The organism is Streptomyces sp. NBC_00250, assembly GCF_036192275.1.
Taxonomy (GTDB): domain Bacteria; phylum Actinomycetota; class Actinomycetes; order Streptomycetales; family Streptomycetaceae; genus Streptomyces.
The window spans coordinates 9093145-9150815 of record NZ_CP108088.1 but is presented as its reverse complement, the minus strand read 5'-3'; the positions used below and the strand labels follow the sequence as shown (position 1 = coordinate 9150815).

The 57671-nt window shown below is 67.4% G+C and carries 39 protein-coding genes and 4 pseudogenes (1 of these 43 running past the window's edge); 16 read left to right on the top strand and 27 right to left on the bottom strand.

The genetic code is table 11. The features are described 5' to 3' along the window. Window positions 1-2867 precede the first annotated feature (2867 nt). Together OG259_RS41205 and OG259_RS41200 are read left to right on the top strand one after the other, a co-directional pair. Window positions 2868-5018, top strand: a complete 2151-nt coding sequence (locus OG259_RS41205) for a WD40 repeat domain-containing serine/threonine protein kinase (RefSeq protein ID WP_328946946.1) — start codon at window positions 2868-2870, stop codon at window positions 5016-5018. A gap of 135 nt (window positions 5019-5153) precedes the next feature. Then, the gene (locus OG259_RS41200; protein WP_328946945.1) at window positions 5154-5900 is read left to right on the top strand and encodes a hypothetical protein; all 747 of its coding nucleotides are present in this window, start codon (window positions 5154-5156) and stop codon (window positions 5898-5900) included. Window positions 5901-5976: 76 nt separating this feature from the next. On the opposite strand, the pseudogene OG259_RS41940 reads toward OG259_RS41200, so the two are convergent. The 4 genes and pseudogenes from OG259_RS41940 to OG259_RS41180 form a co-directional block, all read right to left on the bottom strand. Continuing rightward, window positions 5977-6157, bottom strand: a pseudogene (locus OG259_RS41940) (IS5/IS1182 family transposase); the annotation flags it as partial. Between the two features lie 195 nt (window positions 6158-6352). Further along, a complete protein-coding gene (locus tag OG259_RS41190) occupies window positions 6353-7228 on the bottom strand; it encodes an FG-GAP repeat domain-containing protein (RefSeq protein WP_328946944.1) in 876 nt (291 codons plus the stop codon). A 99-nt stretch (window positions 7229-7327) separates the two neighbouring features. Further along, on the bottom strand, window positions 7328-7474 hold the full coding sequence (locus tag OG259_RS41185) for a hypothetical protein (protein WP_443052104.1): 147 nt from the start codon (window positions 7472-7474) through the stop codon (window positions 7328-7330). Between the two features lie 182 nt (window positions 7475-7656). Further along, the gene (locus OG259_RS41180; protein WP_328947328.1) at window positions 7657-8097 is read right to left on the bottom strand and encodes an NUDIX hydrolase; all 441 of its coding nucleotides are present in this window, start codon (window positions 8095-8097) and stop codon (window positions 7657-7659) included. Between the two features lie 53 nt (window positions 8098-8150). On the opposite strand from OG259_RS41180, the gene OG259_RS41175 reads away from it, so the two are divergent. Then, window positions 8151-8396, top strand: a complete 246-nt coding sequence (locus tag OG259_RS41175) for a hypothetical protein (protein WP_328946943.1) — start codon at window positions 8151-8153, stop codon at window positions 8394-8396. A gap of 103 nt (window positions 8397-8499) precedes the next feature. After that, entirely contained in the window at window positions 8500-8823 is a 324-nt protein-coding gene (locus OG259_RS41170) for a hypothetical protein (RefSeq protein WP_328946942.1), read from the top strand. Between the two features lie 21 nt (window positions 8824-8844). Here OG259_RS41170 and OG259_RS41935 read toward each other — a convergent pair. Both OG259_RS41935 and OG259_RS41155 read right to left on the bottom strand, forming a co-directional pair. Beyond that, a pseudogene (locus tag OG259_RS41935) lies at window positions 8845-10364 on the bottom strand (ISL3 family transposase); the annotation flags it as partial. Window positions 10365-10578: 214 nt separating this feature from the next. Next, window positions 10579-11361, bottom strand: coding sequence for a hypothetical protein (locus tag OG259_RS41155; RefSeq protein WP_328946941.1), 783 nt, complete (start codon window positions 11359-11361; stop codon window positions 10579-10581). 865 nt (window positions 11362-12226) lie between these two features. Between OG259_RS41155 and OG259_RS41150 the strand changes: the two genes are divergently transcribed. Next, entirely contained in the window at window positions 12227-12625 is a 399-nt protein-coding gene (locus OG259_RS41150; RefSeq protein WP_328946940.1) for a hypothetical protein, read from the top strand. Between the two features lie 79 nt (window positions 12626-12704). Here OG259_RS41150 and OG259_RS41145 read toward each other — a convergent pair whose 3' ends face one another. After that, the gene (locus tag OG259_RS41145) at window positions 12705-12929 is read right to left on the bottom strand and encodes a hypothetical protein (protein WP_328946939.1); all 225 of its coding nucleotides are present in this window, start codon (window positions 12927-12929) and stop codon (window positions 12705-12707) included. 293 nt (window positions 12930-13222) lie between these two features. Between OG259_RS41145 and OG259_RS41140 the strand changes: the two genes are divergently transcribed. Next, window positions 13223-13723, top strand: coding sequence for an SMI1/KNR4 family protein (locus tag OG259_RS41140; RefSeq protein WP_328946938.1), 501 nt, complete (start codon window positions 13223-13225; stop codon window positions 13721-13723). Window positions 13724-13770: 47 nt separating this feature from the next. Next, window positions 13771-14343 carry a CGNR zinc finger domain-containing protein gene (locus OG259_RS41135; RefSeq protein WP_328946937.1) on the top strand — a complete coding sequence of 191 codons (573 nt, stop codon included), beginning with the start codon at window positions 13771-13773 and terminating at the stop codon, window positions 14341-14343. Here the strand turns inward: OG259_RS41135 and OG259_RS41130 are convergent. From OG259_RS41130 to OG259_RS41100, 7 genes are all read right to left on the bottom strand, one after another. Next, the gene (locus OG259_RS41130; protein ID WP_328946936.1) at window positions 14314-14823 is read right to left on the bottom strand and encodes an FG-GAP repeat domain-containing protein; all 510 of its coding nucleotides are present in this window, start codon (window positions 14821-14823) and stop codon (window positions 14314-14316) included. The two genes, OG259_RS41135 and OG259_RS41130, sit on opposite strands and share 30 nt — an antisense overlap. Before the next feature lie 833 nt (window positions 14824-15656). Beyond that, complete coding sequence (locus OG259_RS41125) at window positions 15657-17939, bottom strand: VCBS repeat-containing protein (protein ID WP_328946935.1); 2283 nt, start codon at window positions 17937-17939, stop codon at window positions 15657-15659. A 52-nt stretch (window positions 17940-17991) separates the two neighbouring features. Further along, complete coding sequence (locus OG259_RS41120) at window positions 17992-20253, bottom strand: VCBS repeat-containing protein (RefSeq protein WP_328946934.1); 2262 nt, start codon at window positions 20251-20253, stop codon at window positions 17992-17994. A 334-nt stretch (window positions 20254-20587) separates the two neighbouring features. Next, window positions 20588-22846, bottom strand: coding sequence for an FG-GAP repeat domain-containing protein (locus OG259_RS41115; protein WP_328946933.1), 2259 nt, complete (start codon window positions 22844-22846; stop codon window positions 20588-20590). 353 nt (window positions 22847-23199) lie between these two features. After that, the gene (locus tag OG259_RS41110; RefSeq protein WP_328946932.1) at window positions 23200-23454 is read right to left on the bottom strand and encodes a winged helix-turn-helix domain-containing protein; all 255 of its coding nucleotides are present in this window, start codon (window positions 23452-23454) and stop codon (window positions 23200-23202) included. A gap of 74 nt (window positions 23455-23528) precedes the next feature. Then, entirely contained in the window at window positions 23529-23945 is a 417-nt protein-coding gene (locus OG259_RS41105) for a hypothetical protein (protein ID WP_328946931.1), read from the bottom strand. A gap of 824 nt (window positions 23946-24769) precedes the next feature. Next, a complete protein-coding gene (locus OG259_RS41100; protein ID WP_328946930.1) occupies window positions 24770-25186 on the bottom strand; it encodes a hypothetical protein in 417 nt (138 codons plus the stop codon). A gap of 627 nt (window positions 25187-25813) precedes the next feature. On the opposite strand from OG259_RS41100, the gene OG259_RS41095 reads away from it, so the two are divergent. Beyond that, a complete protein-coding gene (locus OG259_RS41095) occupies window positions 25814-26395 on the top strand; it encodes a hypothetical protein (RefSeq protein WP_328946929.1) in 582 nt (193 codons plus the stop codon). A 1662-nt stretch (window positions 26396-28057) separates the two neighbouring features. Beyond that, the gene (locus tag OG259_RS41090; RefSeq protein WP_328946928.1) at window positions 28058-28345 is read left to right on the top strand and encodes a hypothetical protein; all 288 of its coding nucleotides are present in this window, start codon (window positions 28058-28060) and stop codon (window positions 28343-28345) included. Here OG259_RS41090 and OG259_RS41085 read toward each other — a convergent pair. Then, window positions 28342-28800 carry a hypothetical protein gene (locus tag OG259_RS41085; protein ID WP_328946927.1) on the bottom strand — a complete coding sequence of 153 codons (459 nt, stop codon included), beginning with the start codon at window positions 28798-28800 and terminating at the stop codon, window positions 28342-28344. The genes OG259_RS41090 and OG259_RS41085 overlap by 4 nt on opposite strands. A gap of 653 nt (window positions 28801-29453) precedes the next feature. After that, window positions 29454-30239 carry a hypothetical protein gene (locus OG259_RS41080; protein ID WP_328946926.1) on the bottom strand — a complete coding sequence of 262 codons (786 nt, stop codon included), beginning with the start codon at window positions 30237-30239 and terminating at the stop codon, window positions 29454-29456. Window positions 30240-30502: 263 nt separating this feature from the next. Between OG259_RS41080 and OG259_RS41075 the strand changes: the two genes are divergently transcribed. Further along, window positions 30503-30889, top strand: coding sequence for a hypothetical protein (locus OG259_RS41075; RefSeq protein ID WP_328946925.1), 387 nt, complete (start codon window positions 30503-30505; stop codon window positions 30887-30889). A gap of 233 nt (window positions 30890-31122) precedes the next feature. Here the strand turns inward: OG259_RS41075 and OG259_RS41070 are convergent, their stop codons facing one another. Further along, window positions 31123-31269, bottom strand: coding sequence for a hypothetical protein (locus OG259_RS41070; RefSeq protein WP_328946924.1), 147 nt, complete (start codon window positions 31267-31269; stop codon window positions 31123-31125). Window positions 31270-31310: 41 nt separating this feature from the next. Between OG259_RS41070 and fxsT the strand changes: the two genes are divergently transcribed. After that, window positions 31311-35036 carry an FxSxx-COOH system tetratricopeptide repeat protein gene (fxsT, locus tag OG259_RS41065; RefSeq protein ID WP_328946923.1) on the top strand — a complete coding sequence of 1242 codons (3726 nt, stop codon included), beginning with the start codon at window positions 31311-31313 and terminating at the stop codon, window positions 35034-35036. A 164-nt stretch (window positions 35037-35200) separates the two neighbouring features. Here the strand turns inward: fxsT and OG259_RS41060 are convergent, their stop codons facing one another. Genes OG259_RS41060 through OG259_RS41925 form a run of 3 tightly spaced genes read right to left on the bottom strand, consistent with a single transcriptional unit; the run spans window position 35201 to window position 36746 of the window. Then, window positions 35201-35452 carry a hypothetical protein gene (locus OG259_RS41060; RefSeq protein ID WP_328946922.1) on the bottom strand — a complete coding sequence of 84 codons (252 nt, stop codon included), beginning with the start codon at window positions 35450-35452 and terminating at the stop codon, window positions 35201-35203. After that, complete coding sequence (locus OG259_RS41930) at window positions 35449-36090, bottom strand: hypothetical protein (RefSeq protein ID WP_443052103.1); 642 nt, start codon at window positions 36088-36090, stop codon at window positions 35449-35451. Before OG259_RS41930 ends, OG259_RS41060 begins: the two co-directional genes overlap by 4 nt. Beyond that, window positions 36078-36746, bottom strand: a complete 669-nt coding sequence (locus OG259_RS41925) for a relaxase domain-containing protein (protein WP_443052102.1) — start codon at window positions 36744-36746, stop codon at window positions 36078-36080. Before OG259_RS41925 ends, OG259_RS41930 begins: the two co-directional genes overlap by 13 nt. A gap of 195 nt (window positions 36747-36941) precedes the next feature. On the opposite strand from OG259_RS41925, the gene OG259_RS41050 reads away from it, so the two are divergent. Next, the gene (locus tag OG259_RS41050) at window positions 36942-37136 is read left to right on the top strand and encodes a hypothetical protein (protein ID WP_328946921.1); all 195 of its coding nucleotides are present in this window, start codon (window positions 36942-36944) and stop codon (window positions 37134-37136) included. Between the two features lie 622 nt (window positions 37137-37758). Here the strand turns inward: OG259_RS41050 and OG259_RS41045 are convergent. From OG259_RS41045 to OG259_RS41025, 5 genes and pseudogenes are all read right to left on the bottom strand, one after another. Next, window positions 37759-39645 (bottom strand): serine/threonine protein kinase, encoded by a 1887-nt coding sequence (locus tag OG259_RS41045; RefSeq protein WP_328946920.1) that lies wholly within the window; start codon window positions 39643-39645, stop codon window positions 37759-37761. Window positions 39646-39676: 31 nt separating this feature from the next. Next, on the bottom strand, window positions 39677-40102 hold the full coding sequence (locus OG259_RS41040; protein WP_328946919.1) for an SDR family NAD(P)-dependent oxidoreductase: 426 nt from the start codon (window positions 40100-40102) through the stop codon (window positions 39677-39679). Window positions 40103-40258: 156 nt separating this feature from the next. Continuing rightward, window positions 40259-40924 carry a hypothetical protein gene (locus OG259_RS41035; protein ID WP_328946918.1) on the bottom strand — a complete coding sequence of 222 codons (666 nt, stop codon included), beginning with the start codon at window positions 40922-40924 and terminating at the stop codon, window positions 40259-40261. 411 nt (window positions 40925-41335) lie between these two features. Continuing rightward, window positions 41336-41983, bottom strand: coding sequence for a hypothetical protein (locus tag OG259_RS41030; RefSeq protein ID WP_328946917.1), 648 nt, complete (start codon window positions 41981-41983; stop codon window positions 41336-41338). 67 nt (window positions 41984-42050) lie between these two features. Further along, window positions 42051-42312 (bottom strand): annotated as a pseudogene (locus tag OG259_RS41025) (Tn3 family transposase); the annotation flags it as partial. A gap of 167 nt (window positions 42313-42479) precedes the next feature. On the opposite strand from OG259_RS41025, the gene OG259_RS41020 reads away from it, so the two are divergent. Further along, the gene (locus OG259_RS41020; protein ID WP_328946916.1) at window positions 42480-43166 is read left to right on the top strand and encodes a hypothetical protein; all 687 of its coding nucleotides are present in this window, start codon (window positions 42480-42482) and stop codon (window positions 43164-43166) included. A 484-nt stretch (window positions 43167-43650) separates the two neighbouring features. Then, entirely contained in the window at window positions 43651-44376 is a 726-nt protein-coding gene (locus tag OG259_RS41015) for an HNH endonuclease (RefSeq protein ID WP_328946915.1), read from the top strand. A 726-nt stretch (window positions 44377-45102) separates the two neighbouring features. On the opposite strand, the gene OG259_RS41010 is transcribed toward OG259_RS41015, so the two are convergent. Then, window positions 45103-52002, bottom strand: a complete 6900-nt coding sequence (locus OG259_RS41010) for a polymorphic toxin-type HINT domain-containing protein (protein ID WP_328946914.1) — start codon at window positions 52000-52002, stop codon at window positions 45103-45105. Window positions 52003-52297: 295 nt separating this feature from the next. Then, the gene (locus OG259_RS41005) at window positions 52298-56023 is read right to left on the bottom strand and encodes a LamG domain-containing protein (protein WP_328946913.1); all 3726 of its coding nucleotides are present in this window, start codon (window positions 56021-56023) and stop codon (window positions 52298-52300) included. Between the two features lie 746 nt (window positions 56024-56769). On the opposite strand from OG259_RS41005, the gene OG259_RS40995 reads away from it, so the two are divergent. Beyond that, window positions 56770-57189, top strand: a complete 420-nt coding sequence (locus OG259_RS40995) for a hypothetical protein (protein WP_328946912.1) — start codon at window positions 56770-56772, stop codon at window positions 57187-57189. A gap of 42 nt (window positions 57190-57231) precedes the next feature. Then, window positions 57232-57671 (top strand): annotated as a pseudogene (locus tag OG259_RS40990) (transposase family protein); it runs 279 nt beyond the window's last position.

The window sequence follows — 57671 nt, the reverse complement described above, 5'->3', positions numbered from 1 at the left end:
AATGGTGGCTCCTGTAATCCTATTCAGGCAACGACGTTGCAAGCCGGTCACCCGGTCGGGAACCGCGGTGGAGCCGCGCCTGAATGCGAGTACTGACCCGGAATTGCTAATACTATCCGTACCACGGTGGTAGACAGCGCTTCACTTCCATTTGCCGAGTTTCCACGACCACCTACATGAAACTCCAACCATCCCACGTTTCAGAAGCTGGAGCGGCCCTTCGAAGAAAACTAGCCCCCCGTTTTGTCGTCAGACGTTGCTTGTCTCCTCATCACTGTAGGATCGCATCAGCTTCAATTCGGTGTCGAAACCCCGGAGGTCCCGGCAAAATCTGATTCCAGCAAAGCGGTGTTGCCGAAGGGTCGCGGTGGTGATGTGTTGAGGTCGGGGTTGCCCGGTGTTTGTGCCGGAATGGGGGCGGCGGTGTCGTTTTCGTCGGTGAATAGCGAGGTTTTTAAACGTGGTGCGCAGGGTGGTTATAAAACAATCGGTCGTTGGTTGGGGTTGGCAATGTTTGAGTTGCAGCCGTGTCGTTCGGTGATTCGGTTGGTCGATCTGGCGATCGAGGCGGGTCGCCGTTGCCACCGGCGGCTCGGCCTGCGGGGAGATGTAGTTGGGCGTCACCCGCAAGCGGCCAGAGGGCGATAAGGTTTGATCCCCGGGGTCGGCGATGGTACATGCATTGCCGAGTGTTGTTGGTGACCCCGCCGTCCGGCCATGCCGTCGGCGGAGTGGCTTCAGAGGCCCACAGCGCGAGGCGCCTGCTCCGCTTCCGATGGGGGTGGAGACGGGCGGATCGCTCCCAGCAAGAGTACAGATAGTGAGTGATGGCGCCGGGCGCCACTGCGCATTTCAGCTGCAGCAGGCCTAGCGTCGCGCTTGTGGTGCCCGGGGTACCCGGGAGCTGGAGTGCGGCGCGATCTCGGCTCACTGCAGGCTCCGCCTCCTGGTCAAGCGGGTGATCCTGCCTCAGACTCCCTAGGCTCCCGGCCACCCGGCGCTCGTGGGCCGGTTTGAGGCGGTGGAGACAGGGCGCGACCGGGGCTGGGGACGAAACGGCCTCAGCCTCCGCGAGCTGCTGGGAGCTGGCGTGAGCCGGGCCGAGCGCGAGGTGCGCCCGGCCACACACGTGCTAACAAACACACCCCTCTGCGCGCCCGCGCAGAAGCCATGCAACCCCGGACGCGGCGGTCCGGGTTGCGGGTGGGGAGGGCTCGCTGCGCGAGCCTCAAAGAGGGGGCGTGTTTAGGGCGGGACCACATTGCTGCGCAATGTGCCAGCGAACCGCCTCGCTGCGCTCGGCGGGGCTCGGCTTCGCCGAGCCAGGGCCGGCCCTTCGGGCCGGGGTCCTTCGCTTCGCTCCGGACGGGTTCGGGTTTCGCTTCGCTCCACCCGAACGGCTCGCTTCGCGAGCCTGGGTGACCCCGTTTCACGGGGTCCGGGCCTTTGGCCCGTTGGGCGGGTCCGCTTCGCTCCCCCGCCCTGCTCCTTCCGGCTTCGCCTCCAGGACCAGCCCGCTGGCGCGGGTAGCCGGCTACGGGGAGGGTGCCTAGGGTGGTCGGCTGTGTGCGGATCGTCGTTCCGGCCGGTATGAGAAGGCGGAGCCTGCGCGGGGGTACAGGACCCGCCTTCTCCGGGATCAGCTCTCGCCGCGCATCAGCTCCACGATCACTGACCACAAAGCGCGAGCGCTCAGTGCCACAGCAAGTCGCTTCGCCATCTCCGCAGCCAGTCGACTCCGGCGAGATGACTTCCGGTCATCACTCATGTCTGTCCTCCTTTGTTCGAGGGGCGGCCCGTCCCTTTCGGGGCGGGACGTCCCTCCCCCCGTCGGAGAAAGCAGACAACTACCAGCGTAGACCGGGGTGTTGGTCCTGTGGAAGCCCGCAGTCACAGGAGAGGGCAGCCACTGCGGAACCCGCGCTCCGCCACCGGCCCTGAGCGCGGCTTACAGCAGGGGTGGAAGTGAGGGAGCTGCGAGAAACCCAGGCTGCTTCAAAAGGGTAGCCGGATAGAGACTGGCGAGGGTCCCTATGCCTGCTACTCGGCGCGAGGTTCACTTGTGCTTCGGCGCCAACCTCCAGCTCAGGATCGTCACCAAGGCTTCAGTCACCCGGCCCTCTCGCCAACAAAGCTGCAGGTCACAGGGGTCGACGCCCAACTGCAGCCAATACACCAAACCACTGAAGAAGAGCCACCGAGTAGCAGTACCCAGCAACCCGCCGCCTCGACCAGCTCAGGCCGTCCGACCCGTTCCGCGCCTACCGAATCGACCAGCGGATCGCCACCCTGAAAGCCATCGCCGACCGGAACGAAACACAACAACGGCAACGAGCAGCATGGCGGACTCTCAAAGCCGAGATCGCGTCCTTCCCTGAACTCCCGCCGCAGTAGCAACCCCAACCAACCGCAACCGGTCGCCTGAACACCAGGCCACCTACCCCCTCACACGCCTACACACACGACAACAAAACCTCACTGGCAAACGACAACAACCTTCACCAGCAAAACGACACCCCACGCCCCCGACCACGCCCCCCGACCAGCACAAACACCTCTCACACCCGGTGCAGACAGCTGACGCACTCCACTGCAACCCACACGTCACCCATCAACTTGCGGTGTACTCAACCAACCTGCGCAGGCACGCCCGCAACCAGAAACCCACAGGTCAGACCCCTGCTACACGCACGGACCGCCCCGGAGACGAACACCAGGTGTGAAGAGACACGGCCTACAGACCTGGTTCACAACCGGTGTGGTTGTACGGATGATCCGTTCCACAGGGTGGTGGTGGGGAAGGATGTAAGCAGCGATCTACGCGGCACGGACGTCGCGTGGAAGCGTTTTCTGACCGGGGAGGGCCAGTGAAGCCGCTGGAGGCGTCGGATGGACCGGAGGTCGGTCCGTACCGGGTGGTGGCCGAGCTCGGCCGGGGCGGGATGGGGCGGGTGTTGCTGGGCGGCACCCGCGATGGGCAGGTCGTCGCGGTCAAGGTGGTGCGCGCGCAGTTGGTGGAGGACGAGGGCTTCCGGGCGCGGTTCCGCCGCGAGGTCGAGGCTTCCCGACGGGTGTCCGGCTTACACACCGCGGCGGTGATCGATGCCGATGCGGATGCGGAACTCCCCTGGCTGGCGTCCGTGTTCGTGCCGGGGCCGTCGCTGAGCGAGGTCCTGGATGCCTCGGGAGCGCTGCCTCTTCAGGCGGTGCTGCAGTTGGCCGCGGGGCTTCTGGCAGCCCTGGTCGACGTCCATGGTGCGCGGTTGATCCACCGCGACCTGAAGCCGTCCAATGTCCTGCTGACCGCGGACGGGTGCCGGGTCATCGACTTCGGCATCGCGCGGGCCACCGACAGTGACGGCGGCAGCGAGATCACGCACACTGGCTGGTTGGTCGGCTCGCCGGGGTTCATGTCGCCCGAGCAGGCGGAGGGCAGGCGGATCACGCCGGCCAGCGACATGTTCTCGTTCGGCACGATGCTGTTGCTGGCCTACACCGGTACGAGCCCGTTCGCAGGTAACTCCACGCCGCAGACGCTGTACAACGTCGTGCACAAGGAGCCCGACCTCGGTGCTCTCCCGAGCAGGCTGCGGGACATCATCGCTCCGTGCCTCGCCAAGCACCCGGATGCGCGTCCCGCGGCGGCGGAAGTTCTGGCGTCCATCAGGAGCGGCGAAGTCGGTTCCGGGTGCCCCTGGCCGCCCGCGGTGCACGCGCTGATCGACGCTCAGCAAGCTGAGGTGGCGCGGTATCTGGGCATGTCGGCCGGGGATACGCTGGTCGCCGCAGCCGACGCGACGACCATCGTCCGTACTTCCGTGGGGCCGTCCCTCCCGCCGGCAGAACCGCGGTCTCCGGCCGATGGCCCCGACCAGCCGCCGCCCGCCGGCGCATCGAGCTCCCGCCCGAGTCGCCGAACACTGCTGATCGGCGCGGGGATCGCGGCTGCCGCCGCCGTACCTGTCGGGTGGAAGCTGTTCGACGGCCGAGGCGCCACGGAGGACAAGGGCAGCTCCGCGACGCCGGGTACGAAACCGGCCGGGAGCAAGAGTCGCCCGTCCCCCACACGACGCCCAGGCACCCTCTATGGTCCCCGGGTCTCGCTCAAGCATGCCGGCGCCGTGCAGTGCCTGGTGTTCGCCCCGGACAATTCGGTCATCGCCGTCGGTGCGGGCGACGGTGCCGTCACGCTGTGGGACAGCATCGGCCTGAAGCGGACCGCGACCTTCAACGATCGCAGGAAGGTGACGTATGAGGGGATCCAGGATGTGGCGTTCAGCGCGGACGGCACCGTGCTCGCCGCGGCCGAGGACAGAGCCACCACCCTGTGGGACGTCGCCTCGGGCAAGCCGATCGCCCGTCTGACGGACACCGCGTACGACCCGCTCACCGTGCAGCGCCTGGCGTTCGCCCCCGACGGCTCAATCCTTGCCTGCGCCAACGCCAAGGGCACCATCACCCTGTGGGACGCCGCCGACCACACCCGGATCACCACCCTCATCGACCCCGTCGCCCGCACGAACAACCAAGGCAAGGCGCACACCGGCCTGGTGTTCACCGCGGACGGCGGAACGCTGGCGGCCTGCAACGAGGCTGGGATCATCCGCTTCTGGGATGTCTCCAACCGCAAGATCACGAACTCCATCACCACGGACGACAAATTCGAGGGCCTCGCCTACAGCCCGGACGGCACGATGCTGGCGAGCGCCACCGCCGATGAGAGGGTGCTGCTGTGGAACACGGACTTCCGGTCCAGGATCGGCGCCCTCTCCTTCAACGGCGGGAGCAGCAACTTCGACTGGTTCATCTCTCAGGTCGCGTTCAGCCGCGACGGCAAGACCCTCGCCGGTGCCACCGGAAAGGGGTTGAAAATCTGGGACGTCGCCACGCGGGAACTCCACGAGGTGCCTCCCCCCGTAGCCGAGAGGAACATGGCGTCCAGCGTGGCGTACAGCCCGGACGGCACGATGCTGGCAGCATCCTTCCTCGACCGACTGAGCGTCTGGAACGTCGCATGAATCACGGACGTCGGCTTACGAGCTGGGGCGTGATAGCGGTGGAGACGTGTTTGCCTGATCGAGGTCGTGGCAAGGCGGTGGTGTTGCGGTCGGAGACGAGGCCGGCGATGGCCCGGTCATACTTCCCGAGTGGAGATGCAAGCCGAGGAGGCAGCGCGGCGTTGGCTGGCTGATCAGGGCGTCAGCCAGGTGCGCGACGGGTGGGTGAGCGACGAGAAGCCGGACGCGTTGCTCACCGCCAACCAGGTGGCGCACTCCTGGGCCGGTGATGTGTTCGCCGAAGACCTGGATGCAGCCGACCAGGTGCGGTTGGCGTTCGGGCTGCTGGACCTCCTCGACGAGTACTGGGTCACGTGCGAGATCCGGTTCGCGAATGCGAGTGCGGAGGGTCCCCTGCCGGCCGAAGTGCTGTGGGACGGCTACCGTCAGCGGCTGGAGGCGGACCTGGACGCCGAGGCCGTCACCTACTCGCTGTGGGTGGACTGGTTTGAGGACCACGCCACGTACGCGACGGCCTTCGCCGAGGTTCTCGGTAACGACATCGACCGGGTGGTGGCCGAGCGATCGGAGGCCCTGCTCCGCCGAGCCCGTCGGGTTCTGGAGTGTTCGGGACCGGTGAGCTGGACGGTGAAGGAGCTGACGTACCGCACCGCCATGCGGCTTCCTGCCCTGCACCCGGCCGTCTTCCGCGGCCTGCTGGCGAGCTTCCACGACGTCTACGGCGACCTGGAGCCGGCTGCCGCACTGACCTTCCTCAGCCGGCTGGATCTCCCCACGAGCACCCAGCACCTTGCCGAACTGCGCCACGTACTTGCCGCAGGGCACAAGAACAACTACCGCAGCCCTGGTGCCTGGGACGATGCGGTTCGCTCCTGCTCCTGAGTCGATGGCCTGGCAGACCAAAGAAAGATGCTGGCGACGTAGAGTCCGGCCAGGTAGATGGCTGCGGTCTGCTTGTAGCGGGTGGCGATGCCCCGCCACTGTTTCAAGCGGTTGATACAGCGTTCGACGGTGTTGCACTGCTTGTATGCCTCACGGTCGAAGGCGGATGGTCTGCCGCCTCGGCTGCCGCGCCGCAGCCGGTGGCCGCGTTGATCGGCCGGAACGGGGATGACCGCCCGGAGTCCGCGCTTGCGCAGGCGATGGGGAAGTAGATCAGCGGACCACTGGCCTCGCCGATCAGCGGGCCGGTCGACCAAGGAGAGGTGTCCTCCTCGTCCTCGGTGAGGTCACACCAGAGACCAGGACTTGTGACAGACGGCGGGCCCCGACAGGGGGCGACCCCGGACCCGAAATGCCGGGAACGGGGCCGCCTGGGACGAAGTGCCTTACGTCTAGAGGAGGTTGTACTCCTTCATGTGGCTATCCTTGATCTGCACCGGCGCCGTGAACGGCCGCGCCGCGTTACCCGTGCCCGAGTACCGGAGCAGCTCGCCCGTCGTCTTCCGGGCCAGCAGGTCCACCTTGCCGTCGGCGTCGCTGTCGCCGAGGGACAGCAGCCGGTCGTAGACGTTCCACCCGCCGCCGATCCTCGTACGGCCCGCGAACGGCGCCTTGTAGTCGCCCGTGCCCTTGTAGAGCCAGAGGACGCCGGCCTTGTCGCGGGCGGTGATGTCGGCCCTGCCGTCACCGGTCAGATCGCCCTGGCCGGCCAGCTCGGTGTACTGGCCCCAGCCGCCGCCGACCCGCATGCGGGTGGTGAGGCGGCCGTCCGGGTAGCCCAGGTAGCTCCGCAGCACGCCGGCTCTGTCGAGGCCGATCAGGTCGGCCTCCTTGGCTCCGCCGAGGGTGCCGGGCGAGAGGACCGTGCGGTAGATGTCCCAGCCCCGGCCGACGTTCTTCGGCCCATGCCACTGGTCGTCGACATAGCCGGTGAAGTCCAGCCGGCCGTTCTTGTAGAGGGTCCACCAGCCGTCGCCCATCCTGCCGTGGTTGGCGTTGTCGACGGTGATGAGGTCGGCGAGGTCCGATTGATCGCCCGACTCGGGCCCGGAGATGTCGGGCCCATCGGTGAAGAGGAGCGGTCCTCGGGGGTACCACTCCCACAGCTCGTGGGTCTGCTTGTGGACGCCGTACAGGTGGAAGGCGGGCGCCACCACCGGGTCGGCGGCCTGCGCGGCGACGGCGGAGCCCGCCCCGGTGGCCGTCGCCGCCGCGACGGCGGTGGCGACGAGCGCCGCCTTCAGCCCGGGCCTGCGTCGTTCGAACATGATCGGGTTCCCCCCTGCGTCTGTTTCGTTCTCACCCTTCCTACCTGCGAAAGCCCCCCAGGGTTGTCCGAAACCGCGCACCTTTTCTCGTCCCGACCGTCAGATCATCAGCACGATCCGGCCGGGCCGGTCACCCGCCCGACGCCGGCCACCACCCTGCGGACGTACCACCACCGTCGGCGGCACCACCCGCCGGAACAACACCCACAACCCGTCCGGCACCAGCCGCTCGATGAGATCCGTCATGCACGGCTCAACGAATGATCACGCCATAAGAAGCGAAGGCTGCAGAGGCGTCGATCCTGGAGCCCGGCCCGCCCCGATCCGGGTCTCCGCCGCGCCCGATGCATCCGTCGGCCGATACCGCGCGCCCTGGCCGTCGCTGCGCCCTGTCGTACACGTGCCACGTCGCTGCGCCCCGGTCCGGATCAGATCCAGTGGTAGTTGGAGTCGTTGAGCCCGGGCAGGAGAGCGGCGCCAGCGTCGAGGCCGGCTGCTGGAGTGGTGAGGTCCGCGACGGGCACGGGCGGGAAGAGGGCCTTGTCCTTGGCCTCCTGCCAGCGGATCCAGACCAGTTCACCGGCGCCGGCGGTGTCGTCGTGTTCTGTCGGGCTCAAGGCCTGGCGGACGTGGTCGCTGATGCTCAGGCGGAAGACCAGGTGGAGTTTGCGGGGCGGTGTGCTTCCGGGGCGGCTGACCATGGCGTCGAGCAGCCATGTGAAGCGGGGGGGGGCGGCGTCGGCCTGGTCGACGTCGAGGTTGAGCTCTTCCCTCAGCTCGCGGGCGAGGGCGGTCGGAATGGGTTCGCCTGGATCGACGTTGCCGCCGGGCACGGTGTACTGCTCGGTGCCGCTCTTGACCCGTTTGATGAGGGCGATCTCGTCGCCGTTGAAGATGAGCGCGCCCGTCCCTGACTCGTGCCTTGGCCGAGGCTTTGGTCGATGTCCTGTGGTTCATCGACGGCAGCGAAGACGAGCAGATGGATCAGGACGACGCGGTCAAGGTGATGGAGGGCGTCGCGCACGTGGTCAGCATGCTGTCGAGTGATCAGCAGCAGGAGCTGATCGCCCTGCTCGGGGAGATGGCAGCTGCCGAGACCAACCCCGCTCGCCGTAAGTTCCTGGAGGAGTTCCCGGAGGGCTTCGGGCTCATCGACGATCTGTCCTGAAGGATTTCAGCTTGCCGTGCAAGGCAGGCACCAAACCGTGCCGCGGCGGTTGATCCTCCACCCAGACTCATCACCATGAACTCGACGATGTTGGATAGGCGGCATGGTGAGACGCAGCAAGGAGAAGAAGAAGCGGCCCGCCTGGGGCGTTCCGAAGGGGATCTTCCTGTTTGCGACGCTGGAGGGGTGGCGCACCAGCGTCCTCACCGAAAGCGGAAATCTCTGCGGGCGGCTGGACGTGCCGATCAACACCGACCCGCAAGACGCGCGGGCCGCTGCGGCGGTGATGGTGACGGAACTTGCGCGCGACTTCCACGACACCGACGTCGAGGTGAGCTGGGATCCGCCCCAGGAGCCTTGGTCATGGACCGCCCAAGTCACCCTCGCCGCCGAGAACGAACCACCTTCGCCGGACGCCGAAGGCTGAACGGCAAGCGCAGGAGTAGAGCAGGACCCGCTTGCGGAGGAGTTCGAAGCCGGCGCGGCCGAACATCTGGCGCTTCAGCATCTTGATCCGGTTGACATGGCCTTCGACGACCCCGGAATTCCACGGCTGCGAGAGTCTGGCAGTGACGGCGTCGAGGTCGCGCTCCAGATGCCGGGCGAATCGCTGGAGGCCGGGCAGGTCGGCGGCGGCTGCCGCTTCGACAGTTGGTGGCCTTGCAGCTGGGTGAGCATGTGCGCGAAGGAGCGCACATGCTCGGCGAGTGCGTCCAGTTCGGGGCAGTTGGCCAGCACGGCCTTGAGCTGGAGCCGGTCGCTCTCGACCAGGGCGTCGGGGTGGGTGAGAATCCAGCGGGTGACGGTGCGGGCGGTTGGCGGCCGGGGGCCGACCGGCTGGGGCTTGGCGCGTAGGTTCCGGCTGACGTAGGCGCGGACGTTGCCGTAGCCGTCCGGGGAGCCCTGTGCCTTGATCTCCTCCCACAGTTTCCAGGCGTTGGTGCAGCCTTCCTGCCATCGCTGGTCGACGTAGGGCTTGTAGGCGTCGAGCTTGGTGGGGCGGCTTTGCCACTTTCCGGTGAACAGTTGCTCCGGCTCGGTGGCGCGGGAGAAGCGGAGGACGGTGTTGAGGCCCATGCCGAGCTGCCGGGCGATGGACCGCTTGCTATGGCCGGCGGTCAGCTGGGCGTGGACGGTGGCGTGCTTGGCGCGGGTGCGTTCGGCGAACCGGTGGCCCGTTGGCCACGGCGAGGCCGCGGGCGACTCCAGCGCCTGGGTTGGCTCCTCCGGTGACTCAGGTGCAGGCCGGAGGCAGGCGCGGTGCCGGTAGACGCACTTCTCGGCGGCTTCGCCGAGGTTGTGCCAGAGGTGCCATCGGTCGGCGACCCGGAGGGCTTGAGGGGCGCCGCGGGTGGCGCCCTCGGCGTAGAAGAGGGCCCGGTCCCGGCAGATGATCTCGATCCCGGGCCATTCGGACAGCCAGGCCGCGAGGGTGCCCGCCTCCCGGTCCGGCAGGAGGTCCACCGGCCGGCGTGTCTCGACGTCGACGAGTACGGTTCCGTAGATCCGGCCCTTGCGCTGAGCGTATTCGTCGACGCCGAGCACGCGGGGAGCGGCGGTGGGCGGATCGGGCAGCGAGGCGATCAACCTCAGCAGGGTGTTTCGGCTGACTCGGACTCCGAAGGCGTCCGACATCCGGGCGCCGGCCCGTCCCGCGAGCGCGAGACCGACCGAGACGAGCGTCGATCGCAGCCGTGCCGTCCGGCGAGCGGATCGACGGGTGAGGCCGGGCACCTGCTCGGCAAACGTCTTGCGCGGGCAGGAGCCCTCCGCGCAGACGAACCGGTGCACCCGCAACGACATGACGACGAGCTTGCCCGACGTGGGTAGATCGCGGGGAAACCGCAGGTAAGAGCCGTGTATTCGACTCGACCAGCACCCGCAGTCCGGACAGGCCGACCGCCTGGCCGTGGACCGGGCCTCCACTCTGACGACAGCGTCAGTCACGTGGACCGACTCCACCGACATGTTCTCCACCGACCCGAACAGCAGCTCTTCCAGCTGCGGCCGCACGTTGCCCCGATATCGAGAACGCTTGTCAGCGACTTCCGAGAACGCTCGGTGATCAATTCGGTATGCCATGTTGGTGAAAACCAGTAGCGCCTGTCGAGGCGAGGGGTCGCTTCGGCCGGGCACCTCGGAACTGGCCTGTCCAGCTACCGCGATGGGGGAAGGTCTCGTGTCACAGGCTTTGGGCCAGGGTGGCGCGGCGATCCCGTAAGGCTGCGCAGATCCGGTCGCCGACCAGGTGCATGAAGGCAAACTGGAGCATCAGGACCCAGATGAAGACGCTGATGGCCCCGATCATGACGCCGAGGAGCAAGGTGACGGCCGTTGCTCCTTCGTCGCCTCTGGTCCCGTTCACCATCGAAGCGACAGGCAGGTAGCCCACTGCCAGGTCCATGCCGAATGTGACCAGTGCCGCGAGCGCCATCGTTGAAATCACAGGCCGCCACGCCCCTTTGACCAGGTCCTTTGCGCGGCTCAGGGCCTGAAACATGCCGACTCGGTCGTGGGCCATGATCGACGGGGCGAGCGAGTACAGCACCCACGGCCAGACCAGCAGCGGCGCGAAAGGACTGACCAGCACGGGGCACAGAAGGCAGGTCAGCGCATAGCAGCCCACCGTGCCCGGTACCCGGGGCGCGCTTGCCCTCAGGAGCCCCCACACGGTGACCCGCCTTCCCCTCGCGTCCAAGTGGGCCAAAGTGGCCGCCAGCGAGCCCACCGTGCCCTGGACCAGCCAGATCCCCAGGGCGCAGGGAAGCAAGAAGATCAGGAGCTGGTCTGTCAAACGGACCGGACCAGAGGCGGGTGCAAACAGGTCGGGAGCGCCCAGGAAGCCCCAGATGCTGAGAGCGGTGGCAATGACTGCCGCGAAAACCGCCAACTCGCACAGCAACAGGGCCACCAGCAGGGGGAACCAAGCTCTGCCCAGGACCCGGAAGGCATCAAGCAGGATCACACCCGGAGCCGGGAACGGCAGCGGTGCCGGCCGCCAGCCGACATGCGGAGGTGGCGGGACTGCCTCGGAGTGGCGCCATGGCCCCGACCCTGACATCGCGTCTCCCTCCCCCAGGACCGCTCTGCGTCGTCGATCGTAGGCACTGGTCGGCACGGAAGACAGCAGTCCGGGCCCTTGTGGTGTGTGTCGCGGAGTCCCGGAGCCGGCGGTGCGGAACCCGCTCGCCGTGTCAGCCCGAGACCGAATACCAACCGGCCCAGACGCCTGACCGCCTTGTCATGCCCGGAAGGACCCTCATGCACAGGTGATGGCCGGACGCAAGCACCAACGCGCTTTCAGAACTCGGCAACACGCCTACTCCCGACGAAGGGCCGTTCTCGGTGCTGACCAACAAACGCTTCTGGCTCTCGACAACAAAGTCAGAAGGGCTTGTCGCAGCGGAAGCAGGTGCCTTCCGCGCTGGTCTGGTCGAGGCGGGTAACTCGGGTGTCTGCGCCGCCGCATCGCACGCAGAACGCTTCTTGGGCCTTCATGGTTCTGGTGTACCTCAGGTTCCGCCATCGTTCCCCTTGCTCCGCGGGAGTGACCCACGCGCTGCCCCAAATACTGCCCCGTAGGTCAGAGCAGTGCGGGGCAGTCCTTGGTAAGGCCCAGTGGTGAGCGTGGCGGTAAGCGGGCGAGGCTGTGGTGGTGCCGCTGACGCTACTCACCACAGGCTCAGGGAGCGACGTTCCGGCGAGCTTCTCTGCAGTCAACGCCGCCGGCTCGTGTATGTCGTGAGACCTGCTCGAACTCCCAGACCGGCAGAGCTCCTTGGTCGTACGGTCATTTCACAGCCTCATGCCAATCGAGCTCGGGAGATCGGATGCTTGAAGACCGCGACCCAGTAGTGGACCACTTGAACGGAGAACGCTACGGCGGAAAGGTCCTTTCCCTCATTCCCGCGCCTGAGGGATGGTTCGTTGGCACCCAGGTATCGCAGCTCAAGGGCGGGACGGAGACGTACGAAGAACCTAAGGTCTATCCGCTGCTCGCCTGGGTCCTCGTCGACGCGATGTTCCGTGAGGGCGACCGAAAGACCCAAGTAGAGCCACTGTTCCTGACCGAAGTCGAGATCGTGCACGCGACGGAGTTCCGCTGGCAACAAGGAGCAGGCGACGTGGACGAGGACGGCCAGCGCACTCTAGTGGCTGTCGACGTCATCCCGGCGCCCGAGGCCGTCGCGGACGTCCCCTCCTACGGCAAGGGCAACCTCAAAGGGTGATCGACGGCAAGCGCGCTCGAGGGCCCTGCCCGCCCGGCCAGGCCCCTCGGCCCTCTCCGCGGCTCTGCGGGGCTTTCGCTCACTCGGCGCTCCACTGATGGGGCCGGCCCCCGCGCCACTCCACCCAGCGCGGATCGTCCAGCACCCTGTCCGGGTCGGTCACTCCACCTGCTTCCAGGAAGACGACCAGGTCGTGGTCGGAGTGCGCCAGGCCCAGGATCTCGTCCTGGTCGTGCCGGTGCAGGGTGACCCGGCGGCCGCCGGACTGCGACGGCCGGTGCACGGCGACCGGCGCACTGCCCACCCCTGGCGGCCCGGCCAGCCAGCCCGTGGCCTCTTCCCTCGGCGATCGCGTGGGAAAGACACCCTCATGCAGTTAAGCCGTCAAGCCGAGGGTGGCGACCGCGCCAGTGCAGTGCTCGGAATCGGGGCCGGATCGGAGCACACGTAAGCTCTCGATCACGGCGAGGGTGGGGGTGCCAGATGTGGTGGAAGCGACGCCGAGACGAGAACCCAGCGGTTCCATTGTCGACAGAGCAGTGGCCAGCGTCATCAAATGAGCCTGGCCTGCTGACGCCGAAGCAGCGGGTCCGGGCTGTGGTCGACGCGATCACCGACGGCACCACAGCCCGGTCCGAGCAGCTTCAGGGCCTGCCTGCCGAGGTCGTCCTGGCTGTCGAGTGTGATCAACAGGCTCCGATGGCAGATGCCTACCGAGAGTTCCTTTCCCTGATCGGCGGTGGCGCCGGGCGTTTCATGCAGGGGGAGGACGTCTACCACCCCCGCGTCCTGGGCCTGGGGACGGCTGCCCGCGAGCTCCTCGAAGAGAACGAATCGCCCTTGCTCTTCGAGCCCACCGACCGCGTCTTCTTCATGCACCAGGGCTATCAGTTCGAGTTCATGCGAGGCACCGGACCTGATCCCGAGGTCTGGTCATACTCCGAAGGCGAGCACGCAGACGTTCCCGTCCGCAGTTACGCGTCCTTCACCGACTGGCTCCGTACGACTGCCGAAGCAGAGATACCTGCGTGGAAGCATTACGTCGAGACGGTGCGCGAGGAGATCAACGCCGACGGCAGTGTCACGTTGCACTGGTAGGCAGTCCCAGGGTCAGCTGCTTGTCACTTCGGGTGACGGGAAAGGCGATGGATTCGTCGAAGGAGACCCTCAACCATTACGGCGGGGAAGCCGCCCGGCTGGCCGCGGACCTGGTCAACCTGACCGCGCCACCACCCCCCGAGTACTTGGAACCACTACTCGCCACGCACGGCGTGGTGCACCGCACGCTCACCGCCGCGCAGGCCGAGACGATCTGGACATGGAGCCGGCGCCTGGCTTGCTGTTTCGGGCGACAGGACCTCGCAGAGCGGTGCCAGGCAGTCAACACACTTCTCGCCGAAGCCTCCAGCAGTCCCCGCATCTCCCTGCACGACGGCCGACCCCACCTGCACTACAGCGCCACTGGCGCTGACGCAGCCGCGCATATCCGAGCCGTCACAGCAGCCGGACTCGCCTACGTCGTGTGCTCCGCCAGCGCCGAACGGCTGGGGCGCTGCACGCGCCACGACTGTGGGCTGGCATTCGTCGACACCTCCCGCAACGGCCGACGCGCCTACTGCTCCGTGCGCTGCGCCAACAACGACGCCGTAGCGCGTCACCGCGAGCGGCGCCAGGGTGACATCCGGCCGTCAACTGCACGGAAGACAGGGCGAACGTGACTGTCCGTGGCGCAGCCATTCACTGCCCATGAAAAAGTGGAAGGGGGCTTTCCAGTCGCCAGTGCCCTTGTAGACGCTGAGGCGGACGTATCCATCGGCGGGGCCGTACTCTGCGAGAAGGTCGGCGCGGCCGTCCCGGTCGATGTCGCCGATGTTGACGATTTGCTGGTAGGTCCATCCGCCGCCGACCCGCGTGCGGGGTGCGAAGGTGCCGTTGCCTTTGCCGAAGTAGAGCCACAGGACGCCAGCCTTGTCGAGGGCCAGGAGGTCGCCAGCTGTCGCGCCGCCCAGGTTTCCGGGCGCGATGAGGTGAGTGGTGCAGGTGTTCCACCCGCCCCCGATCCGGACGCGTGGGGCGAACGGCTTGGTCCCGTCGCCGGTGCTCTTGCAGAGCCACAACACGCCGGAGCGGTCACGGGCGAGGAGGTCGGGGCGCCCTTCATTGGTCAGGTCGGATCCCGCCGCCAGCTTGTCGTACACACCCCAGCCGCCGACCCGGGCTCGGGTCGTCGACCGTGCTCCGGTACTGCACGGCGAGGGCGCCGGCCGTGGAGTACTCAATCTTCGCTATGGCCGCGTCGGCGGGAAGTCCTGACACCTGGCGGTGGACGGCCATGCCTGCGGGCTTGGAGACGAGGTGCAGGCTTTCGTGCCGTGACCCGTCGTACCGCACCATCACGAGCGTGCCCCCCCCCCCCCCCCCCCCCCCCCCCCCCCCCCCGCGAGCTTCCAGCGGCGCGCGCTTGGGCCGACGGAGCTGGTGTCGATGTCGACGGGCGCGCCGCCCGCCATGTCCAGGATCCGGTAAACAGTGCTGTCCGTCCACACCGCCACGCGGTCGCTGGCGGCGTCAGCCAGGGGGCCGCCGCTCTCGTCAGGCAGCCAGGACAGAGGTGTCACGGCCCCGTCCGCAGAACGGCGCCACTGGAACCTCATATCGCCTTCGGGGGTCATAGCGGCCGTCACGAATCCGTTCGCTCCCGAGCTGGGCAGCGTCTCGTCCACGCTGAGGGCGAAGGGTCCCGCCCCCTGCTCGGATGCGGCGGGGGTCACCGTCCGTAGCGCGGCGAGCGCAGGCTCGCGGTGGTCACGGCCGTGCCGGCCGGCACCGCAAGAACGACCGTGACAGCAACAGCGAGGCACCGGCCGTCAGGCCTGAGGTGCTTCAAGGGGATTCCTCCCGAAACTATGGTTGAGGCGTCCGCGCGCCCCGACCACAGGACTTCCGAAGGCCGTTCATGGTTGTACAGTCTCTCCCCGACCGGAACTTAGTCCGTCCGCGGCCAGGTCTCAGGGCTCACAAGGAGGCAGGGTCAGTAGACGTCGGAGGGACGGGCGTATGGCAGAGGGACGAGCGCCCCGGCGTCCTGCGGGTAGGTGAAGGGGGCGCGCCAGTCCCCCGTGCCGCCGTACAAACGCCAGACCGATCCCGAGTACATGCCGGCCAGGTCTGCGATGCCGTCGCGCGGGAACTCGTCGCCGATGCCGATCAGAGCCGAGAACCCGTTCCAGCCGGGACCGACCCGAGTGCGGGGTGCGAAGGTGCCGTTGCCCTTGCCGAGGTACTGCCAGAGGACGCCGCTCCTGTCGCGGGCGAGGAGGTCGCCGTGGGCGGCGCCGCCGAGGTTCCCGGGGACGATGAGCTTGTTGTAGACGCCCCAGCCCGTGCCGATCTTCTTGCGGGTGGCGAATGGCTTGGTGGCGCTGCCGGTGCCGGGGTAGAGCCACAGGACGCCGGTCTTGTCGGTGGCGAGGAGGTCGTTCCGCCCGTCGCCGGTCAGGTCGGGGCCGGCCGCCAGCTGGTCGTAGACCTGCCAGCCGCCGCCGATCCGGACGCGGGGTGCGAGGCCCTTGCCATTGCCCTGGTGGAGCCAGAGGACGCCGGTCGTGTCGCGGGCCAAGAGGTCGCCGTGGCGGGCGCCGCCGAGGTCGCCGGTGGCGGTGATGCGGTCGTACGCGTTCCACCCGGTGCCGAGCAGTGTCGGCGGCAGGGACGGCGGGTCGCTCTCCCGGTAGGGCTGCGAGAGGTACTGGCGGCCCTCGTACAGTGCCAGGCGGCCCTGTGCGTCACGGACGAGCACGTCGGGGCTGCCGTTGTCGTCGAAGTCGTGCGGCCGGGCCGCCCGGGTGAGGGTGAAGGAGCCGGTGCGGACGAGAGTGGGTCCGATGCCGTTGGCGGGCTTCGCCGTCAGTGTCCAGGTGTAGGCGCCGTTGAACGCTGGGTACTTGCCGTCGAAGGAGCCGTTCCAGGTAAAGGTGAACGGCTGAGCGGGCGTCCGGGGAGCCAGGGCCGGGGAGGTCCACACGCGGCCCGAAGCGGTGTGTCTGATGACCAGGCGGGCCTCGGCGTTGTGCCGGTTCAGCGTCCATGAGGGCTTCAGCGTGCCGCCCGCGCGGTCCAGGTCCACCGTTCCGGCCGGGGCGTCCTCGGTGGTGACGGCGAGGGCGGTCGGGGCGCCGGCCGTGGCCAGGAGCGAGACGGTGGGCGGGGTTTCGTCGTTCGTGCCAGGCGAGATCCGGTACACGCCCTCGCCCCGGTCGAGTGTGCCGCCGGAGGCGAGGAGCGAGCCGTCCGGGGCGGCGACCAGGGCCGAGGCGTGCGCGAGAAGCGGGATCGTCTCACCGGAGGTCAGCGAGCGGGCCGTCACCTGGTGCAGGGTCTCGGTGCGCGGAGCGGTTCCTCCGCCGAGCGCGGCGTACACGGCCCAGTCGCCGACGATGCGCACGGTCATGGTGCTGTTCGTCTCCGGGGCAGCCGGGGCCGGCAGGTCGGTGCGGGCCATGCCGGAATGGCCCCGCCGCGCCGTACCCAGGACCGTGGGGTAAGGGTGGTTCTCCGGTTCCAACCACGCCACGTGGGTCGCCGACACGGCGGCGGGCAGCGGCGTAACCCTGCCGTAGATGTGGTCGTATGTCTCCCCCACCGACGCCGAGGCCACGTCGACGACGGCGAGCCTCTGGCTCCATACCCCGCCCACGGTGGAGTAGGAGCGGACGAGGAAGGTGTCGGGCCCAGCGTTCTCGATCCCGACGATCTCGTCTGCGGGCACCCCGGGCACGGGCACGTCCGTGGTGCGGCCTTCGGCGTCCTTGCCGATGATGTGCAGCTCGGCACCGGTGGTCGAGGTCGGAAACGTACGGACGACGAGCCTGGTGCCCTGGTGGAGCACGGGCACGGGGGTACCAGCGAGTTCCGCAGTGCTGTAGGAGAGGACCTCTCGGGCCGCGCCGGACGCCAGGTCGAGGTAGGTATGCCGCGGCCCGTCGATCCGGACGACGAGGTCCGTGCCCTGGTTCCCTTCATACCGCCCCGCGGGCAGCGGGATCGGGGTGCCGTCGTGCCGTACCCAGGTATGGGTGATGGCCGTGCCCTGCGGGTGGGAGGTGAGGAATCCGCTCGGGCCGCTGGAGAGGACGGTGGTGCCGGCCGGGACGGAGAAGGCCGTCGTGGGATCGGGGGCCGGCGCGGCCGGCGCTGTCCGCACGGCCGGGGCGGCTGCGACCGCCGGGGCGACAAGACTGCCGGCGGTGACGCTGAGGACGACGGCGGCGACCATGGCGAGCCGGCGTGAGTGGGCGGGTCCCTGACGGTTCACAGGGGGGACTCCTTCTGAAGTGCGTGCGGGAGCAGGGGTACGGGACGGGCTGTCAGAAGACGTCGCCGTCCCAGTTCTCGTACCGGGGAACGGAGGTCTCCCGCGATCCGAGTGGTGCCTTCCACTGACCCGTGCCCGGGTAGATGTGGAACAGCGGGTACTGGCCGACGACGTCCTCGTGCGCAAGTAGGTCGTTGCGGCCGTCGCCGTCCGCGTCGCCGACGCCGACGACGCTCTTGAACGCCCCCCAGCCGCCGCCGATCCGCGTGCGGGGCGCGAAGGTGCCGTCGCCCTTGCCGAGGTAGAGCCAGAGCACTCCGGCCCTGTCGCGGGCGACGAGATCTCCGACCGGGCCGCCGGCCAGGTTCCCGGTGGCGGTGAGCTGGTTGTAGGCGCCCCAGCCGCTGCCGATCTTCTTGCGCGTGGCGAAGGGCTTGGTGGTGCTGCCGGTGCCGGGGTAGAGCCACAGGACGCCGGTCTTGTCGGTGGCGAGGAGGTCGTTCCGCCCGTCGCCGGTGAGATCGGAGCCGCCGGCAAGCTTGTCGTACGCCTGCCATCCACCGCCGATCCGGACGCGGGTGCCGAACGGAGCCCTGGCGTCGGCCCGGCCTGCGTAAGACCAGAGGACACCGGCGCCGTCGCGGGCGACGAGGTCGCCGTGACGGGTGCCGCCGAGGTCGCCGGTGGGGGTGATCCGGTCGTACGCGTTCCAGCCGCGACCGATCCGCGTCTCGTCCGCGTCCTCCCAGCTTCCCAGGCCGAGGATCTGCCGGGCGTCGTACGAGGAGAGGAAACCGAACTCTCGGATCAGAACGTCCGGGGCGGCGTTGCCGTCGAAATCGCGCGGCCGGGGGGAACGGGTGAGCGTGAAGGTTCCCTTACGTTCGATCGCCGGACCGATGCCGTTGGAGGGTGTGGCCGTCAGCGTCCAGGTGTAGGCGCCGTCGTAGGCCGGGTACCCGTCGCCGAAACGCCCGTTCCAGGTGGCGGTGGGCCGGCTCAGGTCTCCGCCCGGCCAGTACGTGTATGGTTCGGCGGTCCGGCCCGAGGCGGTGTGCGTCAGCTTCAGGGTCATGTCCGCGTTGGGGCGGCTGAGCGTCATGCCGGCCGTCAGCTGCCCGCCCGCGCGGTCGAAGTCGACGGTGCCGGTCGGCGGCAGGGTCTCCGCCTCCACGACCAGGGCGGTCGGCCGGCCGGAGCCGCGTACGAGGGTGGCGGCGGGCTTGCCGGTGGCCGCATCGGGGGCGATCCGGTACAGGCCCTCGCCCTGTGTGAGGATGCCTCCGAGGACGAGCAGGTTCCCCTCCTGGTCGTAGGCGGTCGACGACACGTGGTCCAGGACCTTGAACGTCTCACCGGTCGTCAGGGAGCTGGCGGTGAGCGCGTGGAGGGGGTCGGCGCCCGTGTAGGCCGTGCCCCCGCCGGGCCGGGCGTACAGCGCCCAGTCGCCGAGCAGGCGGACCTCGACACCGCTCGCCTCGCCCGTGGTCGTCAGCGGTATCCGCTCGACGTCCTGCGTGCCCCGGAGCATGTACCTCAGCATCGGAGTCTCGCCCCACGCGATCCACGCAAGGTGGTTCGCGGTTCGCGCGACCGAACCGACACCCTCCGAGCCAGAGCTCGCCTCGTAGTTCTCGGTCACCTCGCCGGTCGTCGCGTCCACCACGCAGAACCGCCGCGTGGACGAGCCCGTCCCGGACACCACGTAGCTGAGGACGATGCGCCCTGGCCCGGCATCGTGCAGGCCGTAGTCGAACCGGCCGATCGGCTCCGCGACCGGGCGGTCGACGGTCCGGCCGTCCACCACGGACACCAGGTGATGCGTCCACCGGGCGTTCGTGTAGTCGCTCATCAGCAACGTCGTGCCGATGACCCGTCGCAGGTGGTAGGGCTCGCCGGGAGTGCCGAGCCCCGATACGTCGATGACGACCGGATCCGACTCCCCACTCATGTCAGTGAGCGTGTACACGTCCCCGCTCTTGGATGCGACGAGGTCCGTGCCCGTGCTACCCCACTTGGGCCCGGCGGGGAGCGTGACGGTGGCGCCACCCCTGTGAGGCGTCCAGCGGTACACGGCTGTGTCCGCCTGCCAACCCGTGCTGGTCAGCATTCCGGTCGGACCCGCGCTGAGCAGTTTCGAGTCGGCCGGGATGTCGAGCGGTGCCTGCTCGTCCGCCGATTCCTGGGCGGTGGCGGGCGGCGCCGGCTGCCCGGCGGCGACCGCCGGAGCCGTCAGTGCCCCGGTCGTCACCGCGAGGGCGATGGCGACGGAGGTGCTGAGGTAACGCCGGGTGATGCGTCTGTGGTGCTTCACGGGGGTGGTTCTCTCCAAGTTCTGAGGAGGGTGAGGTCATCGGCAAGCCCGCGGAACCGGCGAACGGATGCAGATCAGTGGATGTCGTGCGGACAAGCCGTGCAGTCCGCGGACGCGTACTCGACTGGGCCGAGGAGGGTCTGCCACCGGCCCGGCCCGCGGTGGACGAGCGGGCCCGGATCGGGGCTGCAGTGTCGGCCGGCCCGCCCTCTCCGTCTCCATCGTTCTCACGGCGGCGACCGTCGGGGGATGGGTACGGGAAGACTGCTTCGGCCACCGCCTGGAGCAGCACCTCGGAATCGGCGTCGGGAAGGATGCCGGAGGTGACTGCGGATCAGGAGAGAAGGTCGAAGCCGTAGAGCAGCGGGTCCACGGGCGTCGTCACGGCCTTCTCGAAAGGTGCGCGCCAGTTGCCGGTGCCCTTGTAGCGGAGGAATACGGTACGGCCGTCGCGGTCGATTTGGGAGGTCAGGAGGTCGGGGCGCCCGTCGCGGCCGAAGTCACCGATGGGGACGAGGTGTTCCATGCGGCCCCAGCCCGCACCGATCTTTGTGCGCGGCGCGAAGGTGCCGTCGCCCTTGCCGAGGTACAGCCAGAGGACGCCGTCCTTGTCGCGGGCGAGGAGGTCGCCGGTCGTCCCGCCGCCGAGGTTGCCGGGGGCGGTGACGTTGTTGTAGGCGTCCCAGCCGCCGCCGATCCGCTTGCGCGCTGTGAACGGCTTGTTTGCCGAGCCGGTGGCCTTGTAGAGCCATAGGACACCGGAGCGGTCGGTGGCGACGAGATCGGGCCGGCCGTCGCCGGTCAGGTCGGAACCGGCCGCAAGTTCGTCGTAGGCGTTCCAGCCACCACCGATCGAGGTCCGTTTGGCCAGCGTGCCGCCCTCGTTCGAGTAGAACCAGAGGACGCCCGTCCGGTCACGGGCGACGAGGTCGGAGTGCGGGGTGGAGTCCAGGTTGCCGGTGGCGAGGATCCGGTCGTAGGCGTTCCAGCCGCGGCCCCGATAGGTCCCGTCCCATTGGTACCCGTAGCCGGGGTCGAAGAGGACTTGGCGGGTGTCGTACGAGTGCAGATCGCCGTTCGCGTTCCGGACGAGCAAGTCGGGGAAGGCGCTGCCCGAGTAGTCGTGCTGGACGGCCTTGTTCGTGACCTTGAGGGTGCCGGTCCGCTGCAGCACCGGGCCGATGCCGTTGAACGGCGATGCTGTCAGCCTCCAGATGTAGGAGCCGCTGGGGGCGGAGAGCTGGCTGTTGGAGAGGCCGTTCCAGTCGAGGGTGACGCGGCCGAACCGGTCGGAAGAAAGTCGGTCCTCCACGTGGACGCGCTGCGACCAGGTGTGGTTGGTCGCGTATTCGATGATCACGAGCTCGGCCACGGCCCTGCCCCGCCCGAGGTACCAGTCGAAGCGAACGGTGGATCCGGGCGCGCTGAAGTCGGCGACGGCCGGGACGGACTCCTCCACCACTCCGAGCGTGGTCCGCAGACCAGTGGTCGCGAGCCGGGTGGCAAGGGGCTTGCCGTCCGAGCCGAGGACGATCCGGTACACGCCCTCGCCCTGGGCGTCCGTCCCGCCCTGGACGAGCAGGGTGTCTGGTGTTCCGTAACCGGTCACCAGGCTGTCGAGCAGGACGAAGGGTCTCGTGCCGCCGTCCACGGGGACAGCCTGCAGCGCGTGAAGCGGGTTCGGGCCCTGGGCGGTGGACCCGCCGGGCACGCCGAACAGGACCCAGCCGCCCAGCAGGAAGACAGAGACTCCCCTGTCCTGCCCGCGGTGCGTCATGCGGTGCGGGGCAGCGTCCGAGCCTCGGCGGGCCGTCACTACGACGGTCTCCCCCTCAGAGGGCCGCTCCACCCAGGCCACGTGGGTAGCGGAGACCGCGATCCCGGACAAGGGGTCGATCACCGGAACCGGCCGGTCATCGACGACCCTCCCCTCCGCGAGGTCCACGACGGCGAGCCGCTTCCCGGCGACACCGCGCACTGTGCCGGTGTAGCTGACGGCGAGGAGGCCGGGCGCGGCGAGCGAGGAGAAAGCGACCTTTGCGTCCGCCGGGAGGCCGGTGACCACAAGGTCCACGACCTCGCCCTGCGGCTTGGACACGAGGTGCAGCGTGGTGCGGCCGGAGCCGTCGTCCGTCCGCATCACGAGCGTGCGGTCCGCGACCCAGCTGAGCGTCGCCGAGGCGCCGAGCGACGCGGTGTCGATCGAGACGGGCTCGCCGCCCGCCGCCATGTCGTACAGGTGGTACGTGGTGCCCTCCGGCCGCACGACGACGTCACCGCCCACCGAGGCACGGTAGTAGGTCGTCGTCGCCGGCAGCGTGGTCGTGACGCCATCCGCGTACCGCGTCCACCGATAGGTGGGCACCTCGTTCGACTCACCTACGCGGCTGAGGAACCCGGAAGGCCCCCAGCCGCGCAGCGCCGATGCCGGGTCGATGACGGCGGGGGCGGACGGTGCGTCGTCCGCGGTGACCATGAGGGCGGAAGGCACCGAGGCCAGCGCCGGGCCGGAGGTCAGACCGCCGCCGGTGACCGCGAGAGCGACGGTGACGGCCACGGTGAGCCGCTTGCCGGCCGGGCTGGAATGCTTCAAGGGGATTCTCCCGAACGTGCTGTGGGTGCGGCGTCCCTGCGCCACACCCACATGACTCACAACAGCCGTTCAAGGTTGTACGACGGGTCGAGGAACCCAGTTCGGCATGTCTGGCTTCATCGCCGCGAAGCGAGAGCGCATGTTGCTGAACAGGGAGAGCAGACTTCGCCCCATCAGAATCGTGTTGCCGAGTTCTAGCAGCGCTCCGGTGCTTGCCTCAAGGCGAGTTTCGTGCTGTGCAGGTTCATGCAGCATTCGACGGTAGGCGGACTTTTCGTGACGAGCGGTCTACCGCCGTCAAGGCTCGGACGGACGGCTGGCCACAATGTGGCCAGCCGTCCGTCCCGCCCGTATCAGCGCAGTGGACCCGCGATCGCCGTGAGCGCGGCGAGGTGGCGCCGGTAAGCAGTTGCTCCATCCTCAGTCAGACGCAGCCAGGTCCGCGGCCGGCGTCCGACCTGCCCCTTCTCGACCGTCACCCAGCCCACTTCTTCCAGGCGCGAGACCTGTTTCGACAACGCGGAGTCGGTGATCTCCACCAGATCCCGCACGTAGGCGAACTCGGCCTTCTCCACGGCAGCGAGGGCTGCGACGATCGACAGACGCACAGCCGAGGCCAGAAGGGGTGCGAGTGCGTGCCGCGGGTGAGGGCCCCGTCCTGCCCCCTCCAGGGCTCCCTGCGTCATACGGCGCGCGCCTCCCGCCAGGCTGCCGCAGAGGCCGGCAGCGCGCACGCGAGGGCAGCCACGGCCGCGAAGGCGACACTGTCCACGAAGACCGTGAAGCCGAGCGCGAGGGCCAAGCCGTAGGCCACCGCCCAGGCGCCGATCACTCTGAGGTGCCGGCCGCCGTAGCCGCGCGGAACTACAGGCTGCCGCGCGGCGAACAGGGACAGCCCCATGACCACGAGGGCATTCGCCAGTGTGCTGACCAGTGTCCCCGTCGGTCCGTGCCACAGCAGCACGGCGGGAACCAGGCCAAGCTGCCAGACGGCGAAGAACCACAGGTAGCCGGCGTACCAGCCGCTTCGCCCCCGCGCGGTCGCCTCGATCCGCGCAATCCCCTTCAACGCTGCGGCCGCATCGGCCTGTTCGCGCATGCCAAACCCCTCCCGTCGTCGCCGGGGCATCCCTATGTCTACCCCGGCATCTACTTGCCAGAGTAGCAACTACTTGCTGACGCGGGGACTTTGGCTTTGTCTACGCGGGGCCTCCTGGCTCGAAGTCGGCGAGCACCTCTTCAACTCTGCCGCTCCGGCCCTTCCAGATCACCCCGAAGAGCCAGGGCGAGTACCACGAAGTCCGGCCGCTCGCTGGGGGCAGGCCTACGCGGGATTCCTCGGGCTCCCTGAACAGAATCGGCTCCACCAGGGCCCTCCCGGCGGCCGCTGGGGGCGCGTGATTCCCCCAAGACGGGTCCACCTAGCCTCCACTCCGCCCCGCCGCTCCTATCTCTCAGCGACATTCCACACGCCAACGACCGGCAGGTGCTCTCCGTCTCCAGAGACAAACGCTCTCCGTTGTGACCTACGTAGCCACTGCCCTGTTTTCCTTGTGGCTTTGGTGGTCGGTGCCGTCGAGGGACTAGCCACATACCAACAACCAGCGAAACTGCGCAGTCCCCAACCAACCTGCACAACCACATCCAGGATCGGAAACATCTCAGGTCAGACGGAGAAAGCATCCCGACACTACGCAGATTCATTGAGCCACCCAGCCACAAACCCGCTCAACCAACCTGCACAACACCAGGTCAGGAACACAGCGACTGTGCAGACTCACCGACCGGCGACAGGAAACGACACCGACCTTCACCCAAAGAACGACACCTACAACACCCCGCACAGACCCACGACCAGCAACAACACGTCCCACATCCAGTGCAGGACACCGTCGCAAACCACTGCAACTCACACGTCGCCCATCACTCAACCGGACCCAGGTGCTGATCATGGGCCAGGACGATCTCGTCCGCGAGGTTGAGGATGTGCATGGTGCCGTCGGGAAACTGGACGGTGATGCCGATGGCGAAGTCGTAGTTACCGCGCCGGTAGCGGATCTCCCGGGCGGAGAGGATTCGCTGGCCGACGAACCGGGCCATGGGGAAGCTGGGCAGGTCGTCCTCGACCGTGGTGTGACCGTACTCGTCCATGTCGTAGGGGCCGTGAGGCTGATCGATCTCCAGGAACAACCCGTCGTCCGGCGTGTGGAACCGAACGGGGCCAAGGCCGTCCATGTGCAGCCACATGTGCAGGAGGGAGGGTTCGGTCTTTTTGTAGTGGTGCCAGGACGTCGTCACCTTCAGCAGGTGCCTGCCGACCAGGTCCTCAGCGTTGATCATCCGCCGATGCTGGCACGACGCTCCACGATTCGGCACTGGCTTCCAGGAGGCGCCGGGCCGAGTCCGCGTAACGCATGGCGGTCTTCTCGTCGAGCCCGAACACCTCGGCGAGGTGAAGCGGGTCGGGCCCGTGGGTCAGGGCTTCTTCGAGTTGTCAGTCGACGCGGAGCCGCTCCAGGGTGGCGTCCTGTCCGCGCATCGGTGCACTGACAGCGGGAACCCGAGGATCCAGTGCCGACATTTGCGGGGATGGACCCGCGGGTTCACGGCGAACACGCTGGGTCGGCTCAGGACTCCTACCTCCGATCCCGGATGCATCCGGGTGTCCTTCTCCCCCGGAAAGCCGCCAGGGTGGTGTCGAGGCGCAAGGTGGACAACCAAGCGCGCTGTGCTGTGTGAATCACGAAGCTCGCGCAACGTCCAGCCGCCGGAGGCCCACTTGAGCGTGATGGTCATGGTGAACCAGTTTGGTGTTGCCGCCGTTTTCAAGCCCTTGCCCACCCCATCAGACAGACCCGAGTACCAGCCCCCCACGGCCGCCGTATCGCCGTCGTACCGTGACCGTCATCCTGGCCGGTGGCCAGGCCAGGCCGAAGCCACGCTGCGGTCAGCCACAGGACGCAGCTCATGAGCGATCTGACGGCAGGACTCTTCGCCCTGGGCGGTGCTCTCGTAGGCGGGGCCACGACCTTCGCCGGCACGGTCTGGGAGCAACATCAGCAGGTAAAGGCTGCACGGACAGAGGCGGCTCAGGCGGCCATCGAGCAGGCTATGTCCGAGTTCATGGAGATCCAGAAGGACATCCGCCTAAAAGTGGGCAGCTACGAATGGCCCGCGGAGGACACCCGGCACACATATCCAAGCGCCTTCTGGAGATCGGAGACCCTATCCCCGCAGAAGAAGGTCAAACGCTTCCATCGCATGCAGGATCGCCGCGAGCGAATCGAGATCACGATGCTGCGAGTTCCTGACCGTCCCCTACGACGGCGCATCTGGATGGACATCAGGATGATCTACAGCCTCCCCACAGAAACGTCGGCTGAAGCCAGCCACGGGCGCGACAGGGATATCTGCAGCGACGCACTGGAGTGCTTGGGGGCATACCAGCGGGGGGAGTCCCTCCCAGAACCGGAGCCCGTAGTCCAGGCGGCATACCAATCGTTGCTGAGGTACTCAGGCGTTGCTGAGGGGGACCGGGACCAGTTGTAGTGACCCGACGCCCCTATCTCTGACGGCTATCTTGCGGCCGGGGCAGAGACGGGAGCTCCGGGCCGTGATCCCCGTGAGTTCGCGGAAACTGAAGGTTCTTCAGCGGGAACCCGCGGGTCCGATGCCGCCACTTTCGGTGACGGACCCGTGGGTTCGTGGCGAACACGCTGGGCGGATATGGCGGGCTTGCAGGTTTGCCGGGCTACTCATCGTCGTCGGCTTTGGAGATGTGTGCGTGCGTCTTCTGCAAGACCGCGTATGTCCACTCCACGGTGCGGTTGGCCAAGGCTTGCAGTTCGGCCGAGAGAGTCTCCAAGTCGGCCACGGCAAGCGGCCTGGTGCGGAACCCGCTCCTTGGCCTTCGGTTCATCGCCAAAGGTTGCCGTTCACCTCGCCCACGCCCGCCCGTGTATATAGGTGTTCCGGCTCTCCAGATGGGGGTTGTGCATCCTTGATGACCTGCCTGAGTGTGGCGAGCTCCTCCGGAGTGATCTCGGTTCGCTGGACAGCGATGTTCTTGACCGCCAAGCCGCGCGTCCGTCCCGATCGGGTGGGGGCTGACAAGGCGTACGCCTCCCGTCGGAACCGGACCTACCTGCGCCGCCGCGGGATCCGCTGCACCATCCCGGACAAGGCCGACCAGGTGCGCAACCGTAAGTGCCGCGGCTTCCACGGCGGCCGTCCACCGAAATTCGATCCGGAAGACTACAAGGCCAGGCACGCGGTCGAGTGCGGCATCAACCGCCTCAAAGGCACCAAGCCGTGGCCGCGAGTACGACAAACTAGCCGTCCGCTATGGAGCGACTGTTCTGGTCGCAGCTATCAACGAGTGGCTGTGAGGGGGTGGTGACGGGCGCACGACTCTGCAGGTGACCACGGAACCCAAGAAAGAGTGTCACGCCAGCCAGGTCGCCCGCAGGCCCAACCCTGCAGCACCTCAGCCACAGGTTCCACTGCGAAGACCCCGTGCCCGCGGGGTACCCATGTCTGGAAGTGCCTGTCCGGCCCTCCCTCACGGTATTCCACCTGATAGCTAAGGTCGTCATTGAGATAGACCTGCATGTAGTGCTGATCTGCAGGCTCCAGATCAAGCCGCCGCACGACGACAAATCGTGATCCGAGACTCATGTCAGCTAGCAGGTCGTGCAGCTGCTCCTCAGAGGCGTCATCCCAGGTCGTCCCGTTCGACTCAACTGCTTGAAGCACTGGTGTTGCCATGCCTCTGACTCTAGTCACACACCAGGATCGCCACCTCGGCGGGCTCGACTTCCGACACACGCTGGGTGTAGCGGCCGTCGCCGAGGCCTGCACCGAGGACGACCTGAGTGACGTGGCCGTGGCCGGCGGGACGGCGCCTTCTACGGTGGGCGTGTGACGTCCTCCGAGGGGTTTGAGCCGGTGCCGATCCGGGTGCTGCTGCCCGACGGTGAGCAGGAGGTCGTGGGGCGCCTGTACGTGCGTCGGCAGCTGTCTGAGGGCTGGGTCTATCCCGTCGGAGGCGACTCGACGAGGTCAGTGGTCAGTGGTCAGTGGTCAGTGGTCAGTGGTCAGTGGTCAGTGGTCAGTGGTCAGTGGTCATCCAGCATGATCATTCTCGGTGCAGCCGCTGCACCAGGTGTGAGTAGTTGAGGTGCAGGAACTCCCGGCGAGAACGATCTTGCTGTGCGTTCGCTAGCGCATACGAGTTTCGAGCTGCCGGGGGACGGTGCGCAGTTCCCGCAGGTCAAGGCCGATGACGCGATCGGCGTCGTGGAATCGGTGACGGCCGCGTCCGACATCTACTCGCCGCTGACCGGCGAGATCGTCGCGGTCAACGCGGACGCGGCCGACACCCCCAAGGACGTCAACAACGCCCCGTACATCACCTGGCTGTTCAAGATCAGGCTGGCGGCAGGGGCGTCGACCGACGACCTGCTCTCCGCCGCCGACTACACGAAGCTGATCGGCTAGTAGTCGTAGAAGTAGCGGACGGTGAGGGATTCCATGCCGCCCGGGGTGTAGTCGATGCGTGTGACGAACGCTCCGACGAAGGTGAACCGCCGGGCGACGTTGCCGCCGTAGTCGATGCAGAGGATCGTCGCCGTCTTAAGCCGTCCCTCGCGCCCGGCGATAGCGTCGTCGACCCAGCGGGTGACCGCGTGGCTCAGGTAGTTGGGGCCTCGGACGATGGTCAGGGTCTGCTCCCCGCTGACCGTGACCTCCTTGAGGGCTTCGACGGACGTGCCGTCCAGCTGGAGGATGTAGTTCGGGTAGGCGAAGGTGTCGCCCGGCTTGAGGCCATCGGCGACGGCAGGGGACGCGGGCGCGGCGGTCGCCGCCGTGGCGGTGCCCGTCAGGAGCGTCGTAACGAGGGCCACAACACCGGCCCAGCGCGCGGTGTGCCGTAACGCGTTGATGGTGTTCATGCTCATACACCTCAGGACGACTCCCGGGCCGCAGCGGTTCGCGCCTCAGGCGGCGCTCGCACTGCCGGTCCTCGCGGCAGTCCCGGCACAGGCCCGGTTCCGGTGCCCTGAAGGCCCGTTTTCCGCGAACCCCAGCTGACCCTCTCCCGGCGTGCGTGTGGCCTGTCACGCAGCCTTGGCCGGGTAATCGACGATGTCAGTGACCGCGGCTATGGTTCCCGGTCATGGGGTTCTCGGGGTCTTTCATCGTCGCGCGAGCCAGCCGGCCACTGACAGAACTGGCGGCGATGCGGGCCTCGGACTGTATGCCGTTGTGGTGGGCGCGTGATGGCGGGTGGCAGATCCTGCAAGCGTGCCCTGTCACGGATCCGGACTCTTCGATAGTCGACGAGACTCGTGCTTCTGTGCTGGTTGCGCATGTGGTCGACAGCGACTTCGTGACGGTTCAGGCAGCGAGTCCCGATGGCCTGTCATGGCAATGTGCTTTGTCCCCGGAGATGGCGCGGGATTACGGTCTGCCCGGTGAGTGGATCGGTGATTCGGCCGAAGTAGGCGAGCGAGCTGAGGCCTGGGCTCGAGGGGCTGGCCTTCAGCCGGACCCGGTGGCGCTCAGGGCTGCCCTGGTGGCTGAGTGTGATCCGCTGGCGGAGGACTTAGTCGTCGCGCTCGTTCACGCCTTGGGATTCCGGTTCTATGACGGGACTGACCTGGAAGCACCTGCCGTGTGACGGGGCCGATTCTCCGGCGGTGGCTGGGGGTCGAGCTTCTCGTACGTGCACGGCGGCGCCGAGCCGCCGCCTGACGAGCTGGTGCCAGTGCCGGCCGGAGTGGTCGAGCCCGAGGAGCCAGAGGAGCCGCCGGAGAGCGTCCCGTCCTCGGCGCACACCGAGACGTAGATGTCCCCGCCCTTGCACACCCCGCCGTCCGGCCCTTCCGCCTGGCGGCCGGCGCGGCAACGCCGATCGCCAGGAGCACGCCAGCAGCTGCCGCCGTCCGTCGCACCAGCACGTGCGCACCCCTTCCTGCTGAAGGTCGGTCACGATCCCGCCTGTGGGCCACTTCTCCGTGTGGATCGTCATCAGGTAACGCACGGGCTGAGACGGGGGCAGGGGGATCATCTTCTTCGCCCGGGTGTCGTACCGCTCGTAGGTGGACAGGTCCACGCAGGTGGCCACTGTGGCCTCTGGGGTCTTGGGGGTCAGGTCGAGCGTCGTCACCTCAGTGCCGCTGTGCCCGAGCTCGCCCCGGATGACGATGCCGGACTGCCGCATCCCGGCCAGGTTGTTCTCGATTTTCGACAGCTCGTCGAGCGTCGTGTACTTCCGCCGCACCGCCACCCGTATCCCCTTCGGCTCCAGCAGCTTCTTCGCCTCGCCGTGTCCCCTCCTGGTGAGCACCCACACCTGTCGCTGATCTTCCTGGACCGATTCGATCCTCACCAGGTGGTGGTCCTCCAGATCCAGGAGGTTGTCTCGCGTGAGCTTGTCGTGCCGGTTCTCCGGGCGGGTCAGCCTCTCCGTGAACCGGACCGGGATCCCTGGCGCTTACCGGAGACGCGAAGTCGGTCAGCGTCTAGCCTACGTATGAGTAGCAGTCAGGGCCGCCGCCCCCAAGCCACAGGGCGGCGGGGGCGGGACGGACGGGGGACATGATGGCGGGACCGTCGGGCGGGGCACGGAAGGCCGTATGGGCGGCAGTTGTGGTGGCCGCGCTCGTCACCACAGGCCTGCTGGTCGTCGTCATCGCGGTGGACCTCGACACCGGCGACAGAATCGCCAGCATCATCGGCGCGGTCCTCGCATGCGCTGGTCTCGTCATCGCGGTGGCCTCCCTGAACCGTCGGGACACGCCTTCAGCCGGATACAGCGTGCAAGCCGGCACAGGTGGGATCGCCGTCGGCGGGAACATCACCGGCAGCGCGTTGGGATCGAATTCCCGTGTGAGCGCCCAACCGCCACCGGCAAGCACAGCGGCCCCTGCGGACGGGGCAGTGGCGCCTACCCCGAGCGTGACAGCTGAGCCCGGAGGCATCGCTGCCGGCGGGGACATCACCGGCAGCGCGCTTGGAGAAGGGAGCCAAGTCCAGTGAGACCGGAGCTGGTGTCCGGGCGCTGGAACGCTTCGCCGTCGGCTGTGGAGATGCCGCTCCTGCGGAGCCCTGACTGTATGTACGCGTGCCGACGTGGGGGAGAAGAATCTGTGCCAGTGCGGATTGACGTGGGCGAGGAGGCTGCCGGCCGGGCTCCGTGCGGGCAATCCGGTCCAGGAGGAGGGCGCGTTGGGGGGCGAGGGTCGGTCGGGATGTCTTCTGTGGTGTCGGCCTTAGCGCGCGGTACGGCGACCTTCGCCGCCGCACAGGACCGCGACGGTGTCTGCGGGCACGCCCTGGTGGGCGAAGGCGCAGCCTGATGAGTCCTCTCTGGCCGCGCCGCCGCAATGCAGCACCAGCACCAGCACCAGCACCAGCACCAGAGGATTCCGCGGACGACCCAGCGCCCACGCTGGAGGTCATGGCGGCCGCGTTCGTCCAGGCCAGCGGTGGAAGCGTCGCCGCCGGTCGGGACATCGTCGCCAGCGCCCTCGGTCCGCACAGCAGCGTCACCATCCACCAGCCCTCCCGGCCGGAACCCGTCTGGCCGATGCGCATCGGCACGCCGCCCCTGCTTGCCTCGGCGTTCCAGCCCCGGAGCGGTCTGCGGGCGGAGATCGACAGCGTCCGGGGGGCGGGGAAGACGCCTGTCCTGGCGCAGGTGCTCTCCGGTCCCGGAGGCGTGGGCAAGTCCCAGCTGGCTGCCGCGTACGTTCACGAGGCGGTACTGGATGGCACCGAGTTGGTGCTGTGGGTTCCGGCCGCCGATGTGCAGCAGGTCGTCAGCCTCTACGCACAAGCCGCAGTGCTCGTCCAGGCGCCGGGCGCGCTGGGCGAGGACTCCGAGCAGGACGCCCGGGCCTTTCTGGGGTGGCTGGCTGCCACCAGCCGTACCTGGCTGGTCGTGCTCGACGATGTCGCCGATCCGGGCGCGGTCGCTCCTTGGTGGCCTCCGGGACGCCCCGGTATCGGCCGTGTGCTGGCCACCTCGCGGCTCAAGGACGTGCGGCTGACCGGTCAAGGCCGGGCTCGGATCGACATCGGCGTCTTCAGCGGCACCGAGGCGGCCGCCTACCTGGAGCAGCGTCTGGGGGCCGAAGGCGTCGGCCACCTGCTGGACGGCTCGGCGCAGGAGCTGGCGGAAGACCTCGGGCATCTGCCCCTTGCCATCGGGCACGCCGCCGCATACCTCATCAACGAACAGCTGTCTGGCGGCGCCTACCTACGACGGCTGCGCGACCGCACGCGTGGGCTCGACGAACTCCTGCCGGTCTGGGCCGACACCGAGGGGTACGGCCGCCACGTCGGCGCGGCTCTGCTGCTCTCCCTGGACGCGGCCACGACCGCGAGTCCGGACGGGTTGGTCCGGCTCGTCCTCGAACTCGCCGCGCTGCTGGACCCTGCCGGCCACCCGGAGGCGCTCTGGTCCGCGCCAGCGGTCCTCGACCACCTCGCCCGGCACCGTCAGCCCGCGGCATCGGCGGAGAGTACGCCGACACCAGACGAGGTGCGCTCGGCCCTCCTGGTCCTACACCGCTACGCCCTGATCAACTACAGCGCCCACAGGGAGCATCTCCACGTGGGCATCCACTCCCTGACAGCCCGCGCCGTTCGCGAAGCGGGCCCCGCCCCAGGCTCCGAACCGGCGTCCTCGGCCGTGTCGGCCGCCGCTGACGGCCTGCTGAGTATCTGGCCTGACCCCGATCAGCGGGAGCACGCCCTGGCGGCAGTCCTGCGGGCCAACACCGCTACCCTCGCCCGCACGGATGCAAGCGAGCCCTGGCGGGACAACACCCGTGCGCTCGTCTTCCGTGCCGGACGGAGCTTGCTCGACAACGGCCTCACGCATGCCGCGCGCGTCTACTGGCAGGAGGTGGTCCCTCAGGCCGAAGAGTCACTCGGCGCTGACCATTCCGACACGCTCACCGCCCTTGCGGAGCTGGCACGTACGTACCGGGTACTGGGCACGTACGAGGAGGCACTGCGCCTGAGCGAGCGGGTACTCGCCTCCCGTGAACGGTTCCTGGGAGGTGACCACCCGGACACCCTCCGCGCGCAGGCCGAGGTCGGCTCGAGTTTCCGGCAACTCGGCAGGTACGAGGAGGCCCGTCGCCTGGATGAGCACGTACTGGCCGTCCGTGAGCGCCTCCTGGGAGGCGACCACCTCGATACCCACGAGGCCCGCGGCAACCTCGCCTCCTCCTACCGGATGCTCGGACGGCCGCAGGACGCCCACCGCCTCAACCAGCTGGTCGCCGATGCCCAACAGCGCCTCCTGGGAGGCGACCACCCAAAGACTCTGGGCACCCTGTTGCACGTCGCCTCCACTCACGGTGCGCTCGGTCAGTACGAGGAGGCCTTCCGCATCAGGCAACAGGTCCTCATTGCACGCGCACAGCTGCTGGGCCCCGACCACCCCGACACCCTCAATGCCCAGTCCAACCTCGTCGTTTCCTATGCGGAACTCGGCCGCCACGAGGAAGCCAGAGAGCTAGGCCTCCATGTGGTGGCCCAGCGGCAGCGCCTCCTGGGCGAGCACCACCCCGAGACCTTGCGCGCCCGTGCCAACCTCGCCCACGTCTACCGCGAACTCGGTCTCCACGGTGACGCCCTCCTCCTGGCAGAGCAAGTACTGGCCGAGCGCGAACAGCTGCTGGGCACCGATCACCCGGACGCCCTCCTCTCCCGGCTCGACCTTTCCCAGATCTACGAGGCCCTCGGGCGCTACCACGACGCGTTGCACGTCGCCGAGGCGCTCCTCGCCGACTGCGAGAGGATCCTCGGACCCAAGCACCCGTACACGCTCATCGCACATGCTGGTGTTGCCCAACACCACGGCCAGCTCGGCCACTACGACATCGCCCTTTCGCTGGGGGAGCAGGCGATGTCCGAGAGCGAACGGGTCCTGGGGCCCGACCATCCCACGACCCTGACGGTCCGGGGAAGCCTCGCGACCGTCTACGCCAAGATGGAGCGGCGCGAGGAAGCACTTGGGCTGATCACGACGGTGGCCGCCGCTCTTGAGCGCACGCTGGGCCCGGAGCACCCCCATACCCTCCAGAGCCGGCTGAGTCTCGCAGCCCTCTACGACCGTACCGATCGCAACGAGGACGCCTTACGACTGCACCAGCAATCGGTGACCGACGCCGAACGTCTTCGAGGCCGCGATCACCCTGACACCCTCAGCGCTCGCGGGAATCTCGCGCAGCACTACTGCGCGGTCGGCCGCTATGAGGAGGCCATCAGCCTCGGCGAACGCGTCCTGAGTGACCGTGAACGTATATTCGGTCCCGATCACCCCGCTACCGGCCTGGCCCGAAACAACCTGGCTTACTCCTACCAAGCAGTCGGCCGGCACGAGGACGCACTCCCCCTCCTCGCGACGGCGATCGCCGTCTGCGAACAGGCCCTGGGGCCCGAGCACCCCGACACCCTCGACGCCCGAGGAGGACTCGCTCTCGTTCACCTCGATATCGGCAGAGCCGAGGAAGGCCTCCGCCTGCTGGAATCTCTGGTTGCAGACGGCGAGCGTGTCCTCGGCCCCGACCACCCTCTGACTGCCAACTACCGCTGCTGCCTCCTCGTCGCCCAAATGGATACCGGGCACACCGACGAGGCCATCGCCGTCGCGGAGCAGTCAGCGGTCGACCGCGAGCGAGCACTGGGTGCTGATCATCCGCAGACCCTCGCCGCCAAGCTCCAGCTGTCTGTGGCGTACGGCAGTGCGGACCGTCATTCAGACGCCGCGCGCGTGCTGGCGTTCATGCTCGGCGCGAGCGAGCGCGTCCATGGGCCGGAACACTCCGAAACCGTCTTGGTCCTGATGGCCCTGGCCAATTCGCTGTGCGCGCTCGGCAGGTACGAAGATGCCCTCGCTCTGGAGGAGCGGGTCCTCACCACGCACGAGCGGCAACTGGGCCCCGACCACCCAGACACGATTGACGCCAGGAGCAGCCTCGCCATCACCCACACGCTCCTCGGCCGGCACGAAGAGGCCCTGCGCTTGAGGGAGCAGGTGCTGTCCGACCGCACGCGCACTCTCGGACCCAACCACCCCGACACTCTTGAAGCTGCCGATCTCGCCGCCGCCTCCCGCTCGGCGTTGGGCCCCCCGGACAGCACACACCCGGTGGAACCCACTGAGTAAAGTGGCGCCCACTGGGTGGAGTCCACTCAGTGGGCTCTACTCAGTGTCGGCATCGGGCGGTCCACTGAGTAGACGATGCCCGGTGATCGTCACCACAACCAGGCGTCCGAGTGCCGCATCCGGGACAGGGCGCGGGCATCGCGGCGGGCCGCGGCGCCGCCTATTCAGTTCTGTCGGGGCCGGGGTCGGCACGCCTGGGAACCGTAGAAGCGGCGCATCCCAACGGCCTTGAGGCGCTTGCTCTGCTTGGCCAGCTCCTCCTTCTTCACCTTGATGGTCTTCGGCTTGCGGGGCCGCTTCCAGATCGGTTGCCAGACCGGCGGCGGCCCGAGCGCCTCGGCGCGCTCCTGGACGGCCTCCTTCAGCCGGGCAGCGACGGCTTCGATCCTCGGGTCCGGCGATGGTGTGGTGGTCATGAGATTCCTCCGGTGGGTGTGGCCCGGCCCGGCGGGGGCTGGACGGGATGCTGGGCGTGCGGCGGTGGGGCCGTCGCCGGGGCGGGCTGGAGCAAGGGGCGGCAGGCGGCGGCTCGTTCCCGGATCCCGGCCTGGAGTCGGGCAGCCATCTCGGCGGCGGCCTCCAGCGTCCGGCGGGTCTGCTCCACCGCGGCGACGTCCGTCGTCGGCTCGCGGTCCCGACCGGCCCTCCGCTCCGCCCGCCCCGGGCGCAGGTTGGGTCTCGGGGTGGTCAGCACGGCGACGGTGCGCGGCCGGGTCGGGGAGTGCAGGCGGTCCGCGCGGCGTACGGCGTGGACCCGGGCGGTGAGGGCGCCGGCGGCGAGGCGGGTTCGCTGGTACGGGGTGGCGGACCGGTTGCGGGTCAGGGGGCGCAGCACGGCCTGGTCCTCGGTGTCGCGCGGGTAGAGGGCGCGCAGGTCGGCGGTCATCATCCAGCCCCGGCCGACCGAGCGGGTGTACGCGTCGATGGCCGTCTGGACGATCTGCTCGTCCAGGCCATGCTGGTGGGGGCGGCCGCGCAGGGCGTAGGAGAGGTGACGGCGGGCCTCGGCGAGGAGGTGATGGCGGTTGAAGGCGCCGCGCATCACGTAGACCACGGCGATGGTCCCGGCGGCGGCCAGGTGATGTCGACAATCGGGCGCACCCGCACCCATATCGCTGCGGCCGCTGCTCGGGCGCGCTCCGCCAGCCGTGCCACGACGTCGGCTCCGTACGCTCGGGCCGCCGAGTCCCGCCAGGCGGCGCGCAGCTCGGGCAGCGACCGTAGTTCCTTGTGCTTGGGCCGGCGGGTCTGGTCGGTGGCCTGGCAGGCAAGCGCGTAGGCGGCCCGCTCCCCCGGTGGGTGCCCCTGACGGTCCTCGTACTTGGCCGTGAGGACGGGGAGTGCGTCCTCGATCTGCTGGCGGCGGGTGGACTGCCAGCCGATGAGCCGTCGGTCGATCCCTGCGATCTCCATGACCGGGCGGCGGCCGGGCGTCACGTCCCGCGGCTCCCACGCCCACCCGAGCCGGGCCGAGACCTCCTCCATGAGGGCCCGCTCGATCCCGTCGGCGTCCGGGTGCCGGCCCTCGCCGAGGAGGAGTTCGGCCTGCCGCTCGGTCACCACGTCCCCAGCCGTGAGGCCGACCGCGGCCAGACCCTGGCCCTTCCACACACCGGGCGGGACGCCGGCCTCCTCCTGAGCGGCGCGCAGCGACTTGCCCGCAGGGCGCCGGCCGTCGCCGACCATCACGCCGCGGAACAGGTAACGCACCCCGCCTCCCGGACGAAAGTCCTCTTTGCTGATCACCGGGTCATGGAAACCGCCCAATGACTTGCGGAGAAGCGCGATCCGGGGTCCTTCCCGTCGGGCGGAAAGCCATCATTAGGTTTTTCTCGGAGCGCCCGTCAGGCGGGCCGTCCCGGCAGCCCGAGACGGTAGGCCACGCGTGTGTGCACTCTCCCCCGCATGAACAACACCAGGTACGGCGAGCCCTGCCCCCTCTGCCACGCACCGCTGCTCTTGGACCTGCTCCAGGTGCGCTCTGCGCAGTCCGACTTACCCGTCGCCGAGCGCGTCACCAGGCGCCGATGCTCCGGCTGCCAGGCGACCCGGCCCGAACAGTGGGTGGAGGTGATGCGGGAGCACTACGGCGACACCTGACGATGCCGTGCGAATGCTGCGCCCCACCCCCACGAGCCCCGCCCGCCCCGTAGTTCCATTCCAGCCGAATCACCGTCATCGAGCGCACCGCAGCGCGCGCCTGCCCCAACCACCCACCGCTGAGCACACCACGTCACCGACGCCCTTCAACACGAACAGCCAATCGAAGCCCCCGGCCGGGGGTTTCGTGCTTCCCGGAGGAGTTCACGTGCCCACGTACTAGGCCCTGCCCCGCTTCACCACCGACCTGGACCGCCTCACCCCGGAGCAGCGCCGCCGCTTCCGCCGACCGTGTCGGCCTTCGTCGACGACCTGCGCACAGGCCGCTTCCGCGCCGGCCTCCGTGTCAAGCGCGTCCAGCGCGCCTCCGGCAGGCCGCGAGCCGCATTGTCCCCTGTGGCCGCGCTCGCAGCCGAGCGCCAGGTTCCCGGAACAGGCACGCGCGCTGCCAGCCTCCGGTTCTCCGAGGGCGTCGTGTTCACCGCCGTACATACAGTAGACGCCCTTGCCTGGCCCGGCGTGAAATGGCCGGTCGCACACGCGGCGGCCATCGCGCGGAAGCAGCAAGTGACAGCCGCACTCTCGTCATCTGGCTCCCGCGTGATCGCCAGGACACTGCCTACTACCCGGTGCGGGTGAAGATGTAGGGCACGCCCCGCTGGGTAAGGATCCGCAGACGGTCCTTCCCCGCGGGACGGATGTCGAAGGTGCTGTGGCCGTGACAGATACCCATGTCCGGTTGGGTAGGCACCGAGACCGCGCCGAAGAGCCGGTCCCGGGTAACCACGGTGACGATGGCCGACACGTAGCAGTCTCTGGGCATTTTGCCCGCGGAGAACACAATCTCCGCTCCCGTCTTGAGATTGACGATCTCAAGACGCAGCGACGGGGTGGTGTCCGAAGTCGACCACGAACCCACGTACGCTCGCTGGGCCCCTCCGTCCAGATCTGCTGAGGCGTCCCTGCGCAGGAGGGCAGTGGAGTTTCCGGCGCGCCACTCCAGTACGTCGTCCCTGAGCGTGAGTGTCTGGGTGTCCGGGGAGCAGGACGGGCCCTGGTCCCCGTCGGTCGAGTCAAGATTCCTGTGCATCACGACCGCGCGACGGTCCTTGACGCCCATGTCGCGGACGAGTCCCAGGCAGACCCGCTCGGGGTACTGCAGGATGAAGTCCGCGCTGTGACCGGTCGACGGGTCACCCTTGTGAATCGTGAAGCTGACGAACCGGATCCCGTCCTTCTTGGCATCGTCGGTGACTTCGCCCGACCAGGAACCCACGAAGCCGGAGCTGTTGAGGGCGGAGGGCGTGACCGAGGCTGTCTGTCCCGGATTCTTGTCGCCAGTCCCTGCCTTGCCTTCCTTGTCCAGCAGCGGAGTGAGTATCGCGCCTGCGCCGGCGAGGACGAGCAGTCCTGTGATAAGCGCGAGCCTTCTCTGCCATCGCTTCGGTATGGGGGGACGTCGGGCCGCCTCCTCGGGCGTCCTCCCGTCCCTTGGCTCCGGTCCCGGTCCAGCCTCTGGCTCCCTGTCTGGTTCCACGTCTTCGTCCGCCTCGGGCACGGCCTTCCCTTGCGGCGCCGTCACCGACGTGGTCACCACTCCTGGGACGTCCTGGTTCAGGAGACGGTCCGCCTGGGAACCGAGTCGGGTGAGCAGTTCGGCAGGAAGCCAGGGAGGTCGGGCATCGGGGGAATACAGCTCGGATTGAGCGGCGATCTCGTCCGTCGTGGGCCTGTGCTGAGGGTCCTTGTGCAGACAGTCCCGGACCAGTTCGATCAACGGGGAGGGAAGACCGGTGAGGTCTGCCTCCTCCTCGGCGATGCGGAACATCAGCGCATGGGCCCCGCTGTCCAGGGTGCCGAACGGAGTCCGGCCGGTGGAGGCGTAGTGGAGAACCGCGCCCAGGCAGAAGACGTCCGAGGCTGGGGTGAGGCGCCGCTCGCCCCGGACCTGCTCTGGCGACATGAAGCCCGGCGAGCCGATCACGGCACCGGTCCGGGTAAGGAAGCCGTCGACGGGTGTCTCAAGGGCGCGCGCGATGCCGAAGTCGATGACACGTGGCCCATCGGCAGTGAGCAGAATGTTGGACGGCTTCAAATCGCGGTGGACCAGGCCAGCCCCGTGGATGTCGCGGAGGGCCCGGGCAAGCCCGTTGGCGAGAGCGAGGACAGATGCCACGGGCAGTGGCCCGTACTCGCGCGACACCACGGCGTGCAGGTCGAGCCCCAGGACGTAGCCGGTAGCGACCCACGGCGTCGGGCCCGCGGTGTCAGCGTCGAGGACAGGGGCGGTCCAAGTCCCGCCGACCTTGCGCGCAGACTCGACCTCCTGGGTGAATCGACGCCGAAACTCGGGACTGTGCGCGAAGCCGTCGTGCACCACTTTGATGGCCACGGTTCGTCCGCCCTCGGAACGGGCCAAGTACACCCGCCCCATGCCACCGGCTCCGAGACGGCCGATTAACCAGTACGGCCCAATGCGTGAGGGGTCCTCAGGCGACAGCGTGTCCACGACATGACACTAGGACACCCTTGATCGGAAGTCAGCTGATCGACCGGACAGCCGGCCGGCAGCCATCGGTCAAACCCGACGACGCAGGGCGACGCACACGGACCCAGGCGTCCTTGTCGGTCTGTTCCCAGGTCATGCGCGGGTAGGCGCCGGCGTTGTTGACGAGGGTGTACACCGGACCGATCTCGTTGGTGACCTGACTGGTCATCATGGCCGCTTCCGGGTCGGTGAGGTCGGCGCTGACCTCGATGCCGTCCGTGCCCAGGCGGCGGACTTCTTCCAGGACGGTGCGGGCCTCGCCGATATGGGCGAAGTGACTGGCGGCAACGGTGGCACCGGCTGCGGCGAGTGCTTTGGCGGTGGCGGCACCGATCCCGGTCGCCGCGCCGGTGACGAGCGCGACGCGTCCTTGAAGTGGCCTGGCCGCGAGAGGGAGCTCGATCTGGGGGGGGGGCACGGGCGCTCTGGGGATGTGGTGAGAGCGAGCAGGGGGTCGGCGTGGGTGAACAAGCCTCCGTCCTGGAGGTATTGAGATTCGGCGAGTTGGCCAGAACGAGGAGCAGGTCATGGGTGGTGAGCGGGTGGGGCGGGATCACGCCAAGGATTCGCAGGGTCAGACATGGACGCAGTGATCCGAGCTGGTGGCCGGGAGGCAGTCCGGCGGCGTCGCCGAGGTCGGTGGCGAGGCGGGCGAGGAGTCGGGTGAGGGCGGTGTGGCGGCCTGGGCCGGTCGGCCAGGTGCGTGCAGGTCGAGTCTGCGGTGGTGGGTGGATTGTTCGGCGTGCTCGGCGGTGGGGGTGGCGGCCGGGGGCAGGTGCAGGGTGCGGGCGTCGACGTCGGGCTGGTAGGTGGGCACGAGCCAGCCTCCGAACGCGAGGAGATACCACGGGAGGTTGGCGGCCTCGCCGGCCAGAGTGTTGCGGCCGGCGTACTCGAAGTCGAGCCAGCACGCGCCGGCGGCGCTGGTGGCGATGTTGGGTTCGGTCGGGTCGCCCTGGGTGATCGCTGAGGGCCACCGGCTGTCGGGGTGCAGCGCCGCTCGGGCGGCGTTGAGGGCAGCGGGTATGTCCAGGGGCAGTACGGTGCCGTTGACTATTGCGGTGTAGCGGGTGAGGGCCCCGACGGGAATCCGGTCGCCGGTGTGAGTGTCGGTGACCGTGAGGTCGTGCCGCAGGTACCAGATGTCGACACGGCCGCCGGCGTAGAGCGCGGGGTTACATGCCGACAAGGGGCTGGTGCGGCCGGTCTGGGTGGCTGCCGCAATCAGGTCGTCGCACACGGCTTCGATGAGTGCGGCGGAACCCTGGTCGCGACGCTCTGCTCCGACTGCTGCCTACTGTACGAACTCCTTCTCTCAGCCGGACACGTCCGCGCCGTTCAGCCCTGAGGCAGGCGCGGGCCGCTGTTACTTCTCGGGTTCTGGCTCAACTTCCGTGGAGGCGACCCGCCGCTTGGCGACGGAGGCCGGCTGCCCTGAAGAACCGGCAGGTCAACGGCTCACTCCGAGGCAGGCCACGGTCGAGGCCGGTACGAGTTCATAGAAGTTGCGCCAGAGCCCGTTCTCGCGGACAAAGACACCCCGCCCCTCTGGCGCAACGCCGCGCACGGGCGGCAGCCTCCGCCCCAGAGGCGCTCTGCGGCATCTCGAACCGGCGACAGCGTCACCGTCAGTACCCCTCGCAGGTGGCCCTCAGTCCGTGAGGAAGGCTCCCTCGCGACAAGGGCGGCAGACGAAGACGTATCCCAGCTGACCGCCGAGGTTCATCGCGGTCTCCCGGGATATCCCCTCCTCCAGATGTGCCGCGAACTCCATGGTGCCGGTACAGGAGGGGCACACGGGCAGGCGGTCGTCCTCAAGGTAGGAGGGGCTACCTCCCAGTGACCCAAGCACTTCGCGCTGCTTCCCGAATCGTTCCTCGGGTTCCCGCTTCCATCCCGAGCGGGCAAGGTCGTAGGCATCAGGCTCGATCCCTTCCTCGTCGCAGGCATCTTCGGGGTCGATCGTCACGACGTGGATGCGGATGGCCGAGGTGGCGGGCAGCAGCGTCAGCCCCGCCTCGGGTACGGCTACCGGCCGCAGTTCCTCCCGGGGAAACAGATAGACCCTGTTCGCGCCGGAGCTCGCGTCCCAGAACTCACACGCCCCAGGGTCGTTCTGGCACAGGAACACCGACAGGACACCGCCCTCGACGGGGAGATGAGCGAAGAACTGAAGCAGTCCCCCGCAGCCGCACAGGGGCCAGGCGAATCCGGCAGGAGCAAGCGGCACGCCCCCGGTACGCGGGACGTCGGAATCGGCCGGTGCGGAGCCGTCGTAGATCATCAGCGCTGTCTGCATGGCGAGAGGCTACTGGCCGCCTGTGACAGGCCGGGGGGAGAGGGCGCCCTGCGCGGGACACTGCGGATCAGCCCTCGTCCTCGTCCGCGGGGTCGGCCTCATCCGGGTCGCGCAGGGGCCGCAGGCCCTGGGCGAGCCCGCTGGCGGCAATTCTGAACAGGTCACGGCCCAGGAAGTTGATGCGCGAGTTCTTCAGCGGGGAAGCGGGCCATGTCCTCGTCCTTGATGTCGTGGCCCTCGGCCCGCAGCTGGGCAACGGCAGCGTCCCGGTAACGGGTGTTCCACAGCACGACGGCGTTGAGGACGAGTCCGAGGACGGCGAGCTGGTCTTATCCGAACTAGCGCAGTATGACGGTGGATCCGTTTCGGCACCGTCGTCATCACGGAAAGTAGCTCTGAAAGAGTTGGGGCGCCCGCGACACGCCCATGGGCGTGTCGCGGGCGCCCCAACCTGTGGCACTAATAAAGGGCCCGGGTCCCCGCTATAGTCCCGGTCATGACCGATCCGGTGAGTGGGCTATCAGGTCGGGCCCTCACGCAGCTCGTCAGTGCGACCCGTGCGGCGTCGAGTCCGATCACGGTCGTCAGGCATGGCCGCCGCGAGGACCGCGCCGGCGTCTACGACCGGTTCGTTCAGGCATGCAGTCAAGCTGTGGCCACGCACGATCGCGAGGCGATGGCCGAGGTGTGGGCCACATTGCAGGCCATCAAGCTGCGCGCCGACAGGACTGTCCGCGAGGCCGCCGAGGCTCTGTTCCAGCGGGTTGCAATGGTTGCCGATCCTGGTGCAATGGGGATGTGGGCGCGGTGGGTCGACGACATCGAGATGGAGGGAGCCGAACGTCCGGATCTGGAGCGAGAGTTCGGCACAGATCTCTCACGCGACGACGATGTCCTGTTCCTGTCTGCGCTGGACGACTTCATCACGCTGGCCAGGTTGGACCTGCTTCACCGCTGGTGGCACAGCCCCCTCCCGGGGCCTGTACGTCGCTGGTATATGGGCCGGAAGCATGGAAACCAGCGCGGAGGCCCCGGCCGGCCGTGGAAGCAACCCCGAGTCGAGCTGCGGCTCTCGGAGGATCTCCTCGCCCGTGTTGATGACGCCAAGAGGGACTTCTTTGACACCCGCAGGAGAACGCTGCGTCGGCTGATCGCCCGGGGCCTGGAAGCGGAGTCGGGGTAGCTGAGTCCGGCGGACCCTCTGGCCTCGTGGCCAGGGCCGCACCCCTTTAGCAGTCGCAGCCTCGTCGCCCGTCCTGGGAATCGGTCATGCGTTCTCCCCGGCCGGGTCGGGAGTGAGCCTGCTGGCGGTGGTGCGGAAGTCGGGCATGCCCAGGTGGACGGTGGTGTGCCGGGCCGCGAGGTCGCGCATGGCGGCGAGCTTCTGTTCGGCGGCGGCGAGGCTGGCTTCGATCGCGGCGACTTCACCGAGCCAGCCCTGTTCCTTGGCCTCCTAGAGGCGGTCGACCAGGTTGGCGTGGATCTCCTCCAGTCTGGGCGTCTGCTCGGGGTCGGGCCACTGTTGGTGAGGGATCCCTCGGCTCGCCCACGATCCGCAGCGCGTTCAGGGGATCGTCATCCTCGACCTCCTCCAGCCGCTCACGGAGCCGGGAGACGAGGCTGACGACGTCCTCAGGCAACGGCACCGCGGTGCGGCGGCTTCCCGTATGTGGTCTCCCAGTCGTTCTCCGGGCCGGAGCTGCCGTAGTAGCGGGGCTCACGGTGCGGCGAGTGAGCCCCAACGCAATACCGAAGGAGCGCCCCTGCATGATCGTGCAGGGGCGCTCCTCGCCCCTCGTCCGAGAGTGGTCGGACGGGACTTGGAAGGACTGAAAGTGCCGCGACGCAGCTTCCTGCCGGAGCAGCCCAAGAAAAGACGCCGCCGCTCATTCATGATCTGGGAGTCCATGTGCGTTCTGAGCGCGCATGGTGGCACGTGCGTCTACTGTTCGCGCGAGGCGGAGAGTATGGACCACCTCATACCGTTCGCGGATGGCGGGTTGGACGACCTGAACAACCTCGTGCCGGCCTGCCAGCGCTGCAACAACAAGAAGCGGAAGCGCGACCCCGTGGTCTGGCACCTCATGACATCCATGGCGGGTGAGTGGCGGGGTGACGGGACGATCCGGAGCGGAGCCGGGGCCCGCGGTCTCAGCCTGCGGGACCTGTATCTCGAACGCCACGAGGAAGCCCTTGGGTGGCTGGAGCACCTGGAAGAGGTCACCGCGGAAGTGTGTGACTACGACAGGCAGATGTGGTTCCTGAACCGCTTCTTCCACCTGGGCTACGACCGCGGGCAGTCGAGCTTCTGGAGCGCTACCGTCGCCCTGAGCGTCTTCCACGACACCATCACCAAGGCGCACGAACAGGGATTCCCCAAGGCCGAGCACTAAAGCATTTGCAGGAGGTCGTGTCCAGGCAGGTCAAGGCCGGGGATGGTGGCCAGTCTGGTCATGGGGCGAGGGCGGGGCTGTGCCTGTGGGCGACCGCCTGCACCGTGTGGTGGAGGCCGTTGCCGCGGTGGTGGCAGTCACGGAGGAGCTCTTGGAATGCTCCATCCGGGCGAAGCGTGCTCGACGCGGGCCAGGGCCTTCCGGTTGGGGACTTCTCAGCGGCGTGACCGGTGACGCCGGAGGCGCACCGCGAGGTGTGGGCCGCTACAGGGGCGCAGTGTCGCCAGCGCTGTGCGGGTCTCCCCATCCGCGGCCGGCCGCTTGGCATGGGCGGCTGCGGGGACGAACTCCCGCTCAGGGCTCACGTACTTCTTCGCTGGTCGACGGGCCTGACTGTCAGGTCGAGCACGGAGGCCTGGAACGGCATGCGGGTGACAGCTTCCACGAGAAGCGTCACCCGCATGACCTGCGACCGCTAATGCCCATTAAAGGCGAACAGCCCATTCAAGCCCAGCAGCTGCGATTTCCGCTCGGGTTGCCGATCGGCATTCCCACTCAGCCTGATCAGCCCAGAATGAATCACTCACGACCTCGCCCGAGACGGACATGTAGCCCATCATACACTCTTCGCATTCGAAGTAGACGTCATCCGTATCCATCTTGAGCATGAAATGCAGAAGTCCGTTACGGCATAGCTGACAGCTAAGCCGCGACACGAACTCACTGTCACCCTGCGGGGTATGCCGTGATGAGCTCATTACCATTCCTCGTGATTATTTCGATGAATTTCATCGATTCTCCGACACCTTGGGCTGCCTTTCCACCCTCATATCCCACCACTCGCCCCATGGGTACTCTATATACGGACGCACCATTATTACCAGGCGTCGACCGTATATGTTGCGACTGAACCAGGCCCCACGCTTCATTCGTAAGCGCGTACGAGTCGCCCGTTTTGGTATTCTCATCCCAAAATACGCCATGCTGCTCCTTGCCCGGGCGAGGAACTTCATGCTTGGTGAGATGCTCCACTCGGGTCTCACCATTCCGCGCAACGACTGCTGTCCAGTTCAGGCAAGTGTTGTGAACCAGAACCGGAGTATTACCTGCAAGTACATAGTACGTGTGCAGATCGTCAACGGTGAAGTTGTACGTCTTTACGTGCTTAATGGAGGGAGCGTTCCCCGTGACGGCAATGGTCTCACCCTTGTCGGTGATCAGGGTCATGCCCGGCTTTAGGTCCTTGGCGGCAATCCAAGAGTGCTGCGAAGCTGACCAGAAGGGGTGTTCAGCCGTTGCTGTGAGGGTCTCCGTTCCATCTGGGGTGGCGACGGAGAGCGTGTTGAGGTGCTTTGTCGCCTCGGTGCGGATTAGTTGAGTGACTGGCCTGGCGCCGGATTCACCCGTTTCGGGGTCGGTTGCTAGGACTTCATCTCCGACCTCAACTTCCTGAATTTCCTTTGTGCTGCCGTCGGCCATGAGGACAAGCGTTCCAGCGAGGAAGCATTGACCGCTCACTGGGAGGCCTCTGCGGAAATTGATGCGTCCGCCGCCAGCTCTGCCGTGGCCAATCATTTCGCCTATGAACCCAGGAACTTGGTACCAGTCGGAGGAGGTGTCTACGCCTTGCTCGAGCATCCACTGGTCGTAATTTCCGCCGTAGTCGCAGCCTGGCATGCCGGGTCCGCCGGAACCCCAACAGTCGTCATCGCCGCCTACAGCTCCGAAGAGAGACGTCGCATGTGCGAGGTTACTGAGCGTTCCGTAAACGGCCTGGTCGAGGGGCGTGGACCAGGATGTGTCATACGTTTGCGCGTCAGTACCGTTGCCAGCGTCTGCACCTGTGGCACCACTGCCTCCGCTAGAGCGAGGTGTTCCAGCGGCTGGAGTTCCGGGATTAGCACTGCTTGCAGTGCTGGTGCCATCCTTTTTCGGGGGGCCGGGCTTCTTTCCGGGTGTGGTGTTCTCGTATCCGACCCCGGGCCGAGTCGGGCAGTCGAGTTCGGCGCACGTTCCCGTGGGGTCCGACGTGGTCGCGGGGTTGTTGCCGGCGTAGCTGTAGCCGTTCATCGATCCGGGGGCGTCGAACACGAGAAGGGGGTCGACGCTGATGAACTGGCCGAGAGTGGGGTCGTATTCTCGGGCCCCGATGTGGGTGAGGCCTGTTGTGGTGTCGGTGGGCTTGCCGAGGAAGGATTTGTCGTCGGGCCAGACGACGCTGGTTCCTCTGGGAGCGCCGAAAGGTGTGGTGTAGCGCTTGGTGAGGGCTTGGGTGTCGTCTCCGGAGATGGTGACGCTGCCGGTGCCGTGGTGGTCGTTGGCGAGGTAGTGGAGTTTTTCGGTGCCGGTTTCGTTGGTGCGTAGGGCGATGGTGGTGCCAGCTGCGGCGTAGTAGCGGTTGGCCCACTTCTTGGTGCCCTTGAGGTGGACTTCGGTAGCGCCGAGGTAAAGGACTGTCTCACCGGTGGTGCCGTTGGCGCGTCGGATGAGGAGTTCGCCGTCGGCGTCGTAGAGGTAGTCGGTGGTGGCCGATCCTTCGGTGAGCTTGGTGAGCTTGCCTTCGGCGGTCCAGGCCAGGGACTGCGTGGTGGTGCTGCCTGCCTTTTCGACGCGGCTTGTGGTGTTGCCGGCAGCGTCGTAGGTGTAGCGGGTGGTTTCGTCGCTGCAGTTGCCGTCGGTGGTAGTGGCCTTCAGGGCGTGGGTGCGGGTGGTGTCGTAGCAGTAGGTGCGGGTGGTGGGGGTTGCGGTGTTCTGCTTCTCCGTGGCCCGCTGGCCAGCTGCGTTGTAGGTGTAGGTGGTCCAGTAGGGGGCGGCTCCGCCGAGGTTGGCGACGGTGCGGCCGGTGGCGGTGCAGTCGGCTGTCTTGGGTGTCCAGGCTTCGGTCATGCGGCGCTGGCCGTCGTAGGTAAAGCACTGGAAGTCGGCGCCGTTGCCGGTGCTCTGGTGGTCGAAGATCGAGGTGACGTTACCGACGGGGTCGTAGGTATAGGCGGCGTCGCGGACGCGTCCTCGAGTCTGGTCGACGACGTCGGCGCTGGTGAGCCGACCGGTGCCTTCCTCGTAGAGACTGGTGAGGAAGATCTTCTTGATGCCGTTGGCGGCGGAGGTGCCGAGGGTGAGCTGCTGGACCTGACCGAGGTCGGTGTAGGAGACACCCAGGAGGTAGCCGGAGTTGCCGGTGACGCCGACGGGCAGACCGTAGCTGTTGTAATCGGTGCTGATGATCTCGCTGGGGAGGCCGCCGCCTGCGGGTTCAGTGGTGCTTCCGACCGTGCCGTCGAGGCGGTAGTGGACCTTTGCGGTGCTGGTGGCGGTGACGGCGCCGGAGGTGACCAGGGGGTCGCCCGACGGGAGGGACAGGGTCGTGGTCGTCGGCCGGCTCAGAGAGTCGTACTCGGTGACCGTCTTGGTGTACGCCTTGCTGCCGGTCTGGTTCTTGCCGCCGGTGTAGCGGATGGCGGCGTCGGGCAGGCCCTTGAGGAGAGAGTCGTAGGTCCACTCCGCGAGGAGGTTGACGTCGCTCTTGCTGGTCTGCCACATGCCGGTCTTGCGGCCGAGCTCGTCGTATCCGTAGGCAAGGACGCGGTTGGCCGCGTCCTTGGTCGTGGCTATCTGGTCGAGATCGTTGTAGGTCGTGACCGCAGTGCCCTTGTCAGGGTCACCGGCGGCGTCCTGACGACCGTGAAGGTCGTAGGTATAGGTCCACTGGGCGTTGTCGGGGCCAGTGACCTGCTTCTGCTTGCCGTCGTCGTAGTAGGAGTACTTGACGGACGTGTAGGCAGTTCCGGTGCTCGCGCCGTAGGCGGTGTCGTTGGGCTGGGGGCCCGCGTAGGTGCGGGTTTCGGTGGTGCGGCCCAGGACGTCGGTGATGGTGCGGGTGGCGGTGCCACCCAGCTGGGCGGTGGTAGCCACCGAGTCACCGGTGTAGGTGGTGACAACCGGGTTGAACTTCGGCTTGCCCTTGACGAGAAGCTCAGACTTCACCTGCCGGCCCAGGCCGTCGAACACGAAGTTGTACTGCCGGGGTGCGCCACCGTACTCGGCACGTTCCCAGCTGCTGCTGGGGGCCTTGGTGGAGTCGAAGACGTCGGCGTAGGTCTCGTAGGCCAGGCCGCGCTCGTCGTAGCGGGTGTCGGTGAGGATACGGCCACCGTTGGGGGCCGCTGTCTGTGTCTGGAGCGGGCGCAGGAGGGAGTCGAACAGGCTGTAGCTGGTGTCGTAGCTCTGGCCGTCGGCCTTGAGGGTGGCGACCGAGGTCCAAGAGGGCACGTTGGTCTGGTTGATGCCATAGCCGAAGGTCGCGGTGGCGATGTCACCCGCGGACCTGGAGCGGTCGGGGGCCCAGGTGGAGGTGACGCGGCCGAGCGCGTCGTAGGTGGTCTCGGTGCGCTTGAGGTTGGCGTCCAGCGTCTGGGTGACCGAGCCTCGGGCAGGGTCGTAGTAGGTGTAGGTCTTGTGTGCCTGGTTGTTGGCGAGGGTCGGCTTGGTGACGCCGACGGTGGTCACCGGTCCGCTGTTGGCCGGGTAGTAAGTCGTGGTGGTGGTCTTGCCGTTGGCGTCGGCCACTGTCAGGGGTCGGCCGAGTTTGGCGGTCGCGATGTCGTAGGTGACCTTTGCCAGGGTCTGCCAGGTGGGGTTGCGGTCGGCGGTGCTGCCGGCGACGGCGGCCGGGTAACCCTTGGCGCGGCCTGTCCAGTTCGCCAGGCCCAGGGTCGGGGTCTGGTCGGCAGTCCAGCTGGTGGCGGTGGTGTCGTCGTAGACGGTGGCGGTGTCGGACAGGACGTCGCCGCGCTGGTCGGGTGCCTCGGTGGTGGTGAACTTGTGGGTGACGCCCGTGGGCATCTTCAGCTGGTCGTCGGTGACCTTGCACGCCTTGCCGACCAAGCGGGTGCGGGAGACCAGGTTGGTCAGACCCTTGGCGTCGTTGCGTGCGTACCAGGTGCGGGTGCAGTTCTCGTCGCCTGCGATCGCCCAGTCACCGTGGTGTTCAGTGTTCGTGACCATGCCGTAGGCGTCGTAGGTGTGGGTGTTGACGGTTGTGCGCCACTTCTTGGTGGCGGTCAGGTAGGTGTTGGCGTATGTCCGAGCTGTGCGGACGTAGCCCGCTGTGATGCTGGCGTAGGACTTCTGCTGGCTGGCGGTCTGCTTGTACCAGAGGTTGTTGACCGTGTTGCTGACGGCGAGTGCGCTGTCGTAGGTGATCTTCTGGCGGAGCTGGCCCGCGTACTGTTCACGGTCGACGAGGTCCTCGATGAGCACCTCGTCGCCGGTGCTGCCGGAGACGTTGTCGATGTCGATTCCGGTGACGGTGGCGGTGCGGGTCAGCGGGTTGCCGCTGGCGTCCTTGGTCTTGAGGCGGTCGCCGTCCATGCCCTGCATGTAGACGCTGACGGTCTTGGAGCGGGTGGCTCCGACGGCTCCGGTGTACGAGGTCACCTTCTGGTAGCCGCGCCACGATGACCAGGTGCGGTGCTTCTCCTTGGTGAAGGGGTCGTCGTTGTAGTGCCAGGCGGGGTCCTCGTAGGTGTAGGCGTTCTGCACCGCGGGGTTGAGTCCGGCCGGGTCTGCGGTGTTGACGGCGATGACCCGGTACTTGTGGAACCAGTCCAGCTCGGGATCACCGCCTTTGACGGGCCAGTACACCGGGTAGCAGGAGAGGTTGTTGTTGTCCTCGGCAGCAGGCATCTTCGAGCCGCGGACGCACTCCGGTGAGGAGTAGGCGACGGTGGTGATTGCGCCGGTCTCGGACGTGATCGTCGAGACACGCGGTCGGGTCAGCGGAACGGCATCATCTGCGCCGCCGTCGACGCGGTTGGGGCGCTGGTGGTAGGTGAAGCCGATGGTCGGCAGGCTGATCGCAGTGCCGTTCTTGCCCGTGCGCTTCAGGCCGGTCAGAGTCCAGACCTGGTCGGAGCTGTTGCCGATGTCCTGCCCGTCGAAGACGTCGTGGGTCAGCGTGTAGGAGTCGACGGGCTTGAAGGCGTCAGGCTCAGCGGCAGTGGACCAGATGTACGTGTCGACGGTCTTGAGCAGCTTGCGGGTGAAGAATGCCGGGCCGGTGGCCTTGCATTCGGTCTCGCTCGCGGTGCAGATCGAGTCGAAGGGGACGTCGGGCCAGTTCTTTGCCGTGTCCTCTGTCAGGGAGTCGCAGCCGCCGCCGAGGTCCTTGCAGCGTTCGCCGTAGCCGAAGGTCACCTTGCCGGAGGGGGTGCCGGTGAACAGGGTGTCGGAGCGCTGGCCGTAGCGGATCTCTTCGAGGGCGCCGCTACGGGTGTAGGGAGCGAGGTCGGTCTTGTCGCCGTTCTTGGCGTAGTAGTTGGTGTCGGCCTTGTACCAGTAGGTGGAGGCGTTGGAGTGGATGTCCTCGACGAGGTCCAGGTTCCAGCGCCACGCCTGCTTCTTGGCCCGGCCGGAGAACGTAGTGCTGGCGGAGTATCCGGGTTCGCCGGAGTCGTCGCCGAAGACGGGGACGGTCCAGACCGAGTTGGTGCGCTCGCTGCCGGCACCTTCGAGCTTGTTCAGGCCGAACGTGTAGGTGGTGCCGCCACCAGTGATGACCTTCCAGTACTCGCCAGCGCCATCACCGTTCGTGCTGGAGTCGCCGTCGTCATCGTTGTCGGCGCCGGTGGCGTGGATGACCTGGGAGGCGTCGTCGTTCTTCAGGCGCCACTGACCGGTGGTGTCATCCTTGACGAGTTCGGTGGCCTTGCCGTTGAGGACGAGCGAGGCGTTGTCGTACTTCCAGCACTGGTCGTTCTTGCCGTCCTGGCCGTCGTCGTCGCACGAGCCGTACTTGCGCTCGATGTACGAAGAGGTCAGGTCGAAGCCCTCACCGACCAGGGAACCCTGGTTGTTGGTGTTCGCGGTGCGGCCGTCGATGCTGCCGGAATCGTAGGACAGACCGAGGGACGGCACGGGCCCGGCAGCCGCAGGTGGCAGGGTGAGAGGGTAGGACCAGGTGAACGAGCCGGAGGAACCCCCGGCTTCCCAAGAGGAGGAGCTGGACAGCGGGGTCGCCTTGTAGTCGCCCGATCCCTTGTCCGAGCCTCCGGTGGTAGTCGCCGCGAGAGCGAAGACTCTCGGGGCGTTCCCGACGTGGTCCAGGGGGGCGGTGACGGTCTGGGCCGTGGTGTCGTTGTCCGACATGATGGCCGTGGCCTCACGGCACTCCGCTTTCGCCGGAGTGGTCAACGCGCAGGCCGGCAGCGACAGCACACCCAGACGGGTGGCCCAGGCACCGCCGATAGCCGAGCCGAAAGAGCTGTAGTCGATCGCGACTTCCGCCGCACCGGGCTTCTGGGCCGCCACGGTGAACAGCACACCAGTGATACCGGCTTCCCGGGCGGTGGCCTGGTCGAGGACCTTCACCGTCGCCGTGCCGGACGCGGGCTGCTCGACCAGCTGCGTGTGCTCGGTGCCCTGGCCTCCGCGGACGGTCACCAGGTAGCTGCTGTGGGACGTAGGTGCCTTGTGCAGTGGCGCAATGCGGGTCTGGGCCTTCGGCCATCTACTGTGGCCGCGCTCCCGTTCGGCTTGAGTAGACAGCGCGCGGTTGGCTGCCTTCTCCTGGCTGACCTGAGCGCGTTCCTTCTTCGCACCTGGTTCCTTGACCGCATACACCTTCACTGGTGCGGACGGCGGAAGCTCAGGACGGCCTGGGAGATCCGCGGCATGTGTCAGCGGATTCAGGGGGGTGGGTATGGACAGGGCGAGTGTCAGGGCGCCAACCACGGCGCCTTGACGTCTCCGCAGACGCACACGTCTGGACACGACGAAGTAACTCCTCACGATCCGAAAGGAAGGAAACAAAAGGTGTATGCCGGGCCGGCACACGGACCGGCGCAGACACAATCAGGCTGGGTGGGGCGGAGGCCGGCCCGTCCTCCGCCCCATGCCGCCGTTTGGGGGTGCCGAAGGGGGACTAGCCGACGACGGTTTCGACCTGCGCCTCGGTGGTCATCGCACCTGCCCATACGCGGATGTCGCGGATCTCGCCAGGCAGGAAGCGCCCCCATGCCGCGCCATTCCATGCCTTGCCTACCGTGAAGCCGGAGCCGAGCTCGGTCTGGTACGCCAGCTCATCGCCCTGCGCCTTGCTGTCGCCGCCCTGGAAGAGACGGATGTTTCGGGTGATGGCGTCGAAGGAACCGACCAGGGACACTTCATCCCCCAGAGCAATAGCCTTTTCGCTCCGCACCGAGACGTCGACAGTGCCGTCGGCATTCAGCCGCCCGAAGTGCCACACCCCGGCCGGAACCATCACATCGACCGGCGGCAGGTCGTCCTCAGGATCATCGACCGCTTCGAGGATCTTTCCGGTCTTCTGGAACCAGATCCCCCAGGAAGAGCCATTGGCAGTCTGCTGACCCAGCACTTGCAGATGCGTCGTATTGTCAGGCATGGAATCCACCTTCACTCGGTCCACCTTCACCGTCGTCGAAACGGTGAAGGAACCGGTGTCATCCACCAGCGGCCGGGAGGTCGATCCGGAATCATCCACACCATCCAAGACGATGCTCGTACCGTTTAGCGAACTCGCCGAAGACATGGTCAGCGTATTGCCGTATCCGCTGTTGTCCGTCAGTGACGTACCGGAGCCGCCATCGGGCTGGTACTGAGCCACCAGTTCGGTGTAGGCCCAGTTGCTGCTGTCCAGCCTGCCAGCCTCCTTCTTCATGTTCTCTGGAGTCAGCTCCCACTGCCAAACGGCTACTTCATCGATTTCTCCGGAGAAGTATTCCGAGTAGCCACTGCTGTACTTCGCCCGCCCCACCTGGAACCCACCGTTGGAAGCCCACCTGTTGACCGTGAGGTCATCAGTGCCCTGCAGAACACCATTGACGTAGAACCTGAGCGTCATCTCAGTCGTATCTACCGTGACACCCAAATGAGTCCACGTGTTGAACTGCGGCGGATTGTCAGCATTGACTCGCTGCGAGAAGTAAGATCCCGCCTTATCGGAGTCCGCCAGCCGGATGCACCAGGTATTCGCCTTCCCCTGGTCGTCCAAGTCGGTGCAGTACCCCAAGTAGAAGGAGCCATTTATGGTTCCGTCCTGCGAAAGGACCGTTGCAACGCTCGAATTCGAGTCCAGCCGCGCCCAGGCAGTCACCGTGAATGATCCCAGAGTGTCGACCACCCGCTTGGCGGACGAAGCAGCGCCATGGCTCGATCTCGTCAGAGCCAGCGCCTTGTCCTGCGATTTCGTTTTGTCAGCAGCCGTCACTACCCCGCGCCGACCGTGATCGTTTCGCGTCGCGCCTGAAGCAGTAAGGGTCAGGTTGTTCTTCAGCGCCGGGTCGCTGGTCGAAGTATCAAGCGCCGCACCTGAAGGCTCATGGAAGTCCCAGCGGCCAACCGGGCCCGCTCCTTCCTGGACCAGGAACTTCACCGCCGTGTAGCCGGTACGCCCCAAAGAGTCCTGGCTCATCACATTTAGGACGAAGGATCCTGACGTGGGCGGTGCAATGTTTGTGGTGTACGAGCCGTTCGTCGCAGCCTTCCAGCCGCTCCATACGACGCTACTGGAGAGACGGTACATGTAGTGCGTGTTAGTGCTGCCACTGTCACCCTCACCGTAAGTGAAGGTAAACGACCCGGCCTTGCCCGGCCCGCCCCACACCTCACAGGCGCCACCGGTGAGGCACTCCTTGTACACCGAATTGAACTTCACTACCGGAGGCTCAGGGGCGGTGGTGTCCACCCTGAAGTAACACCAGGGAGTGCCGCTGCTGCTGAGCCAGCTGGTGTAGGAGGTGTCCTTGAAGGAGTGCGTGTAGGCGGTGTAGCGGTAGAGGGTGTTCTCCTTGAGTGGGGAGTTCCAGTTCTTTGTCTGTGTTGGGAAGTCCTTCGCGGAGGATACGTAGGAGGCGTGGCCTGCGGTGGGCGCAACAGAGCCGGTTGTCGGGGGCGGGGCGTCGTACCATGTGCCGTCGGACTTGTAGTCGAGGTCGTAGTAGACCCTCAGCATCGCCTGAGCCTCGGCGCCGGAAGCGGCGCGCGGCGTTGCAAGCAGGCTGGGAGTGGGGTCCGAGATCATGGTGGCGCCCTGTTCGGTCTTGTTGCAGACCGGGACCGTGCCTCCGCTCAGCACTCCATACTCGCCCGGTACGGCTGGCTTGCTCATGTAGGTCGCCACGAGCGTGCCGTCGTTGTTGAACCGCTTCCAGGAGATCGTGTCCGTCTCGTCCTTCGCCCTGAGCATGAGGGTGAGGGAGTTGTATGTGCCATCAGCCAGGGCTCGGACCGTCGGAGCGAGGTTTTCATCGGTTTCTTCGGGGTTGTCGTGGAACTCGATCGGCTTGCGGGGCTGGGCAGGAGAACACAGGTCGCCGCGACCGGCTGAGACATCACGATCGCCCATGTGGTCCCGGGGGGTGGGGCCGGGCCACTTGGAGGCGGAAGAGATCCAGTCGGTGCGCTTGAGGTCCACCCAGCGGGAGTCGCAGGAGAACGACCAGGTCTCCGTCACGCGAAAGGTGGCGTCCAGGACGTGCTTGCCCCTGAGCGCAGACGGTGAAAACTCAAAGTACATGCGGTTCACGTAGCCGCTGCCGCAGTAGTACGACACTCCGTTGATGACGGCAGAGCCGCACTTGCCGACACTCATGCCGTTCTCGCCATTGGCGAAGTCGTAGAAGACATCTCCGTCGGACGACAGCACCGTGCGCTTGGTCTGGTCCACCTCTACAGACGGGTCGATGTATAGGGGAAAGTCCTCCGCCTCGGTGGCCGCGATCAGGCCGGGGTCCGGGGTCACGGTGAGCGAGTCCTGTCCAAGCTGGACCTCCATAACCGCTGACTCGTCGCCGGTTCCGGGGCCCCCGAGTGGATCGCCCTCCCCCGGGGGCGCCACGAGCTCGTCCGCCTCGCCCCTGGGGTCCTCCGTCGCAGAAGCGGGGGCGAGGGCGAGCATGCCTACGCTCTGCGGCTGCAAGCCGGCGGTCGGCGAGGCGGCTGAGGCGATGTCGTCACCAGCCGAATTCCACATGCGGGCGGTCGGCGAGCGGAAGACAACCTGTCCGTTGCCGTCCAGCGCCTCCATGCTGCCGAAGCGGCCCTCACGCAAGCTCAGGCCATCGGCGCTCAGGGCGTATTCGATCTCCTTCAGCTCCGGAAGCGCGGCTGCCGCAGGAGTCTCGACCTCGAGTACCTGCTGGAAGCCCTCGACCGTCGCGGTCAGAATCAGGTTCACGTCCGGCAGGACATTCTCGTAGACGGCCCGCGGGCCGTCGAGACGCGGCGCAGGCAGGCTGCCTGGCCATCCCATGGACACCATCTGCCCGTCCTGACCTACCGTCACCAGATCCTGGCCCGCGCCGCCAGCTGAGAAGGCGACGTCGACCACCGAGGCTTTCGGGCCGATCGAGCCGTCCTCGCGGCGCTCCAGCGTCGCATCGGGCGTCACCCACCCGTTGTCGGCGTTCACACGGACCGGGACGATCGACGACTCCAGCGTAAAGGTGGCGCCGTCAGGGTTAGCGAACACGGTATCCCGCTCCGTCCGCTCTCCCACCACCTCCACCCGGGTCCCGGAATCCGCCGCCTCCTTCAACGCCTGCTCCGACTCCGTCAGGGCAAGCGCTGGAGTTTCATCCGCCAAAGCGGGACCGGCAGTCAGCGTCGGCGTGACACTCGTCAGAAGCAAGGCAGCCGCCGCAAGGGCGAGCGCACGCCCTCGTCCACGGGCACGCCAAGCGCGCCCCGATCTCACGTTCATTCCCCACCCGCAGCTACACCGGGCGCGCACGCGCACGGTCCGGCATGACATGTGACCCACATGCATGTGAAGTGAAGATCAAAAGCCAAATGTGATCTTCCTGTGTCAGGGATCCAATGCCGCGACCTTCCCGCTGTCAACGTCCCTGACCTGCACAGATGCCGTCACGGCGGGGGCGCAGATCAGACATCTCATGCCGACTGCCACACACGAATCGGACACACGCCCTAATTTGAAGTGACGAACGCCACAGCAGTTCAAGTCATTGCAAGGAACTGTTTGCCATGTGGCAATGGCAACTCGACGCAGACGTGTCGCGGAGAAACGGTCCAGCCAGGCGCCTGCCCAGCGCAACGTGCGACGGCTTCCCGGGCGGGCTCGGGTCCCATCGTCCGCCTGAGGGACCCGCCGCGCGCCGGACGGAGTGCCAGCCGTCCTGCGGGGCGTGTGCCGGAAGTCCTGGTTCACCCATCGTTCAACGCTCTTCTGGTCAACGCCCGTGATATCAGCGAGAGTTGCATGTGTCCAACCGCCGGCTGTCATGGCGACTCGTAGGCGTTCGTTCGGCATGTCCCCTGCCCTCCCTGCGCTCCGCATGCCTAAGGCTTGTCCCGTATAAGGGCGTGAGCTGGGGCTCTGCCTGACGGTACGGTCGTTGGGACGAGTCGAGGAGGGTGAGCGAGTGCCCGTTGCACGGGGCCGGTGTCCGTCCTGATTACCTGGTCGGGCGGAGGCTTGAGCAAGTGGTGGCTTCGTGGCATCTGTACGACTCGGAGGCTCCGTCCGGCCCGCTGGGCGTGTGGCTGATCAACAGTGATGCGTTCGCCACGCACATCACGAGCGGTTCGGACTGGTGCCTGATCGTGAAGACGTCGGCCCCCTTCGTGGGATACGACATGGCGGAGTCAGGTCGCGTCGAGGTAGCGCCGATCAACGGCGAGACACCGTTCGTGGATCACCTCGGCGAGACGGTACTGGCAGTCAGCGAAGAGGGTGCCCCGGACAGCGGGCGGCTCGCACTGGAGATCTCCTTCGGCTCTGGCCGTGTCCGGTGTGAGACCTGGTCCGGAGATCTCCACCTGTCCAGCAAGTGATCAGAACACCAGCCACGGCGGGAACCGTGTGAGGCTCCCGCCGTGGTTGGTGTGATCACGGCGTCGCAGCCGTCCTGGATAGTCCCGTTCGCCGGGTTGAGCCCCCGTTGTTTCGGCACGTTGGTGACACAGCTGCGGCATGAAGGAGCTGACGCGGTCCGCAGGGGCCGGCCGTGGAGCCTGCCGCTGGAGGACCGGGTGCTGCTGGTCACGACGTACTGGCGCACCAACTTGACGCTGCGGCAGCTCGCACCGCTGTTCGGCGTCTCAAAGTCCGCGGCCGACCGCATCGTCAGCCACCTCGGTCCCCTGCTCGCGCTCCAGCCCCGTAGGCGGTTCCGTAAGGACACCGTGCTCATCGTGGACGGAACCCTGGTCCCCACCCGCGACCACACCGTGGCCGAGCGGTCGAAGAACTACCGCTACTCCACCAACCACCAGGTCGTCATCGACGCCGATACCCGACGCATCGTCGTGGTCGG

What these genes read in the sequence shown, in the direction of transcription:
- OG259_RS41100 (WP_328946930.1), bottom strand. Translation starts at nt 25,186, where the DNA reads ATGATCAACGCTGAGGACCTGGTCGGCAGGCACCTGCTGAAGGTGACG.
- OG259_RS41200 (WP_328946945.1), top strand. Translation starts at nt 5,154, where the DNA reads ATGCAAGCCGAGGAGGCAGCGCGGCGTTGGCTGGCTGATCAGGGCGTC.
- OG259_RS41135 (WP_328946937.1), top strand. Translation starts at nt 13,771, where the DNA reads ATGGATTCGTCGAAGGAGACCCTCAACCATTACGGCGGGGAAGCCGCC.
- OG259_RS41170 (WP_328946942.1), top strand. Translation starts at nt 8,500, where the DNA reads ATGGTGAGACGCAGCAAGGAGAAGAAGAAGCGGCCCGCCTGGGGCGTT.
- OG259_RS41085 (WP_328946927.1), bottom strand. Translation starts at nt 28,800, where the DNA reads ATGAACACCATCAACGCGTTACGGCACACCGCGCGCTGGGCCGGTGTT.
- OG259_RS41060 (WP_328946922.1), bottom strand. Translation starts at nt 35,452, where the DNA reads ATGACCACCACACCATCGCCGGACCCGAGGATCGAAGCCGTCGCTGCC.
- OG259_RS41150 (WP_328946940.1), top strand. Translation starts at nt 12,227, where the DNA reads ATGCTTGAAGACCGCGACCCAGTAGTGGACCACTTGAACGGAGAACGC.
- OG259_RS41190 (WP_328946944.1), bottom strand. Translation starts at nt 7,228, where the DNA reads ATGTTCGAACGACGCAGGCCCGGGCTGAAGGCGGCGCTCGTCGCCACC.
- OG259_RS41030 (WP_328946917.1), bottom strand. Translation starts at nt 41,983, where the DNA reads ATGCAGACAGCGCTGATGATCTACGACGGCTCCGCACCGGCCGATTCC.
- OG259_RS41015 (WP_328946915.1), top strand. Translation starts at nt 43,651, where the DNA reads ATGTGGTCTCCCAGTCGTTCTCCGGGCCGGAGCTGCCGTAGTAGCGGG.
- OG259_RS41185 (WP_443052104.1), bottom strand. Translation starts at nt 7,474, where the DNA reads ATGACGGATCTCATCGAGCGGCTGGTGCCGGACGGGTTGTGGGTGTTG.
- OG259_RS41105 (WP_328946931.1), bottom strand. Translation starts at nt 23,945, where the DNA reads ATGCGCGAACAGGCCGATGCGGCCGCAGCGTTGAAGGGGATTGCGCGG.
- OG259_RS41050 (WP_328946921.1), top strand. Translation starts at nt 36,942, where the DNA reads ATGAACAACACCAGGTACGGCGAGCCCTGCCCCCTCTGCCACGCACCG.
- OG259_RS41020 (WP_328946916.1), top strand. Translation starts at nt 42,480, where the DNA reads ATGACCGATCCGGTGAGTGGGCTATCAGGTCGGGCCCTCACGCAGCTC.
- fxsT (WP_328946923.1), top strand. Translation starts at nt 31,311, where the DNA reads ATGGCGGCCGCGTTCGTCCAGGCCAGCGGTGGAAGCGTCGCCGCCGGT.
- OG259_RS41095 (WP_328946929.1), top strand. Translation starts at nt 25,814, where the DNA reads ATGAGCGATCTGACGGCAGGACTCTTCGCCCTGGGCGGTGCTCTCGTA.